This window comes from Saccharibacillus endophyticus (genome assembly GCF_013185185.1).
GTDB lineage: Bacteria > Bacillota > Bacilli > Paenibacillales > Paenibacillaceae > Saccharibacillus > Saccharibacillus endophyticus.
In genome coordinates this window covers 115344-173014 of sequence record NZ_JAAZWE010000006.1, presented here as the reverse complement: position 1 = coordinate 173014, position 57671 = coordinate 115344, and the positions used below count along the sequence as shown (strand labels likewise).

At 53.8% G+C, this 57671-nt stretch carries 51 protein-coding genes and 3 tRNA genes (2 of these 54 cut by a window edge); 43 read left to right on the top strand and 11 right to left on the bottom strand.

The window, feature by feature from the left end; translation table 11 throughout:
• From carA to HRQ63_RS20565, 9 genes are all read left to right on the top strand, one after another.
• On the top strand, positions 1-748 hold the 3' portion of the coding sequence (carA, locus tag HRQ63_RS20605; RefSeq protein WP_172247057.1) for a glutamine-hydrolyzing carbamoyl-phosphate synthase small subunit. The gene continues 383 nt to the left of window position 1, outside the view; only the last 748 of its 1131 coding nucleotides appear in the window; the start codon falls outside the window, past its left edge; its stop codon occupies positions 746-748.
• Position 749: 1 nt separating this feature from the next.
• Positions 750-3974, top strand: a complete 3225-nt coding sequence (gene carB, locus HRQ63_RS20600) for a carbamoyl-phosphate synthase large subunit (protein ID WP_172247056.1) — start codon at positions 750-752, stop codon at positions 3972-3974.
• A gap of 135 nt (positions 3975-4109) precedes the next feature.
• Positions 4110-4856 carry an orotidine-5'-phosphate decarboxylase gene (pyrF, locus tag HRQ63_RS20595; protein WP_280529324.1) on the top strand — a complete coding sequence of 249 codons (747 nt, stop codon included), beginning with the start codon at positions 4110-4112 and terminating at the stop codon, positions 4854-4856.
• Between the two features lie 30 nt (positions 4857-4886).
• Positions 4887-5528, top strand: a complete 642-nt coding sequence (pyrE, locus tag HRQ63_RS20590; RefSeq protein ID WP_172247055.1) for an orotate phosphoribosyltransferase — start codon at positions 4887-4889, stop codon at positions 5526-5528.
• A 203-nt stretch (positions 5529-5731) separates the two neighbouring features.
• A complete protein-coding gene (locus HRQ63_RS20585) occupies positions 5732-7291 on the top strand; it encodes an ABC transporter substrate-binding protein (RefSeq protein WP_172247054.1) in 1560 nt (519 codons plus the stop codon).
• A 64-nt stretch (positions 7292-7355) separates the two neighbouring features.
• Positions 7356-7429, top strand: a tRNA-Met gene (locus HRQ63_RS20580).
• A 47-nt stretch (positions 7430-7476) separates the two neighbouring features.
• Positions 7477-7550 (top strand) — tRNA-Ile (locus HRQ63_RS20575).
• Positions 7551-7739: 189 nt separating this feature from the next.
• Positions 7740-8009: a hypothetical protein gene (locus HRQ63_RS20570; protein WP_172247053.1), complete on the top strand. Its 270-nt coding sequence runs from the start codon at positions 7740-7742 to the stop codon at positions 8007-8009.
• Positions 8010-9311, top strand: a complete 1302-nt coding sequence (locus HRQ63_RS20565; protein WP_172247052.1) for a sensor domain-containing diguanylate cyclase — start codon at positions 8010-8012, stop codon at positions 9309-9311.
• A 98-nt stretch (positions 9312-9409) separates the two neighbouring features.
• Here HRQ63_RS20565 and HRQ63_RS20560 read toward each other — a convergent pair whose 3' ends face one another.
• Together HRQ63_RS20560 and HRQ63_RS20555 are read right to left on the bottom strand one after the other, a co-directional pair.
• Entirely contained in the window at positions 9410-10591 is a 1182-nt protein-coding gene (locus tag HRQ63_RS20560) for a serine hydrolase domain-containing protein (RefSeq protein WP_229714079.1), read from the bottom strand.
• Between the two features lie 106 nt (positions 10592-10697).
• The gene (locus tag HRQ63_RS20555; protein ID WP_172247051.1) at positions 10698-11483 is read right to left on the bottom strand and encodes a helix-turn-helix domain-containing protein; all 786 of its coding nucleotides are present in this window, start codon (positions 11481-11483) and stop codon (positions 10698-10700) included.
• Positions 11484-11615: 132 nt separating this feature from the next.
• Between HRQ63_RS20555 and HRQ63_RS20550 the strand changes: the two genes are divergently transcribed.
• From HRQ63_RS20550 to HRQ63_RS20535, 4 genes are all read left to right on the top strand, one after another.
• Complete coding sequence (locus HRQ63_RS20550) at positions 11616-12782, top strand: glycoside hydrolase family 88 protein (protein WP_172247050.1); 1167 nt, start codon at positions 11616-11618, stop codon at positions 12780-12782.
• A complete protein-coding gene (locus HRQ63_RS20545) occupies positions 12776-13942 on the top strand; it encodes a DUF2264 domain-containing protein (RefSeq protein ID WP_172247049.1) in 1167 nt (388 codons plus the stop codon). The genes HRQ63_RS20550 and HRQ63_RS20545 overlap by 7 nt, the downstream gene beginning before the upstream one ends.
• A 182-nt stretch (positions 13943-14124) precedes the next feature.
• Positions 14125-15096 carry a ring-cleaving dioxygenase gene (locus HRQ63_RS20540; RefSeq protein ID WP_172247048.1) on the top strand — a complete coding sequence of 324 codons (972 nt, stop codon included), beginning with the start codon at positions 14125-14127 and terminating at the stop codon, positions 15094-15096.
• Between the two features lie 27 nt (positions 15097-15123).
• Positions 15124-16053, top strand: a complete 930-nt coding sequence (locus HRQ63_RS20535; RefSeq protein WP_172247047.1) for a ring-cleaving dioxygenase — start codon at positions 15124-15126, stop codon at positions 16051-16053.
• Between the two features lie 76 nt (positions 16054-16129).
• Here HRQ63_RS20535 and HRQ63_RS20530 read toward each other — a convergent pair whose 3' ends face one another.
• On the bottom strand, positions 16130-16279 hold the full coding sequence (locus tag HRQ63_RS20530; protein WP_172247046.1) for a hypothetical protein: 150 nt from the start codon (positions 16277-16279) through the stop codon (positions 16130-16132).
• A 315-nt stretch (positions 16280-16594) separates the two neighbouring features.
• On the opposite strand from HRQ63_RS20530, the gene HRQ63_RS20525 reads away from it, so the two are divergent.
• Positions 16595-16825: a hypothetical protein gene (locus HRQ63_RS20525; RefSeq protein WP_172247045.1), complete on the top strand. Its 231-nt coding sequence runs from the start codon at positions 16595-16597 to the stop codon at positions 16823-16825.
• Positions 16826-17013: 188 nt separating this feature from the next.
• On the opposite strand, the gene HRQ63_RS20520 is transcribed toward HRQ63_RS20525, so the two are convergent.
• The 6 genes from HRQ63_RS20520 to HRQ63_RS20495 all read right to left on the bottom strand — a co-directional run bounded on the left by HRQ63_RS20520 (position 17014) and on the right by HRQ63_RS20495 (position 20082).
• Positions 17014-17640: an FMN-dependent NADH-azoreductase gene (locus HRQ63_RS20520; RefSeq protein ID WP_037289827.1), complete on the bottom strand. Its 627-nt coding sequence runs from the start codon at positions 17638-17640 to the stop codon at positions 17014-17016.
• Positions 17641-18200: 560 nt separating this feature from the next.
• Positions 18201-18338: a hypothetical protein gene (locus HRQ63_RS20515; protein ID WP_172247044.1), complete on the bottom strand. Its 138-nt coding sequence runs from the start codon at positions 18336-18338 to the stop codon at positions 18201-18203.
• A gap of 32 nt (positions 18339-18370) precedes the next feature.
• On the bottom strand, positions 18371-18736 hold the full coding sequence (locus HRQ63_RS20510; RefSeq protein WP_172247043.1) for a hypothetical protein: 366 nt from the start codon (positions 18734-18736) through the stop codon (positions 18371-18373).
• A gap of 112 nt (positions 18737-18848) precedes the next feature.
• Positions 18849-19223 (bottom strand): YidH family protein, encoded by a 375-nt coding sequence (locus tag HRQ63_RS20505; protein WP_172247042.1) that lies wholly within the window; start codon positions 19221-19223, stop codon positions 18849-18851.
• A gap of 74 nt (positions 19224-19297) precedes the next feature.
• The gene (locus tag HRQ63_RS20500; RefSeq protein ID WP_371873199.1) at positions 19298-19660 is read right to left on the bottom strand and encodes a NucA/NucB deoxyribonuclease domain-containing protein; all 363 of its coding nucleotides are present in this window, start codon (positions 19658-19660) and stop codon (positions 19298-19300) included.
• A 239-nt stretch (positions 19661-19899) separates the two neighbouring features.
• Positions 19900-20082 carry a hypothetical protein gene (locus HRQ63_RS20495; protein WP_172247040.1) on the bottom strand — a complete coding sequence of 61 codons (183 nt, stop codon included), beginning with the start codon at positions 20080-20082 and terminating at the stop codon, positions 19900-19902.
• A 328-nt stretch (positions 20083-20410) separates the two neighbouring features.
• Here HRQ63_RS20495 and HRQ63_RS20490 point away from each other — a divergent pair, with 328 nt between their 5' ends.
• From HRQ63_RS20490 to HRQ63_RS20400, 19 genes are all read left to right on the top strand, one after another.
• A complete protein-coding gene (locus HRQ63_RS20490; RefSeq protein ID WP_172247039.1) occupies positions 20411-22228 on the top strand; it encodes an APC family permease in 1818 nt (605 codons plus the stop codon).
• 290 nt (positions 22229-22518) lie between these two features.
• Positions 22519-22755: a hypothetical protein gene (locus HRQ63_RS20485; RefSeq protein WP_172247038.1), complete on the top strand. Its 237-nt coding sequence runs from the start codon at positions 22519-22521 to the stop codon at positions 22753-22755.
• Positions 22756-23373: 618 nt separating this feature from the next.
• Positions 23374-25074, top strand: a complete 1701-nt coding sequence (locus HRQ63_RS20480) for a methyl-accepting chemotaxis protein (RefSeq protein WP_172247037.1) — start codon at positions 23374-23376, stop codon at positions 25072-25074.
• A gap of 173 nt (positions 25075-25247) precedes the next feature.
• Positions 25248-25330, top strand: a tRNA-Leu gene (locus HRQ63_RS20475).
• A 195-nt stretch (positions 25331-25525) separates the two neighbouring features.
• Positions 25526-26683 carry a glycoside hydrolase family 88/105 protein gene (locus HRQ63_RS20470; RefSeq protein WP_172247036.1) on the top strand — a complete coding sequence of 386 codons (1158 nt, stop codon included), beginning with the start codon at positions 25526-25528 and terminating at the stop codon, positions 26681-26683.
• Positions 26684-26837: 154 nt separating this feature from the next.
• Positions 26838-29078, top strand: a complete 2241-nt coding sequence (locus HRQ63_RS20465) for a helix-turn-helix domain-containing protein (protein ID WP_172247035.1) — start codon at positions 26838-26840, stop codon at positions 29076-29078.
• A gap of 536 nt (positions 29079-29614) precedes the next feature.
• Positions 29615-31216, top strand: coding sequence for an extracellular solute-binding protein (locus HRQ63_RS20460; RefSeq protein ID WP_172247034.1), 1602 nt, complete (start codon positions 29615-29617; stop codon positions 31214-31216).
• 144 nt (positions 31217-31360) lie between these two features.
• Entirely contained in the window at positions 31361-32302 is a 942-nt protein-coding gene (locus HRQ63_RS20455) for an ABC transporter permease (RefSeq protein WP_172247275.1), read from the top strand.
• A gap of 98 nt (positions 32303-32400) precedes the next feature.
• On the top strand, positions 32401-33273 hold the full coding sequence (locus HRQ63_RS20450; RefSeq protein ID WP_172247033.1) for a carbohydrate ABC transporter permease: 873 nt from the start codon (positions 32401-32403) through the stop codon (positions 33271-33273).
• Positions 33274-33338: 65 nt separating this feature from the next.
• On the top strand, positions 33339-34307 hold the full coding sequence (locus HRQ63_RS20445) for a sugar phosphate isomerase/epimerase family protein (RefSeq protein WP_172247032.1): 969 nt from the start codon (positions 33339-33341) through the stop codon (positions 34305-34307).
• Positions 34308-34325: 18 nt separating this feature from the next.
• The gene (locus HRQ63_RS20440; protein WP_172247031.1) at positions 34326-36092 is read left to right on the top strand and encodes a prenyltransferase/squalene oxidase repeat-containing protein; all 1767 of its coding nucleotides are present in this window, start codon (positions 34326-34328) and stop codon (positions 36090-36092) included.
• A gap of 231 nt (positions 36093-36323) precedes the next feature.
• Positions 36324-37619 carry a Gfo/Idh/MocA family oxidoreductase gene (locus HRQ63_RS20435; protein ID WP_172247030.1) on the top strand — a complete coding sequence of 432 codons (1296 nt, stop codon included), beginning with the start codon at positions 36324-36326 and terminating at the stop codon, positions 37617-37619.
• A 296-nt stretch (positions 37620-37915) separates the two neighbouring features.
• Positions 37916-39217 carry a response regulator transcription factor gene (locus HRQ63_RS20430; protein WP_172247029.1) on the top strand — a complete coding sequence of 434 codons (1302 nt, stop codon included), beginning with the start codon at positions 37916-37918 and terminating at the stop codon, positions 39215-39217.
• Complete coding sequence (locus HRQ63_RS20425; RefSeq protein ID WP_172247028.1) at positions 39214-40998, top strand: cache domain-containing sensor histidine kinase; 1785 nt, start codon at positions 39214-39216, stop codon at positions 40996-40998. Before HRQ63_RS20430 ends, HRQ63_RS20425 begins: the two co-directional genes overlap by 4 nt.
• 111 nt (positions 40999-41109) lie before the next feature.
• The gene (locus HRQ63_RS20420; protein ID WP_172247027.1) at positions 41110-42507 is read left to right on the top strand and encodes an ABC transporter substrate-binding protein; all 1398 of its coding nucleotides are present in this window, start codon (positions 41110-41112) and stop codon (positions 42505-42507) included.
• A gap of 48 nt (positions 42508-42555) precedes the next feature.
• Complete coding sequence (locus HRQ63_RS20415) at positions 42556-43440, top strand: carbohydrate ABC transporter permease (protein WP_172247274.1); 885 nt, start codon at positions 42556-42558, stop codon at positions 43438-43440.
• Positions 43440-44270 carry a carbohydrate ABC transporter permease gene (locus HRQ63_RS20410; RefSeq protein ID WP_172247026.1) on the top strand — a complete coding sequence of 277 codons (831 nt, stop codon included), beginning with the start codon at positions 43440-43442 and terminating at the stop codon, positions 44268-44270. Before HRQ63_RS20415 ends, HRQ63_RS20410 begins: the two co-directional genes overlap by 1 nt.
• Before the next feature lie 12 nt (positions 44271-44282).
• Entirely contained in the window at positions 44283-46121 is a 1839-nt protein-coding gene (locus HRQ63_RS20405; protein ID WP_172247025.1) for a glycoside hydrolase family 127 protein, read from the top strand.
• Between the two features lie 5 nt (positions 46122-46126).
• Entirely contained in the window at positions 46127-47035 is a 909-nt protein-coding gene (locus HRQ63_RS20400) for a glycoside hydrolase family 43 protein (RefSeq protein WP_172247024.1), read from the top strand.
• Positions 47036-47122: 87 nt separating this feature from the next.
• Here the strand turns inward: HRQ63_RS20400 and HRQ63_RS20395 are convergent, their stop codons facing one another.
• Entirely contained in the window at positions 47123-47986 is an 864-nt protein-coding gene (locus HRQ63_RS20395) for a polysaccharide deacetylase family protein (RefSeq protein WP_172247023.1), read from the bottom strand.
• 352 nt (positions 47987-48338) lie between these two features.
• Between HRQ63_RS20395 and rnhA the strand changes: the two genes are divergently transcribed.
• The 4 genes from rnhA (at position 48339) to yfcE (ending at position 51057) form a co-directional block, all read left to right on the top strand.
• Entirely contained in the window at positions 48339-48983 is a 645-nt protein-coding gene (rnhA, locus tag HRQ63_RS20390; protein ID WP_172247022.1) for a ribonuclease H, read from the top strand.
• Positions 48984-49198: 215 nt separating this feature from the next.
• A complete protein-coding gene (ung, locus tag HRQ63_RS20385; protein ID WP_172247021.1) occupies positions 49199-49867 on the top strand; it encodes a uracil-DNA glycosylase in 669 nt (222 codons plus the stop codon).
• A gap of 24 nt (positions 49868-49891) precedes the next feature.
• A complete protein-coding gene (locus tag HRQ63_RS20380) occupies positions 49892-50305 on the top strand; it encodes a hypothetical protein (RefSeq protein ID WP_172247020.1) in 414 nt (137 codons plus the stop codon).
• A 191-nt stretch (positions 50306-50496) separates the two neighbouring features.
• Entirely contained in the window at positions 50497-51057 is a 561-nt protein-coding gene (yfcE, locus tag HRQ63_RS20375; RefSeq protein WP_172247019.1) for a phosphodiesterase, read from the top strand.
• A 203-nt stretch (positions 51058-51260) separates the two neighbouring features.
• On the opposite strand, the gene HRQ63_RS20370 is transcribed toward yfcE, so the two are convergent.
• Complete coding sequence (locus tag HRQ63_RS20370) at positions 51261-51707, bottom strand: GNAT family N-acetyltransferase (RefSeq protein WP_172247018.1); 447 nt, start codon at positions 51705-51707, stop codon at positions 51261-51263.
• A 205-nt stretch (positions 51708-51912) separates the two neighbouring features.
• On the opposite strand from HRQ63_RS20370, the gene HRQ63_RS20365 reads away from it, so the two are divergent.
• The 6 genes from HRQ63_RS20365 to HRQ63_RS20340 all read left to right on the top strand — a co-directional run.
• On the top strand, positions 51913-52404 hold the full coding sequence (locus HRQ63_RS20365) for a YflT domain-containing protein (protein ID WP_172247017.1): 492 nt from the start codon (positions 51913-51915) through the stop codon (positions 52402-52404).
• Positions 52405-52583: 179 nt separating this feature from the next.
• Positions 52584-53831, top strand: a complete 1248-nt coding sequence (locus HRQ63_RS20360; protein ID WP_229714078.1) for an ATP-grasp domain-containing protein — start codon at positions 52584-52586, stop codon at positions 53829-53831.
• A complete protein-coding gene (locus HRQ63_RS20355) occupies positions 53828-54616 on the top strand; it encodes a Rossmann-like domain-containing protein (RefSeq protein ID WP_172247015.1) in 789 nt (262 codons plus the stop codon). Before HRQ63_RS20360 ends, HRQ63_RS20355 begins: the two co-directional genes overlap by 4 nt.
• Before the next feature lie 19 nt (positions 54617-54635).
• A complete protein-coding gene (locus HRQ63_RS20350; RefSeq protein ID WP_172247014.1) occupies positions 54636-55439 on the top strand; it encodes a class I SAM-dependent methyltransferase in 804 nt (267 codons plus the stop codon).
• 21 nt (positions 55440-55460) lie between these two features.
• Entirely contained in the window at positions 55461-57047 is a 1587-nt protein-coding gene (locus HRQ63_RS20345; RefSeq protein WP_229714077.1) for an ABC transporter substrate-binding protein, read from the top strand.
• Positions 57048-57068: 21 nt separating this feature from the next.
• A protein-coding gene (locus HRQ63_RS20340; RefSeq protein ID WP_172247013.1) for an ABC transporter permease crosses the window boundary here: on the top strand, positions 57069-57671 show its 5' portion. 360 nt of this gene lie beyond the right edge of the window; only the first 603 of its 963 coding nucleotides appear in the window; its start codon is at positions 57069-57071; the stop codon falls past the right edge of the window.

The following is a 57671-nucleotide window of genomic DNA, read 5'->3' as shown; positions in this document are numbered from 1 at the left end:
CATTTTGACTGCAGGAGAGCATTCGGTCGAAGAGCTGAAGGAAATGCTGCAGGCTTCCGCACTGGTGAATGATCAAGTCAAACGAACATCGACGCCGAACGTATATAACAGTCCGGGGCACGGCGAGCGTATCGTGCTGATCGATTACGGCGCAAAAAGCGGCATCGTCCGCGAACTGAGCGCCCGCGGATGCGACATCGTGGTCGTTCCGCAGGATATCACGGCCGAGCAGGTCCGCCGCCTCAACCCGGACGGCATCCAATTATCCAACGGCCCCGGGGATCCGAAAGACGTGCCGCACGCGGTGGAGACGATCAAGGAACTGCTGGGCGAATACCCGATCTTCGGCATCTGTCTCGGACACCAACTGCTGGCACTGGCCGGCGGAGCGGATACCGAGAAGCTGAAATTCGGACATCGCGGCGGCAACCATCCGGTCAAGGAACTGGCGACGGGCCGCTGCTACATCACGTCGCAAAACCACGGCTACACCGTCAAAGAAGATTCGCTGGCGGGTACCGACTTCGAAGTGACGCATATCAATAATAACGACAAGACCATCGAGGGAGTGCGCCATACGAAATTCCCGGCCTTCTCCGTGCAGTATCATCCGGAAGCCGCGCCCGGGCCTTCCGACAACAGCTACCTGTTCGACCGCTTCATCGAAATGATCCGCGAGCACAAAAAAAGCAGTCCGAAACAGCCGCGCCAAGCCGTAATGATGGCCGCCATGAGAGGAGCACGTTAATATGCCGAAAAACGATAAACTCAAAAAAATCCTGGTGATCGGTTCCGGTCCGATCGTTATCGGTCAAGCTGCCGAATTCGACTATGCCGGAACGCAAGCGTGCCAAGCTCTGAAAGAAGAAGGCATCGAGGTTATTTTGATCAACAGCAACCCGGCGACGATCATGACCGATACGAACATGGCGGACAAAGTCTATATCGAACCGATTACACTGGAGTTCGTGACTCAGATCATTCGTCACGAACGTCCCGACGGCCTGCTGCCGACGCTCGGCGGACAAACCGGTCTGAACATGGCGGTCGAACTGGCACGTGCAGGCGTGCTGGAAAGCGAGAACGTCAAGCTTCTCGGTACGCAGCTGCACTCGATCGAAAAAGCCGAAGACCGCGACCTGTTCCGCGAACTGATGCGTGAACTTGAACAACCGGTACCGGATAGCGTGATCGTAACAACGCTTCAAGAATCGCTTGATTTCGCCAACGAGATCGGCTATCCGATCATCGTTCGCCCGGCTTACACGCTGGGGGGAACAGGCGGCGGCATCTGCGCGAACGAAGAGGAACTGCGCGATATCGTGGCTTCCGGCCTGCGCTACAGCCCGATCGGACAATGTCTGGTCGAACGCAGCATCGCAGGCATGAAAGAAGTCGAATACGAAGTGATGCGCGACGCGAACGATAACTGTATCGTCGTGTGCAACATGGAAAACTTCGATCCGGTCGGCGTACATACCGGCGACAGCATCGTCGTCGCGCCGAGCCAGACTTTGTCCGACCGCGAATATCAAATGCTGCGCTCCGCGTCGCTCAAAATCATCCGCGCGCTGAACATCGAAGGCGGCTGCAACGTGCAGTTCGCGCTCGACCCGCACAGTTTCCAATACTACGTCATCGAAGTTAACCCGCGCGTCAGCCGTTCGTCGGCGCTGGCTTCCAAAGCGACAGGATACCCGATCGCGAAAATGGCAGCCAAGATCGCAATGGGTTACACCCTGGACGAGATCGTCAACCCGGTTACGGGGCAGACTTATGCTTGCTTCGAGCCGACGCTGGACTACATCGTATCGAAAATCCCGCGCTGGCCGTTCGACAAGTTCACCCGCGCCAACCGCAAGCTGGGCACGCAGATGAAAGCGACCGGCGAAGTCATGGCGATCGGACGCACGTTCGAAGAGTCGATTCACAAAGCGGTTCGTTCGCTGGAGATCGGCACGCATCGACTGCTGCTCAAAGGCGCGAACGAACTGTCCCGGGAAGATCTGGATTACCGCTTGGCGAAGCCGGACGACGAGCGCATGTTCCTGGTCGCCGAAGCGTTCCGCCGCGGCTACGCGCTGGAAAGCATTCAGGACCTGACCAAGATCGACTGGTGGTTCCTCGACAAGATCGAACGCATCGTCGTGTTCGAAACGGTGCTGGCCGAGACGGACGATCTGAACGACGAACTGCTGTACGAAGCGAAAAGAATGGGCTTTACCGACCGCGCGATCGCCGAGCTGCGCGCTCCGGGACGCGAAGGCGGCAAGCTGACGAAGGAAGCCGACATTCGCGCGTACCGCAAAGAAATCGGTCTGGTCCCGGTCTACAAAATGGTCGATACGTGCGCGGCCGAATTCGAATCGGAAACGCCGTACTACTACTCGACTTACGAGCAGGAAAACGAAGTGACGCAAACAGACAAAAAGAAAATTATCGTATTGGGCTCCGGTCCGATCCGTATCGGTCAAGGCATCGAATTCGATTACTCGACGGTGCACGCCGTATGGGCGATTCGCAAAGCGGGCTACGAAGCGGTCATCATCAACAATAACCCGGAGACGGTATCGACCGACTTCAATACCTCCGACCGCCTGTACTTTGAGCCGCTGTTCTTCGAAGACGTGATGAACGTGATCGAGCAGGAGCAGCCGATCGGCGTGATCGTGCAGTTCGGCGGCCAAACGGCAATCAATCTGGCGAAGCCGCTGCAAGACGCCGGCGTGACGATCCTCGGAACGCCGCTCGACAGCATCGACGAAGCCGAAGACCGGAAGCGTTTCGAAGCGCTGCTGTCGCGTCTGAACATTGCGCAGCCAAAAGGCAAAACGGTGACTTCGGTCGATCAGGCCGTGGAGACGGCGCAAGGACTGGGTTATCCCGTGCTGGTGCGTCCGTCGTACGTACTGGGCGGCCGGGCAATGGAGATCGTCTACTCCGACGAAGATCTGCTGAGCTACATGCAGGAAGCGGTAGACATCAATCCGGAGCATCCGGTTCTGATCGACCGTTACATGCTGGGTAAGGAAGTCGAAGTCGACGCGATTTGCGACGGCGATACGGTTCTTGTACCGGGCATCATGGAGCATATCGAACGCGCAGGCGTTCACTCCGGCGACTCGATCGCGGTCTACCCGCCGCAGCATCTGTCGCAGGATCTGAAGGATAAAGTCGTGGACATTACGATCCGCATCGCCAAAGAACTGAAAACGATCGGCTTGGTCAACATCCAGTTCGTCATCTTCCAAGACGAGGTCTACGTGATCGAAGTCAATCCGCGCTCGTCGCGTACGGTTCCGTTCCTGAGCAAGGTAACGGACATCCCGATGGCGAATCTGGCCACTCAAGCGATTCTCGGCGTGAAGCTGGCGGATCTGAACTATACAGAAGGACTATGGCCGGAAAGCAAGCAGGTCGCGGTCAAAGTTCCGGTGTTCTCGTTCGCGAAGCTGCGCCGCGTCGAGCCTACGCTCGGTCCGGAAATGAAATCGACAGGCGAGGTCATGGGCCGCGACAAGCATTACGCCAAAGCCCTGTACAAAGGTCTCGTCGGCGCGGGCATGAAGATTCCTTCCACGGGTTCGATCATCGTAACCGTGGCCGACAAGGACAAAGAAGAAGCGGTGAAGCTGATGCAGGGGTTCTATACCCTCGGCTACTCGCTCATGGCAACAGGCGGAACGGCCAAAGCGCTTGAAGAAGCGGGCATTCCGGTCACTCGCGTCAACAAGCTGAGCGAAGGCGAACCGAATATTCTGGACAAGATCCGTAACGGCGAAGCGAACTTCGTATTCAGCACCTTGACTAAGGGCAAAACGCCGGTACGCGACGGATTCCGAATCCGCCGCGAAGCGGTCGAAAACGGGGTTGTCTGCATGACCTCGCTGGATACGGTAGCCGCGCTGCTCGACATGCTGGAAACGGTGAGCTTCACTTCCCGTGCCATGCCGGTGAGCGCGCAGCCTCAATAAATCACATATTCGAACGGCTTTCCCGGCAGCAGCGGGCGGGCGCGATCGAACGGAAGGCGCCGTGCAGAATTCTGCGGGCGCCTCTCCTGTGCGCCCGGTCGGCGGGATTTTCAAATTCACATACGGAGGAAATGTATGACTTCGATCATTAATGAACAACTGGCACGGCGGCTGATGGTCGCGCTCGATTACCCGGATGATGTTTCGGCGCGGGAAATGATTCGCAAGCTGGAAGGCATTCCTTGTTATATGAAGGTCGGCATGCAGCTTTTTTATCAGGCAGGACCTAAATTCGTGGAGGAACTGAAGTCGCTCGGCTACTCGGTCTTTCTCGATCTGAAAATGCACGATATTCCCAATACGGTAAAAAGCGGCGCGAACAGCATTACGAAGTTGGGCGTCGATATGTTCAACGTCCATGCCGCAGGCGGATCGGCGATGATGTCGGCAGCTATGCGAGGCGTGGAAGAGGCGCTTGCCGCAGATCCTTCGCTGAATCGTCCATGGGTGATCGCGGTAACGCAGCTGACCAGTACGAACCAATTGACCATGAACGAAGAAATCGGTATTCCGGGAAGCGTGGAAGATGCCGTGATTCGTTATGCGAAACTGACTGCTGCAGCAGGATTGGACGGCGTTGTAGCCAGCCCGCTCGAAGCGGAAGGGATCAAAGCCGCTTGCGGAGCGGATTTCCTGACCGTAACGCCGGGTATTCGGCCTGCGGGCAGCGCGGCCGACGACCAATCGCGCACCAAAACGCCGGGCCAAGCGATCAACGGGGGATGCGATTATATCGTAGTCGGACGGCCGATCACGGCAGCGGCAGACCCGAGAGCGGCGGCGCTTCAGATCTTGGCGGAGATGGGCAACGGACAAGCGTAAACCAATTCGAAATTCTGGAGGAACATCAATATGACGACACAAACTACGATCGAAGCTAAAATTGCAGCAGACCTGCTGAATATCGGTGCGGTAGCTTTGCGGCCGGACGAGCCTTTTACCTGGACATCGGGCATTAAATCTCCCATTTACTGCGATAATCGCCTGACGATGGCTTACCCGGAAGTGCGCGATCGGATTGCCGAAGGTTTTGCGGAGTTGATCCGTACCCGGTACCCGGATGCGGAAGTGATTGCGGGAACCGCGACAGCAGGTATTCCGCATGCGGCTTGGGTCGCTCAGAAACTCAATCTGCCTATGGCTTATATTCGCGACAAAGCCAAAGGGCACGGCAAACAGAATCAAATCGAAGGTCTGATCAAAGAAGGGCAAAAGGTCGTCGTGATCGAAGACCTGATCTCTACAGGCGGCAGTTCGCTTAAAGCAGCTCTGGCCGTGCGCGAAGCGGGAGCGGAGCCTCTGGCCGTGCTTGCGATCTTCAGCTACCAGTTGGATCGCGCGATTCAAGTCTTTGCCGAGGCCGATGTTCCGCTTGCCACATTGTCCAACTACACAGCGCTTATGCAGACGGCGTTGGAACTGGGAACGATTCAGGAAAGCCAGGTCGAATTGTTGAAATCATGGCGCGAAGATCCGTCGGCTTTCGGCAAATAAACGCGTATCATAGATAACGGTACAGAGTAAGCCGGAATTCCAGAGCGGAATTCCGGCTTTTTGCTTTCCGACCGGCTTCGTCTCTGGACGGCATGCGCGCAATGAAGTAAGCTGATTTTAAACAATCATTCGATGCGCAACCAATATGTCCAATGCAGCGTCCAATATAAAGAGATGTTAATCATTGAAAGGGGCAGAAGGTCATGCAGAAGAAGAAAGGCCTTTCCTGGAAAGGCATTGCCGCTGCCCTGACAGCGTTGTTTTTACTGCCTGGGTGCTTTTCGGACGGCAGCGGGGAACCGTCTGCAGAAGAGCCGGAAGAAGGCGTATCCAGCGGCTTGAAAAGCGGAGAAGCAGAGAACGCGAACACGCTGCGAATCGGAATCGTCACCGGAGAAGCCAATGATCGTTATTATCGGGAAACCTATACCGATATTTATGAATATATGCATCCGGAGCTGGAGATCGAGATTGTACCCGCGATTGATACGACGCGTTATCGCTATATGGATCCGGATTCGGAGCAGGTTCGAACCCGGGTTCCTCTTGAAGAATTGCAAAAGTTAACGGAAGGAAGCGAGTCGGTCGACGTATTGATTCTCGACTCGGAGATGCTGCGTTCGGCGGTTGAAAAGGACTGGACGGAGCCGCTTGCTACATATATGGAAAAAACAGGCGAATCGGAAGAAGCGTTTGCTCCTGCCGTAATCAACGGACTGAAGGATCTGGGCGGAGGAGAACTTTACGCGCTCGCGCCCGATTATGCTTCGTCCGCCTTGTATTATAACGTCGATTGGTTTGAACGAAATAACGTGAAACCGCCTGAAGACGGCATGACTTGGGACGAGGTATTCGCATTGGCGCGTGCAGCCGGCGGCGAGGACGAAGAAGGGAAGGCGGCTTACGGTTTATCTTTTACCCCGACATTGGCAGAAGATCCTTTATGGGCGATACGTGCTTATACAGAGCCGCTGGGCCTCTCTACGTTCGATTTGGAGTCTGAGGAGATGACGGTAAACACGCCGCAGTGGCTGGAACTCTGGACAACGTTAGCGGATATGACCAAACAAGGCGCGATTCCGTTAGCGCTTCGTTCGGAGACGGATCCCGAACAGTATGATCCGTTTGGGGGAGACCTGTTCCTTGGCGAAAAGGTAGCCATGACGCTTGCGGATAGCCGTTACGCCTCCGATCTGCAAACGGCAGCGCGGAATGCGGAACGCATCAACGGCTTTGATCCGTTTGAATGGAAAACCGTGACGGTTCCCGTGCATCCCGGAAAAGAAGACATCGGTTCGGGTGTGCGGCTTGGAGATACCTTCTCGATTGTCTCGTCAAGCACGCACAAAGACGAGGCTTGGGAATTTATTCGCTTCATCACGGGAGAACGCGTGCAGGAGATGGAACTGCATGATCCGTACCGGATGCCGAGTCGTTTGGATGCGATCGCGTTGGACGCGGAAAAGAATGGCTATAGAAGCGAAGCTTTCACGAAGCTCCGGCCTGCCGAACCGATTGCGGAGCGGGAAGATCGCGCTATTCAGAACAATCCGCAATTGTGGCAGATCGGCGATACCGGAAGACGATTGTTCCAGCGGGTGCTGGAAGGGGAAATCCCTGCACGACAAGCCTTGGAACAATGGGAGAATGAAGGGCGTCGCTGGTTAAAAGGCCCGTTTACGGAGGAGGGAACGCTGGCATTCGGCCCTTGGCCTTCGCAGTGGCAAACCCTGCTTGCAGCGTTGAACTCGAAAATCTCTTGACTTACTTGGTCAAAAAAGCTATACTATTCATTGTCGCTGTTCGAAATAACAGCTTGCACAATGTCGCGGGGTGGAGCAGCTCGGTAGCTCGTCGGGCTCATAACCCGAAGGTCGCAGGTTCAAATCCTGCCCCCGCAATTACAGTTTGGCTGTCCCGAACCAGCCTTACGGCTGCTTTGGAACCAGGACCCTTAGCTCAGTTGGTTAGAGCTACCGGCTCATAACCGGTTGGTCACAGGTTCGAGTCCTGTAGGGTCCATTATGGCGAATCCCCTTACTCCTTGCGGAGTAAGGGGATTTTTGCGTTTCTTTTGCTTATACGACTTTAGTCCCTTATGTTGTAAAAAGAATTCGTTTATTGTCGAAAAAAATCGTATTATATTTCCGATATAAAAGATAAGAAGACGCCGGTTCCGGCGGCCATTTTGCTGTCGAGGAGAAGAAAACCATGAAAAGGAATTCGGGAAGGTTTGCCAAAGGGATAAAATTATCCACCGTTATCGGTTTGCTATCGGTGTTTATTCTTCTTTCGTCCGCGGGAATCGGATCGCTGGCCAGTTATACGAACGGACGCGACGCGCTGGCTGCCCAAACGCTGAGGTTGAACGAATATCATGCCGAAGAACTGGCAAGGATCGGAAGTACCGCGATCGAAACGATGCAGAAGTCTTTGCAGGAAGCGGCCGCTTTTGCCGCGACCGCGGATTATACGCCGTAGATGGCGCAGCGTGATTTGGAATATTTCAAAAAGTCGAACGGCTTTTTCAACTCGGTCGTCATCATTAACGAAAAAGCGGTTCTGAGCTACAGTGCTCCCAATCTCGGTTTGACGGGGAAAAAGATTGCGACTCCGCAAATCGTTCAAGCGCTCTCCGCTAAAATCCCTTCCATTTCTTCTCCTTACGTAGGACCGACCGGACGATATTTGGTGACGGTCAGCCAACCTTTGTTTGCTCAAGACGGCACGTATTACGGAATAATCGCAGGATCCATTTATCTCAAAGAAGAAAATCGGCTCGGCGAAATTCTCGGTACCCAAAACCGAAAAGACGACGGCTCTTATTTTTACGTGATCGACGAATCGAGTAAATACGTGTATTACCCCAACGAAAGACTGATCGGCGAAACGGCGAGCGATTCGCTGGAGCAGCAGGCCTTTTCGGCGAGAGAAATCGGATTGGCAGCGATCGATCAGCAGGACGGCGATCGATACCTGGCGGGTTATGCGACGATTCCGCAAACCGGCTGGCGCGTCGTATTTCAGACTCCTTACGAAAACGTGCTGGGGTTCGCCGAAGCATCCACGCTCGAAACCAATATGTATATGCTTCCGGCGGTGGTTATCGTCATCCTGATCACTTTGTATGTTTCCCATAAATTGTCCTTGCCTTTGAATATTCTGGCGCGGTACACCGAAAACATGGCTAACCGCAGATCGCCGAAGGAAATTCCCGACGTCGATGCGTGGAATTACGAGACGAAGATGCTGAAAGAAGCAATTTTGCTGGCCGATAGAAAAAGCCGCGAGGCGGAAGCTTATTTGCTTCGCGAAGCGAACCACGATCCGCTGACGAATCTTTTGAATCGCCGCATGCTGGAACGCGTGACGGAAGAGTGGATGGAGCAAAACAAAAAGTTTGCCGTCGTGTTTCTCGATATCGATCATTTCAAGTCCGTCAACGATACCTACGGACATCAAAAAGGCGATGAAGTATTGAAAGAATTCGGAGCTGTTTTGTCCGCTCAGACGGGAATCGACAACCGCTGCTTCCGTTACGGGGGGGAGGAGTTCGTGCTGCTGTTGCATGAGACCGGCGAAAAAGAAGCTCTCATGGCGGCGGAGCGAATCCGAAGCACCGTCGAGCGCAGCCTGATGCCTGTTCCGCGGACAATCACGATCTCTCTCGGCATCGCTGTCCGCAGCATCGAATCGGCTCCGGAAGTTTTGTTTCGAAAAGCGGACCTTGCTCTTTACCGGGCAAAGGAATCGGGTCGAAACCGAAGCGTATTGTTCGACTGAAAGCATCTGCGCGAAAACGAAAAAAAGCCTGCTGCAGGAGGAAAAGGAATATCCTCCCGAAGCGGGCTTTTCGGGCGCCGGGGCGCCGATCTTTGCCTTCAGATTGCGGAAAATACGATATTTCTCAACTTGCGCGTGATGGGCAGCGTACCCGCGTCTCTTTTTTGTACCATGAACAGGAAGGTCAGCTTATCTTGCGGACTGTTGGCGAAGTAAGCACCCAGCCAACCGTCCCATCCGTATTCGCCTGCGCTGCCCGTTAAACCGGCTTGTCCCGGGTGAGTCATGATGCGCATCTGATTGCCGTAGCTATGGCCGACGAGGGAATGCCAGCCTTCGAACCTTTTCTGCTGTCGGGAAGTCAGGCTCGGCGTCGTCATTTTTTGAACCGTTTTCGGATTGAGCAGCCGTACGCCGTTCAGTCGTCCTTCGTTCATCAGCATTGTCGTAAACTTCGCCGCATCGACGATTGTGGAAGCCAGGCCGGCGCCGCCCGATTCGAATGCAGGCTCGCGATCCAGTTGGTGCAGCACGCCCAAGTGGTTGTCCGCATACAGCTTCAATCTGCCTTCGCCGTCGTTTTGGACCGTTTTCGCCAGTCGGCTGCGTTGCGTTTCGGATAACCAAAATCCCGTGTCGACCATGTCCAGCGGTTCAAAGATTTCCTGTTGCAAAAACTCGCCGTAACGCTTCCCGCTCACCGTCTCCACAATGGCGCTCAGCACATCCGCGGAAGCGCCGTACGTCCAGTCGGAGCCGGGCTCAAAAGCCAGAGGGCCTTCGCCTAAGCGGCTGGCAAACTCCAACGTGCTCATCGGCGTGCCGCCGTGAAGACGCTGATTCAGTTCCTTGAACAGAGCGTCCGTATGCCGTCCGGCTCGGTTTTCTCCGCCGTATACCAGTCCCGAGGTCATATTCAGCAAATCCTGAATATTGATTTCACGCATCGCAGGTACGAGCGCTCCGTCTTTTTCCACCATCGGATTACGGAAGCTCGGGATGTAAAGGCTTACGGGATCAAACAGATCGATTTCCCCGCGCTCCAGCAGCATCATAATCGCAGTCGCGGTAATCGGCTTGGTCATCGAATACAGGCGGAAGATCGTATCGCGAGCCATTGGGCTTTGATGATCCAAATCAGCGAATCCGTCTTGATGGTAAAACACTTCCTCGCCATCTTGAATAACCATCAGATTAGCGCCCGCAATTTCGTGGTTTTCGATGCTTTTTCTCAGTATTTGATGCAATTGATTGACTGTACGTGCTTTCAACATATTCATTAACGTCCTTTCTTCGATCCTCTTCCGATAAATCGTAAGCCGATTTTGAAAGTTTGTACAGAAGATAATTGGGCTTTTCTTTCTTATTTCCCGGGCAATGTACGTTTTATGTCCGCAAACTTTTCCGATATCCGCTCGGCGTGCGTCCGGTGAACTTTTTGAACTGCCGCATAAAGTGCGTTTCGTTGTCGTATCCGCATAGATTCGAGATCACGCCAACAGGTTGAGCACCGTTTTCCAGCAGATACTTCGCGAATTCCAAGCGGCTATGGATCATATCGAGCGACACGGGACAGCCGAACAGTTCCTTGTAGACATGTTGAAAATGGGAGCGACTCAAGCCGACTTCCGCTGCCAGTTCGTCGATCGTGTATCGCTGCTGCGGCGTGCTGTAGAGTCGGCTTCGGATTTCGGACAGCTGCGGGAAATAACGATCCGTCCGTTCGGGCCTTGGGCGCAGGCTGCGCAAATTGCCCAGCTTCATCAGAAAGCCGGTCAAGTCGGACGCGATAATTCGTTCTTGCAGCGGGCCGCCGAGCCAGACGCTGCGTTGAAGCTCCATCACCAGGCGCGACAGGGAAGCCGAATAGACGGCAGGAACGGGTTCGTCCAGCGGCAATTTCAAGTCGCTGAGCAGCGCTTCCGCTTCTTCTCCGCCGAAATGCAGCCAATCGTTAACGAAGGTGCGGTCCAGATTGCGGTAACGATAAGGAGTATCCGGCCGGAAGATCATCCACGTATCCGGGTTCGCGATCAGGCTTCGACCCGTAAGTTCGATTTGCGTCCGGCTTTTGAACAAGACGAAAACATAGTAGCCCGAACCCTGCGGACGATCGATCAAAATCCCTTCAGGATGGGTCGAATTGAAGCCGCACTTTACCAGCTTGAGCATAGGAGTCTCCTCTCATTCGCACAATGTGTCAGTTTTCGCTCATTATAGATTATCGCTTTATGTCCCTGCAAGATTTTATAGTAAAGAGGAAGGTACAAGGATGATCACTTTGACGAGGGAGTGAAGATCGGCATGAATACGAATGTAGAAAAGCAGGCGGGCAAGCCCATCAACAGCGAAGATCGGATGTGGCTGGAGAGTACTTGGGATAAACTTCAAACCAAAATGTCGGCAGAATGTGCTCGAATCGGCGCGAATATTCCTTATATCCCGGTGAACGGACGTTACGAGGATTTGGGCGAAAAAGATATTTACTGGTGGACGAACGGTTTTTGGCCGGGGATGCTGTGGCAGATGTATCAGGCAACCGGAGACGGTGCTTACCGGACGGCGGCGGAGCAGGTCGAGGAACGGTTGGATACCGCGCTTCACGGCTTCGACGGTCTGCATCACGACGTCGGATTCATGTGGCTGCATTCGGCGGTTGCCGATTATCGGCTGACCGGCAATCCGCGCTCGCGGACACGGGGACTGCACGCAGCGAATATTTTGGCAGGACGCTACAATCCGGCGGGGCAATTCCTGCGCGCATGGAACGATGATCCAGGCCATAATCGATCGGGTTGGATGATTATCGATTGCCTGATGAACATTCCGTTATTGTACTGGGCAAGCGACGAAACGCAGGACCCGAGATACCGGGATATCGCCATTTTGCATACGGATACGGTATTGCGTACCACGCTGCGGGGAGACGGTTCGTCGAACCATATCATGATCTTTGACCCGGCTGACGGTTCGGTGTTGGAAAATCCGGGCGGACAAGGATTCGAAAGCGGTTCTTCATGGAGCAGAGGACAGGCCTGGGCGCTCTACGGCATGGCTTTGAGCCACCGTCATACGGGAAATCAGGATTATTTGGATGCCGCCAAGCGTATCGCGCATTATTTTATCGCCAATGTCGCTTCGACAGGAGACTTGCCGCTGGCAGACTTCCGCGCGCCTGCCGAACCGGTCGTGTACGATACGACGGCAGCGATGTGCGCGGCATGCGGGTTGTTGGAGATTGCCGAAGCCGTGCCCGACCATGAGCGGAATATGTATATCAAAGCTGCACTGCGCATGCTTCGAGCGACCGAGGCGAAATTCGTGAACTGGAATCCTCAGGAGGACGGAATCGTCGGCGGGGGAAGCGTTGCTTACCACGGCGGCGAACACGAAATTCCGATCATCTACGGAGATTACTTCTTTATTGAAGCCGTGCTTCGTTTCTTGAATCAGGATAAGCACTTATGGTAGATCAACAAGAGATCGCAAGCGGAAAAGAAGCACGGCAGTATTGGCTGGATACGATGCTGACGATTGCGGACCCTGTATTGAACGCGCTCGGCGAACGTAAGTTAAAGGAATGCCTGCCGATTGATTTTCATCCGGATCGTGCTCCCTATGCGTGTCTGGAGGCGTTCGGACGTCTGATCTGCGGCATGGCACCCTGGTTGGAGTCGGAGGGGCTTGAAGGCGAGGAGGAGGCGCTCCGTGCGGCTTATGCGGAAAAGGTACGCAATGGCATCGACGCCGCGACCGATCCGGCTTCGCCCGATTACATGAACTTTTCCGATATCGGTCAGCCGCTGGTCGATGCCGCTTTTCTGGCCCATGCGCTGGTGCGTGCTCCGAAGATGATCGCCGGTCAACTGTCCGAGCCGGTCAAGCAGCGTCTGATGACGGAACTGCGCCGCACGCGCCGAACCGTTCCGCCGAAGACCAATTGGCTGCTGTTCAGCGCCATGGTCGAAGCGGCGCTGTATCTGCTGGGCGACGAAGAGCATGACCGGATGCGGATCGATCTGGCGCTGCATCTGCATCTGGACTGGTACAAAGGCGACGGCATGTACGGGGATGGCAAAGACTTTCATTGGGACTACTACAACAGCTTCGTGATCCAGCCGATGCTTGTGGATCTGGTAGGACTGCTTCGCGATACGTCGCCCGGTTACGCCGAGATTGCGGATACCGTGCTGGCGAGAGCCGCGCGTTACGCGTCGGTGTTGGAGCATATGATCGCGCCCGACGGCACGTACCCGCCGATCGGTCGTTCGATCGTCTACCGCTTCGGGGCGTTCCAGCATCTGGCGCAGGCGTCTCTTCAACATTTTTTGGAGGAAAAGATCGTGCCGGCGCAGGTACGCGGTGCATTGACCGCCGTGATTCGGCGCATCATGCAGGCTCCCGGTACGCTGGACGGGCAGGGATGGTTGACTCCGGGCTTGTACGGGCATCAGCCGGAGCTTGCGGAGGGGTACATCAGCGTAGGGAGTTTGTACTTATGCTCGACCGTGTTCCTGCCGCTGGGATTGTCGCCGGATGATCGCTTTTGGGCCGGGGAAGATGCGAAATGGACGTCGGTGAAGATTGCCGCAGGAGAACGTATGGTGGCGGATGGGGCTTTGTATCTTTGATCGGCTGCCAGGGAAGCGAAGCCTGCCCCTTTCGGGGTAGGTTTTTTGCGATCATAACAGGATTTTTTGAAAGATGAATCTTCGCTGTTGACATTATCTTTAATTCAAGATATGATAAGCACACATCGGAAATACTTCAAATTAAAGATTCTTAATATAAAATAAAAACGGAGGTTATCCACATGAAAAAACAAACGGCAGGCATCCACCATATCACCGCAATCGTAGGTCACCCTCAAGAAAACGTGGACTTTTATGCAGGAGTACTCGGACTGCGCTTGGTCAAGCAAACCGTCAACTTCGACGATCCCGAGACGTACCACTTCTACTTCGGCAACGACGGCGGCAAGCCGGGCACGATCATGACGTTCTTCCCTTGGGCGAATGCGTATCCGGGCAAGATCGGAGCAGGCCAAGTCGGCATCACCTCGTTCGTCGTGCCGGTCGGCTCGCTGTCGTTCTGGAAAGAACGCCTGACTTCCTTTAACGTAGCGGTTCGCGACTTTGATCGTTTCGGCGAAAACTATTTGGAATTCGATGACCCGCATGGTTTGCATTTGGAACTGGTAGAACGGGAGGAAGGCGAAGTGAATACCTGGACATTCGGCGGCGTTACCCCTGAGACCGCGATCAAAGGCTTCGGCGGAGCGACCCTGCTGTCGGCCGATCCGGAAAAAACGGCAGATTTGCTTGCGAACGTCATGGGGCTCGAATATGTCGGGCAAGACGGCGATCTGGCACGCTACCGCTCGACGTCGGATATCGGCAACATGATTGACTTGAAGCTTACCCCGATCGCTCGCGGCACCATGGGCGTCGGCACGGTGCACCATATTGCCTGGAGAGCGTCGGACGACGCGGATCAAAGGGAATGGCAGGACTATGTGGCGGATAACGGTTACGGCGTGACGCAGGTGCAGGATCGCAATTACTTCAATGCCGTGTACTTCCGCGAGCATGGCGAAATTCTGTTCGAGATCGCGACCGATCCTCCGGGCTTTGCGCACGACGAGACGCCTGAAAGCATGGGAACCGCGTTGAAACTGCCTGCACGGTACGAGCAATATCGGACACAGCTTGAACAGACGTTGATTCCGTTTGAAGTACGGGAATTGAACGAAGAAGGCAAGCAAGAGAAAAAGGAAGAAAAATAAGAAGCAACAACGAAAGGAGGCAGCGCGATGCCGACGACAGCGGGAATTCATCATATCACTTCAATGGTTAACTCTGCACAAAGAACCCTCGATTTCTATACGGGAGTATTAGGATTGCGGCTGGTGAAAAAAACGGTTAACTTTGATCGTCCCGAAGTGTACCATCTGTATTTTGGCGACCCGGCAGGTTCGCCGGGCACGCTGCTGACCTTTTTCCCATGGCAGAAGCAGCCGAAGGGAAGAATCGGGACCGGGCAGGTCGAGACGGCGGCACTGGGCATTCCGATCGATTCGTTGGTTTTTTGGAAGGAAAGACTGGAGCGCTTCGGCGTGGACTTCCGCAGTCGGATTTTGTTCGGAGAACCGGTATTATCTTTTGAAGATCCGGACGGGTTGAAACTTGATCTCGTAGGACGGACGACAATGCTTCGCGGCGAAGCTTTTGGGGCGATCGGAGAAAATGAAGCGATTATCGGATTGTCGGGAGCGACATTGTTAACGTCTGCGCCCGAGCGGACTGCAGATGTGCTTCAACGCATGTTGGGATTAAGCGAGATCGGTCGGGAAAATGGGCGGATTCGTTTTCAGGCTCATGGAGAGACCGGCAATAGAATTGACGTAATGGAGCAGGGTAAGGTTCGCGGATTGATGGGGGCCGGAACGGTCCATCATATTGCCTGGAGAGCGAAGGACGAGGCGGAATTGTTGCGCTGGCGCGATCAACTGGTCGAAGAGGGCTTCAAGCCGACCGAAGTGAAAAATCGCAATTACTTCGAAGCGGTCTATTTTAAAGAACATGGCGAAATTTTGTTTGAGATTGCGACCGACCCGCCGGGATTTGCCGTGGATGAAGCCGTACATCAATTGGGACAGCGCTTGATGCTCCCGCCGTGGCTGGAATCGGAACGTTCGCGCTTTGATCGTATGTTGCCCGAGCTTCAGCCGGTCGCGCCGTGATCGGGCGGGGCCGGAATACCGACACGAAGAAAGAGCCTGCCTTATAAAAGGAGCAGGTTCTTTGCGTGTGAGCCGATCAGTCGAAAATCTTCAGAATGATGCGGAAAAAGCCGAAAATCAATCTAGGAGCCCAAACCAGCAGTTCGAACAAAATTTCGAGCACGTCCCAAATCCCGTCGAATCTTCCCCTGCGCTCTCTGCGCTGACGCCTTGATTGCCATGCCATTCGTTGACCTCTCCTGTCGACTTGGAATGTATCGCTGCTTTCCTGTACGAAAAAAAAGGATAAAGGTTACATCGAAAATTCAAAAGCGCCCTAAGAAGTTTTTCTTTTTAGGAAAGAAAGGATAGAAAAACTGACATATAACTTATTACTTTACCCGATTTTTCTTCGCCGAAACGTTTCATCTTTGAAAAAAGTTTGCTTTTTATCACATCGGAATGCTAAAGTTAAGGTATTGCAAAAGGAGTACAACTTGATAGCCGTGCTTATTCAACAGTTCGGACTGTCCGTTTGTGGGTCCTTATTAAGGAGACTCATATGGAAATCGAAGAACGGAGCGTAACGAAGGTGCACGCGGACTTGCAGCGCATTTTTACGAATGGCTACTTTGTCGTGATTCGGGTGTACAGTTCAGACGAGCTGTTCGTGGGACAAATTACGGAACTCGATCTGGAAGGCGGAAAGCTGACCATCGGCAAATGGGGAGAATTGAAGGAACTCTCTATCGAAGACATCTCAAGTACGGAAGTTCCGGGCCACCAATACTAACACTCAGCAGGATACCTTGATCCTATATAGTAAGCAGAGCCTTTGCCATAAAAAAGGGAGCTGCTATAGAAGAGCCTCGTTCTTTTGAACGAGGTTTTTGTTTTTTTGTTTTGCGGAGAAGGGATCGGCATGATCGCCGCGCAAAAAAAAGGCCCGCCGAAGCGGACCTTTTTGAAATGAGAGTCGAATTAGAATTTTGCAGCCAGTTCAGCCGCTTGTTTAACGCCTTCTTCGATGATCGAAGCTGCGCGGTCCGGGAATTGGTTGTGTCCTTCGACAACAACGGTCTCAGGGTTTTGGATACCCCAGAAGCCCAGTGTGTTTTTCACGTAGTTGAGGGACATTTCCATGCCGCTCATCGGCTCGATGGAGTATACTCCGCCGCGTGCTTGCAGCAGGGCTACCTTTTTGTCCGTTACCAGACCTACAGGGCCTTCAGCCGTGTATTTGAACGTTTTGCCTGCTTGGTTCAGGTAGAAGAGGTAAGTCAGCAGTTGAGCCGGGATCGTGAAGTTCCACAGCGGGAATGCGAATACGACTTTGTCGGCGCCCAGGAATTGATCCAGGTACGTGTTAGCCAGACCTGCAAGGCGTTGCTCTTCCGAAGTCGCTTCGATGCCGTTGGCTGCTTTGTACAGACCCGTCATCATATCGTTATCGTAGTAAGGAAGATCGGCTTCGAACAGGTTCAGTTCAGTTACCAGATCGTTAGGATTAGCGGCTTTATAGCTTTGTACGAAGCTGTCGTACAGTTTTACCGTAGCGGATTGGTCAGCCGGACGGTTGTTTGCTTTAACGAAAAGAACGTGGGACATGGATAATTTCCTCCTGAACAATATCTTTAGTATTTACTTTCTTAATTATAGTATATGATGTAAAGGTAAGTGTCAAGACTTTTTGAAAAAAAGAAAGCGAGTTAGGTGCAAAAGATACGATCAACCTTTTATTCGTCTTTTTCGCTCTTTTTCGTAATTTTAATATAATCTTCAGGTTTCTATCAGGTACGCTTAAGCTAAACTGGATATATTAATGACACAACCCCTCTGTAACATAGACTTTAGCCCCGACGCCTAGGCGCCGGGGCTCTTTTTTTGCTTTTTACCTGATACGTTCCTTGTCTTTGATGATTCGCGCATACAAAAAAGGCTGCCCCGAAGCCGATCCCGACTTCCAAGACAACCTATTCCCAATCTTCTTTATTTAAAAGGCCCTGTTTCGAGCGAAGCGAGAGGGCGGAGGGAGGAGATCAGTGAAAAACGCCTTTGAACCCGGAAAACTTCTCCTCGAATTTCTCTCAGTCAGTTTTCCGGGTGAGACAGCGTTTTGAACGATCTCCTCCCGCAGCCCCGGTTTCGCACGAACAGGAATCAACCTTTTAAATAAAGAACGACAACCCCACAACAACCGCAACCGATCCCAACGTAAAGAACAGAATCGTGCGCAGCTCGCGAATCATGATCAGGCCTTCCTGCTTGTGATGGTCTTCCGTACGGTGCAAAGTTCCTTTAGACATGAATGTTTCCTCCTTTCCGGGCGAATTTAATTTCAGATCGCGAACCGGAAAAGGGTCAAAAACGAACACCTGAACTTGAGCGGCCTCAGCATCCGATGCTTGCAAAGGATCGGAATGCGCGACTTCGCATGGAGGGCATGCAGCGAGACGGCAAGGGCCGCCGCGGCGAAGCCGAGTTCCCAGCGCCATGCCGATCCGTCGGGAGCGGGCGTGTCATGGGAAACCGCGGGCGGCGCGTATTGATGCTGCTGATGATAGCCCGAGTGCCGGAGATCCGTATCGGAAGCATTGCCGCCCGTGCCGGCGAAACGAACGTCAGGCAAAAGCAAAAACAGCAGGCATAACGACAGAATGGCTATTTTTTCGCATAAACGACGGTCGTTTCCGCAAAGCCGCATGGCTGATCCTCCTTTCCCGAACTTCTGTCCCGCGTTTTGCCGGGGACGAATCTCTTTTAATTATCGTCGGAAAAAGCAAAAACGGTCAAGTCGCTCTTGCGCATGAATATTTTCATCCGAACAGCATAAATCCTGCCAGAACGAACAGCAGGACGAACAACACAAGCATAAATCCGAGCGTCAGATTAACGGCCAAGCGCGAAGCCCGGAAAACCTCTTCATTAATGTCCCGGCGTTTGCTCCGGTATTCATGGGTAGCGGCCAGCAACAGCGAAAGCGCGAAGATCAACGAGCCCATGCCGGCCACTACGGCGAAAACATGAGCTTTTTCGCCGTAAGCGGAGTTGAATGTCAGACCCGCCGCGAGAAAGCCTAATCCGGCGAAGGCAATGCAGGTGCGGATCCAGGCAAGGTAAGTGCGTTCGTTGGCAAGATGCTGCTGTACGTATTTTTGTTCGGACGGCGGCTGGCCGTTCGTCGATTTCATGTTCGTGGCCTCCGTTTTCGTTCGTATGAAACTTGAGCGGCAAGATTCCGGTCAAATGCCGCGGCGCTGCGCGGTCATTCGAAAACGAATTCTACCCGGGTGCCGTCCGGGTAATCTTCGAGCGCGTTGCCGACCCAGGAACCCGCTCCCCGGTTATCGGAAGGAGAAATGTATTCGATATCCGCACCCGTGCCGCCTTCTTCGCACATGGCCATCGGCCATTCGTCGCGGTCAAAGCCTTTTTTCGTCGGGATGCCGCGCAGCGAATCTTCCCGGTTCTCTTCGGCTCCGTCGCGATCAATCGTGCAAACGGCGGATTCGCCTTTGTTGATGGCGTTTTGGATATGGGCAGCGGTCTTCGGGTAACGGTTAACCGGGAATTCGAGCGTGACGACCTCGCCGGTGCGTGTGCCCGTATTGCCGAAATCAACATCCAGATCCAACAAAGGACCGACCGTTTTATAAATTTGAGGAGCGAACAAAGCCAGTACAATCGCGATCACAATCGTAATTAACGACGGTGCGCGCCCCTTTTTTTTGCGGGAATTCTTTTTGCTCACGCGAAGAAGCCTCCTTAGCCGGTAGTCGAAGCTTCATTATACCGGAAAAGAGGCTGTTTCGTGTACGAAAATTTGCCGACATCATAAGGAAACGTATCTGTAAAAACGAGATAAAATTAACGGTCGTATTCTTCGGAATCTTCCGGATCGACAATCAGGCTTTCGTCGTTGGTCAAGTTATCCCGGGTCACTTTTTCGAATTCGCCCGGATCGGTGTCTTCGTAGCGGGGATCGGCTTCGGGAATGCCGTCAGGGCCTGGCCCTTTGTCCTTCACTTCGGCTTTGGGATCTCTCGTCATGCTTCTCACCCTTTCTGCTGGTTTCTTAAAAGCTTACACGTTCTCCGCTTGAGTGAAACATTTCGTTAAATTCGATCTCCAAGCGTTCACAAATCGCGAATTCCAGCGTGCGGATGAGATTGAACGCGCTGCGCTTCGCGGCGAGGAACCCTTATCTTGAGAGTGTGAAAAAAAGGACGAAAACGAATGAAAACGGCATTAATCTGAGATTGCTAATTACGGGTGAAATCCTTAAAGTAAAGCGGTAGATTCTGCTTCGGGCGGTTAAGCATACCCGCGTTCGAACCTCTAAACTTACGACATCAACCAAAGAAGGAAGTAACCAACCATGACAGGCAAAATCAAAAGATTTCTGATCGGCAGACCCATGAAATCGAACGAACTCGAGGGCGAAAAGCTCGGTAAGCTCAAAGCGCTGGCCATTCTCTCGTCGGACGCATTGTCTTCCGTCGCGTACGGAACCGAACAAATTCTGATTGTCCTCATCTTGGCCGGAGCCGCCGCGCTCTGGTATTCTCTGCCGATTGCCCTGGCGGTGCTGGCTTTGCTGGCCATTCTGATCGTGTCCTACCGCCAAACGATTTTTGCCTACCCGACCGGAGGCGGCGCGTATATCGTCGCCAAGGATAACATCGGGAAATTTTCCAGCCTGATCGCGGGCGGCTCGCTGCTCGTCGATTACATCCTGACCGTAGCGGTAAGTTCCTCGGCAGGCACGGACGCGATCACGTCGGCTTTTCCGGCGCTGCATGACGACCGCGTGCTGATCGCGCTTGCCATGATCGTGTTCCTGACGCTGATGAACCTGCGCGGCGTGACGGAATCCGCCTCCGTGCTGGCGATTCCGATCTATGCGTTCGTCGTGTCGATTTTCCTGTTGATCATCATCGGCACGATTAATTACTTCACCGGAGGCGCGCCGGCAGCGGCTCCGCAGATGGAAGCGACCATCTCGAACGTCAGCTTGTTCCTGCTGCTGAAGGCGTTCAGCTCGGGATGTTCGGCGCTCACCGGCGTGGAAGCCGTCTCCAACGCCATCCCGAATTTCCGCGATCCGGCTCCGAAAAACGCGGCGGCCACGCTCGTGATGATGGGCCTGATCCTGGGCGCGATGTTTACCGGGATCACGCTGCTCGCTTATTGGTACGGTATTCGTCCCGACGAAAAAGCGACCGTCATTTCGCAGATTGCGGAGGCTACGTTCGGCCGCGGTTGGATGTACTTCGTGATTCAAGGCGTGACGGCGGTCATTCTGTTCCTCGCGGCCAATACGGCTTACTCGGCATTTCCGCTGCTGGCATTCATGCTGGCGAAAGACAAATACCTGCCGCATATGTTCATGGTGCGCGGGGACCGTCTCGGCTTCTCGAACGGAATCATTTTCCTGAGCGTCATGTCGGCGATTCTGGTTATCGTGTTCGAAGGCAATACGGATAGCCTGATTCCTTTGTATGCCGTCGGCGTATTTATTCCGTTCACGCTGTCTCAGCTCGGCATGATGATCCGCTGGATCAAACACAAGCCGAAAGGCTGGCAGGGCAAGCTGGCCGTCAATACGATCGGGATGCTGACCACGCTGTCCATTACGCTGATCTTCATTTTTACCAAGTTCGCGCAAGTCTGGGTCGTGTTCATCTTCCTGCCGATCGTCGTCTATCTGTTCGCGAAGATTTATCGGCATTACGAAAACACGGCGGATCAGCTTCGGATTGACCTTGCAGTCGACAAGCCGTGCGTCAAAGGCAATACGGTTATTATTCCGGTGTCGGGCATCACCCAGGTTGTTCGCAACACGGTGAGTTATGCCAAGACGCTGTCGGACAGCGTGGTCGCCGTGTATATCGGCTTCGACGACGAGTCGATTCGCAAGATGGAAGAGAAGTGGGAAGAGTGGGACCCGGGCATCCGCTTGATCGTGCTCAAATCGCGTTACCGCAGCATCATGCGTCCGCTTCGCAAATTCATTGATACGGTCGAGTGGAAAAAAGGCGAACAGGATAATATCACGGTGCTGATTCCGCAGTTTATCACGAAGCATTGGTGGGAAGCGGTGCTGCATAATCAGACGAGCTTGATGATGAGGGCTTATTTGCTCAACTATAAGGATGTTATCGTGACGACTGTGCCGTTTCACTTGCATAAGTAGAAGGAGATTTTATTCGCTTCTTGGAGACGCTGCGGGAGAAATTCGTTCAAGACGCTGTCTCACGCAGAAAACCTTTGGTTTTCCGCGTTCAAAGGCGTCTTTCACTGAATTTCTCCCTCTGCTCTTGCGTCGCGAATTGAATGGTTTGGGTCAGAAAGAGTAAGCCGCCGATTAGGATTCGGCGGCTTTTTTTATATGGAGAAATAAGAATTGTTTGCTTGATAAAGAACATTTGTTCGTATATAATTCAGATAGAGAACAAACGTTCTTGTTCGAATGGAGGTTTGAGTATGCCTACGAAATATATGGGAGAAGTCGTGGAGATCGTGTATATGGACAAGGACGGGAAGTTATCGCAGCGAAGGATCGAAGTGCACGGCATCCGCGGCGAGTTGGTGTATTCGACTTGTTTGACGAGCGGGGAACGGAGGACGTTTCGCAAGGATCGGATTCTTGCATGCAAACCTTCGCCTTTTCGGCGGCGGGAGACGGGAAAGAACAATCGCTCCATCACTTTGCACGGGTGAGATTTATTTCTTATCGTTTGCTTGCTGCCTGGAACAAGACACGGCCGATCACGTACAACGGTTCGACTTATCTGCCGATGCATGCAAGCGACAAAATGTTCGCAGCCGGAAGCCTGAAATAATACAAAAAGGCTGCCTCGATTCGAGGCAGCCTTTTAAACATCGTTGCAAAAGAAAAGGCCGTCCCGAAGGACGGCCTTTCTACCCATGGCGCTATTGCTTTCTTTGCTTCCGTATCCCGCGCCACCGGGCAATCTCTAATTAAAGAGCTGCACCGGCTTGGGTAAGGGATACGTTCAGCATACTGTTACAGATGTGAACGCACCTCCTTTCTTGTTGGGATTATATTAGCACAGTGTAAACGCGCTGCCAACCCTTTTTTCAATAAACTTTTCCAAATTTTTGTTCTCTATATTAAGGAATAAAAAGGTGAAAAATTCACAAAAGTTCTATGTAAGGAATTGCGCTCGCCGAATAATTAATCTATAGATTCTAAGTCTCTCTCTAATATTTTGACGAATTTCGTCGATAATAAATAAGGTTGGCGCAAGCTCCTGAATGAAAGCGGAGTTTGTGCGTATTTTGGTCGAACAATTATAGATAGGAGAGAGACAAAGAATGAAATTTTCGATCCAAACCAAGTTACTGAGCGGGTTTTTGGGTGTAATCCTGCTGCTGGTAGTGGTAAGTTTTGTGTCGCTGAGCAATCTGAACGGAATGGGGAACCAGGCTAAAGAAGTCAATGACAAATGGATGCCGAGCGTAACGTTGCTGGGAACGATTAATGGCGACGTGTCCGATGTGGAACGCCTCGTATTGAATATGATTGTCGAGAATCGTTCGAGTCAATTCACTTCGATCTTGGAAAGCTACACTGCGCTTTTGGAAAAGATCGAGCTGGAGCGCACGCAGTATCAAGCTTTGATCCGAAGTGATGAAGAACAAAAGCTATATGATGAGTTTTCTACGAACTATGATGCGTTTCTTGCACAACTTCCAACGTTGATTCAAGCCGCTCAGAACAATCAAGCGGAACAAGCCAAGGAAATGCATCGCAGTGCCTATCCTGCTTGGGAAACGGCCAATAATGCCATCATGACTCTGATTCAATTGGACAACAAAAGAGCCACGGAGATGACTTCGGTAACGGTAGAACGGGCAAGCAGCGCGACCACCGCGATTATCGTGCTGAGTGCGGCTGCCATCGTATTGGCTGCTCTGATCGCGGTTCTGTTGGGCCGCATGATCGCAACGCCTCTGAAGCGCGTGCAGCAAGCCGCCGAACGCATAGCGGAAGGCGATTTGACGGGAGAAGCCATCAAGGTGCGCGGACGCGACGAGATCGGTGCTTTGGCAGCGTCCTTCAACTCCATGACGCTCAACCTGCGCGAACTGATCCAGTCGGTAGCCTCTTCTTCGGAACTGGTCGCGGCTTCCTCCGAACAATTGACGGCAAGCGCCGAACAGAACAAAATGGCATCCGAGCAAATCGCGGCAACCGTGCAAGAAACGGCGGCGGGTACGGTTCGTCAGGTAGACATTGCCGAGACTTCTTCGCAAGCGATGCAGGAAATGTCGATCGGCGCGGAACAGATCGCGGAACGCGCGCAGACCGTTGCGACTTCGGCTGCCGAAGCGGCGCACAAATCCGAAAGCGGTAACCAGGCGATCCGTCAGGCGATCAGCCAGATGGACTCGATACGCGAATCGGTAACGTCCATGAGCGGCGTCGTGAAGGAACTGGGTACGCGTTCGGAAGAAATCGGGATGATTACGAGCGATATTACGGCAATCTCTTCGCAAACGAATCTGTTGGCGCTCAACGCGGCTATCGAAGCGGCACGCGCAGGGGAAGCCGGTCGCGGATTTGCAGTCGTTGCTGACGAAGTGCGCAAGCTGGCGGAACAATCGTCCGAATCGGCCAAACGAATCACGGAACTGGTCTCGTTGATCCAAGCCGATACGAGCAGCGCGATCGAAGCCGCCGATGCGAACGACCGCGAAGTATATAAAGGCATCGAGATGGTATCGGCCGCCGGCGAAGCGTTCGAAGATATTCTTGAAGCCGTCGGCAAGGTAGCTGGCGATATTGAAGAAGTGTCGGCCGGGGCGGAAGAAATGTCCGCCAGCACGACCGAAATTCTGCACTACGTGAACCAAAGTTCGACGATTGCCGGCGAAGCATCTTCGGGAATGACCGAAGTATCGGCTGCGACCCAAGAGCAGTTGGCTTCGATGGAAGAGATCGCGTCGTCTTCATCTTCTCTGTCGGAGACGGCCGAACAGTTGTATACCAATGTAAACCGCTTCAAAATCTAACCTTAGCTTTGCCCTTTGCGATAGAGGGTTGGCGTTCGCAGGACAAGGCCATCATCGTATGCGAGTGGTTGTATTCGTAAAATGAAGCCACTCGTGTACGGCTTTTTATTGACATAGTAAAGAAATACATGCTATGATCTTTGAGGTCGGCAATAAAGGATTCCGTTCAATATGCCGGGGTGGTGGAATGGCAGACACAGCAGACTTAAAATCTGCCGGGAGCAGTCCCGTACCGGTTCGAGTCCGGTCCTCGGCATCTGTAAGGGAAGAACGTCGTAGATCTTTTACTTCAAGTAGAAGATGTACGGCGTTTTTTGTGTTGCAGCGGCGGATCAGATGCTATAATAATGGATAACAAGAAAGTAAGCGCTTAATTTCTTGCTGCTATGCGGTTCGTTTGCATGGGCTGCCTGGCTTTCCGATTACATACACAGGCGAACGGAGGCACGATATGAATAGCAATGAAGCCATGGAAGCGAAGTCGAACGGAATTACGGGATCAAGCGTTGAGCAGCGAGATCGGATCGTGGAAGCCTTGGACAAGGTAACCCGGAGGCTTATGAATTTGCAACGCCCCGATAACGAAGATGAATTGAAAGCGCTTGACGGGGATGCCGCGCGTCGAGGTTATTTCGCACGCGATTTCGGAATGGATGTCTGGGATTGGCCCCAAGGCATAGGACTTTACGGACTGGCTAAAGTCGGCGCTTACTTCGAAGACGAGCGTTTTTCCGAGTATGCCAAGCCATGGATGAGCCAGCGGCTGGAAGAAGGACTGCCGAGCCGTAACATCAATACGACAGCACCGCTGTTATCGCTGATGGAACTCCCGGAAGCCGAGGCACTCAGTCTGGAATGGGCCGAGTGGTTGGCAAACGGATTGCCGAGAACCGAAGAAGACGGCTATCAGCATGTCACCACGGGAGCTACGGCTGCCGAAGTTACGTTGAACGAGAATGAAATCTGGATCGACACCTTGTTCATGGCGATTTTGTTCACGGCCCGAATGGGAGTTAAATATGATCGGGCCGATTGGCGACAATCTTCATTGCATCAGCTGCTGTTGCATATCAAATATTTGTATGACCGGAAGAGCGGACTGTTTTTCCACGGCTGGAACTTTACCGGACGACATAACTTTAGCGAAGCATTTTGGTGCCGCGGTAACGGATGGTTCACGCTGGGGCTGCCGGAATATATCGATCTGATGCGTCCGTATCTGGACGAAGGCATTCTTCTCTATCTGAACCAGACTTTCCGATCCCAAAGCGAAGCTTTATTACAGCTACAGCATAAAGACGGTCTTTGGCACACGTTGTTGGACGATTCGACGAGCTACACCGAGACGTCGGGTTCTGCCGCTATTGCAGCAGGCATGCTGTTCGGGGTACGGCGCGGTCTGTTGGATGGGCATTTTGCCGAAGCGGCGATGAAGGCGGTTGAGGCCGTGTTGGCGCGAGTTGGAAAGGATGGATCGGTGGAGGGGGTATCCGCAGGCACGCCCATTGGGAAGTTGCGCGAGGACTATGCGCAGATCGTCATGGCACCGATGGCTTATGGTCAGGCACTGACTATTGCTCTACTCGGCGAGGCACTGTACCGAAGTTAAGTGGCTGATTGCTGAAAGCCTATGTTATAATGGCGAAAAATCGCGAGGAGAGACGGAGGAACGCTGCCGTCTCTTTGCCCCGGTCGTCATCATTATATCGTTCCGATGATTCAAAGGAATTTGAATCGTTAACGTGCGAGAAGGGAGTCGTCCATTGTCCCGAACATGGTATCGACGGCTATTGCTGTCTTATTTTCCGATTTTTTTGCTCACCGTCACTATTTTGATTTTTGCTTCTTTCGTGTTCGTGAACGATATTTCTCGTCAAGAGACGAAGAAAGCCGACGGCGTCGCTTCTCGCTATCTGGTGGATAATGTGGATCGCGCCGTACAAGAGGCTGAAATATCGGTGCTTGAAGCAGTGGAAGAGACATCGGCTTACAAAGCTTATTTTAACGAACCAGACGGAGGCCGAACAGCCAATGTCTACGCGATCGCGCGGAGCTTGCGCAGCATGACGGATGCTTCCATGTACATCGAGTCGGTCTATCTCTATGATCGGGTAAATGAAAGCGTTTTAACCCAAAGCGGGCGTGCAGATGCTGCCGGCTTTTCCGATGCGGACTGGCTCAAGCAGATCAACTCGGGCGAATTGGCGCCGGGCTGGCAGCCATTGCGGGAGTATGCCTCGGGCTTCTCGGTGCAGCCGATTCGGGTGCTGACCATCAACAAGGATATGCCGCTTCCGTTCGGAACGGACGGCGTGCTGGTCATTAATTTGAAAATGAGCGCGTTGGAACGCCTGATCGACAACATGGTCAATGAACAGTTGTCGTTTGTCACGATTGCCAATGCGAATGGAGATTTGGTTTATCAGGCCCATGCGGAAGACGGGAATGGAAAAGCACTCAACGAGCTGAAGCTGAATCGATTAGGTTGGACCTTCTCCAGCGGGATTCGTGCAGCCGGCTTGTTCGGATGGGTGTCCGTGATCTCTTATCTGTGGGTTGCGATTGCGGTCGGAACGGTAGTCTGCGCGATTCTGTATCTGATCTACATCACACGCCGCAATTACAAGCCGGTGCAGGTGATCATGAATCGAATCGAAGCGTATCAGATTCGCGCCATGGATCAGGGGGGCAAACGTACGGATGAACTCAAGCTGATCGACGGCGTACTGGAGAATCTGATTCACCATACCCAGGATTATGAGCAGAAAAGTCGGGAGAACGAGCTGCTTCAACGCAGTCGGCTATTTACCGAGCTGCTGCGAGGAGAGCGTACCGAGCAGGCCATGGGCAAACTCGAAACGTTTTCTCCATTCATAGGAGTCTCCGCATCTTCGCGTTTTGCCGTTGTCGTTCATGAGATTGAGCGGTATGAGAGCGTCTTCCGGGATCGATATACGCGAGGCGACCAGAATACGCTTAAATATGCACTAATGAATGTTTTTCAGGAACTATCCAGAGGAGCAAAGCTGCAAGCTTGGGCCGAATGGGTCGGAAGCGACCGGCTGGCGGTGATCTTCCTGGCCGAAGAAGACGATGCCGCAACGACGGAAGAGCTTCGCCGATTGGCCGAAAGTTATAAGGAATGGGTAGCCAGCCATCTTCGGTTGTCTCTGTGCTGCGGGATCGGTCCGATCGTGCAATCAGCCGAGCGTATTCGATCTTCGTATGAAGCCGCCGAGTCCGTCATGCGGCATAAGCTGCTTCTGCACGATGACGTGATGCTGGCAGATACCGAGGATTCCGCTCCTCGATTGCTGGAGACTTATCGGTATTTACAGACGATCGCGGAGTTGGTCAAGCAGTTCCGGATGTCGAACGGTCAATGGCGGGAGCAGTTGGATCTGTTGTTTGCCGAATTCGAACGCGACTTCGTTAAGGATGAGGCGATTCTTTCGCTGATCCAGGCTTTGCTGCAAATGCTGGGTCGCGAAGTCGCCGTCATGTCGGAAGGGTTGGAAGAAGGGTTGTCGGATGCGCAGACGGCAGAGCTCGAACAGCGGCTTCAAGATGCCGCAACATTAGCAGAGGTCAAAAGCATTCTGGCAGATCACTTGACCGATTTGTTCCGTCTGTACGTCTCTGCAAGCGAAACGAAAAGCTATCGGGCGATGGTCAGCGAGATGAAGACGTATATCGAAGAAAATTTCGCCAATCCCGATCTGTCCCTCAAGCATCTCAGCGATCGGTTCCAAATCTCGGGCAAGTATGCCAGTTATCTGTTTAAGACCGAATTCGATATGAAGTTCGTGGATTTCGTTACCGAACTGCGCATGAAGGAAGCCGAGCGATTGCTGCTGGAGAGCGAATGCCCGCTTCAGGATATCGCTCTTCAGGTGGGATATGCCAATGCGATTACGTTCGGTCGCGTGTTCAAAAGGATATCGGGGATTACGCCGGGGGATTATCGCAGGCAGAAAAGGAATGTAATGAATGAATTGCGTTAATCGCGTTCGAAAAAACACCCTACTCGCACTGCGAGCCCTTCACGCCCCAAGAAGGGTTCGCCTACCGGTCTCGACCTCCCGGCGCGGTTAACGCACAAGTTCGTCTCCACGAACCGATCGAGCCCTGCCATACGACTCTTTTAACAATCTTCAAAAACACGCGCATGCGAAAGCCGCATTTGCCGCTTATTCTCCTCCGGAGAAAAGCGCTGCGATGCGGCTTTTTCGCGCAAAAAACATGAATACGAATTCAGTTCATTGCACGAAAAGAGTTTATCGACATCTCTTTTCCATACGATGTAAGCGATTTCTTTATTGATTTGTTTACGAAAAAAGTTGATTGGGCGAAAAAAGGCAGGGCGATAAACCGAAAGGTAGATTTTGCCCGTAGAATGGCATCCGAAAGAGGTTTATTGCAACCCGGCGTCGTGATATGGAATACTGGGGTCACTCCGAATCGACCGCATAAGCTTGCCGGACGGAGGCCAAAGATTTTCCGATAGTCCTGCCATACCACAGAAAAAGGAGATGGGAAAATGACACGGAACACGCGTAGAGGGGTCATGAAAAAAGCGATGGGGGCCGCACTTGCCACAGTAATGGGCGTCGCGCTGCTGTCGGGCTGCAGCGGCTCTGCTTCCAATGAAGAAGCGGCGTCGGGATCGACAAGCACGAACGGGGAACGCGTTACATTAAAGGTAGAAGTGTTCGACCGGGGAAACAGCCCATCGCCGCACACGATCACCAACAATTGGCTCACGCAATACGTACAGAAAGAATTCGGCGATCCGAATAACATCGATGTCGAATTCGTGCCGATCCAGCGTTCGGAAGAAACAACGAAGCTGAACGTACTGATGGCGAGCGCAAGCGATGTACCGGATATCGTATTCGTGTACGACTCCAGCGTGTTCTTCCGTTATGCGCAGCAAGGCGGCTTGACGGATGTCGGCCCGCTCCTTGAAGAGAACGGTTCGAACATCAAATCCTACTTGGGCGACGATACGTTGAAGTTCGGTCAATTGGAAGGCACGCAGTTCGCGATTCCGGGCAAACGGGCCATCACGGCACGTTACAACTCTTATATCCGCCAAGACTGGTTGGACAAGCTGGGCATGAAGGCTCCGACCACCACGGACGAGCTGTACGAAACGTTGAAAGCGTTTAAAGAGAAAGATCCGGGCGGCGTAGGCTCCAAAGTCATCCCGATGGGCATGGCGCTCGCGCCTGCTCAATACGAGCCGCTGATCTATTCCTTCATCAAACCGGTTCAAGGCGACCTGACTTACAGCCAACGCTACGAGCTTCCGCTGCACGAAGGGTTCAAAGAATCGATGCAGTTCCTGAACAAGCTGTATAACGAAGGCCTGATCAGCCAGGACTTCAGCCTCGACGAAGAACGGGAGCAGTTGAACAAAGACTTCCAAAACGGCCTGACCGGATTCATGACGGAAGACGTCGGACAGATCCTGTACGCGGACGGCACGCTGGACAACCTGTACAAAAACCTTCCGGACAGCAAAGTCGTCGCGCTCGACGCTTTGACGAACGACAACGCGGACGGCAAACATATCAAATCGCGCTACGGCACGAACGGCATGTACATCATGATCCCGAAAAGCAGCAAACGCTCGGTCGAAGCCGTCAAATACTTGGATTGGATGACGTCCGGTAACAATCTGCTCACCATGTCTACCGGCGTGGAAGGCGAAAACTACGATATGGTCGACGGCATTCCGGTCATCAAGGAAGACGCGTCGCAGGAAATCAAAGACCGCGTCTATAACGGAGGCGATATGGCGATCATGGCCAACGGCAAAGTGATAGGCGACCAGGAAATGAACGAAAAAGCATGGATCGCCGGCTTCCCGAAAAACAATCAGGAACTGATGAGAGAATCGATCGACGTCGCGAACGCGGACACGGTCGGCCCGATCGTCTTCGACCGTCCGATCGAAGCCGAATCGAAATACGGCACGGCGCTGAACGACAAGCTCAAAATCATCATCGTACAGTCGGCCATGGCGAAACCGGATCAGTTCGAAGCGGTCTACGAACGCGAAATGAACGACTACATGAACATCGGCGGCTCCGCGCTCAAAGAAGAATTGGAACAGGCTCTGCAAGCTCAAAACTAAGCCTAATAAGCATAGATAGAACGGATCGGGGCAAACGCCAAACTTTGAGCCTGTTGCCCCGGTTTCATTTTCAGACCGGATCAGAGCCTTATCCATTCAGGCGACGAGACCCGATCTGTCCGCGAGGAGGAGACCCACTTGACTTTGACCAAAGCGACTCAAGCAACCAAAACGGGAGATTTCGGCAAAAGAAAGTCTTATATCAAACGCTACTGGCAGCTTTACGCGCTTCTCTCGCTGCCGATTGCCTACTTCCTGATTTTCCGTTACGGCCCGATGTACGGGGTACAGATCGCGTTTAAAGATTTCAACTTGTTCCAAGGCATCAACGGCAGCGAATGGATCGGTCTTGAGGCGTTCCGCGAAGTATTCGCCATGAACGATTTTTACATCACGCTGCGCAACACCTTCATGCTGAATTTTCTTGATCTGCTCGTCTCGTTCCCGGCTCCGATCATTCTGGCGATCATGTTGTACGAGATCCGGAATGCTTGGTTCAAAAAAATCTCGCAGACCCTGCTCTACATTCCCCACTTCATCTCCTGGGTCATCATCGGCGGGATCGTGTATCAATTGTTCGGCACCCAATCGGGGATGGTCAATACCGTCCTTCAAGCGATGGGCATGGACGCGATTCCGTTCCTGACCGACAAAAACTCGTGGTTGATCACGTATCTGTTCACGGGCGTATGGCAAAGCGCGGGCTGGGGAACGATTCTGTACCTGGCGGCTTTGACGGGCGTCAACAGGGAATTGTTCGAGGCTGCGGACGTCGACGGGGCGTCGCGGATGAAGAAAATCTGGCATATCACCCTGCCGAGCATCAAGCCGACGATCATCACGCTCCTGATTCTCAACCTGGGCAAAATGGTCAGCATCGGCTTCGACCGTCCTTATATCATCGGCAATACGGCGGTGCGCGAATATTCGGACGTGCTCAGTACCTTCGTGTACCGAATCGGCCTCGAAGCCGGGCAGTACACCTTGGCAACCGTCGTCGGATTGTTCCAGGCGATCGTCGGGCTCGTGTTCATTCTGGGCTCCAACTATATTTCGAAAAAAGTGACGGGAGACGGCATCCTGTAAAGCGAATGCGGCTCTCCGTTTGTCATATCGATCTGCATGTTCCAAGCAACCGCCGCGGCGGAATCTATTTTTCAACCAGGGAAAGGAGAGACTCCGAGATGAGCGCACGCGCCTCCAACCGGATTTTCGATATCGTCAATATTACGTTTGTGTCCCTGTTTGTCCTCTTCTGTTTACTGCCTTTCGTGCATATGATCGCGGTATCGCTCAGCTCCAACCGGGCGATTACTTCAGGCGAAGTGACCTTGTTTCCTGTTGAATTGAACTGGAGCGCCTATACTCAGGTCTTTTCTGACCACTCGATGCTGACTTCGCTCGGGTTTACGGTCATCTTGACTGTGGCGACGACGCTGCTCTGCATGCTGTTCACGATCGCGGCGGCTTATCCGCTGACGAAAGGCAACCTCAAAGGCCGTAAATTTTTCATGTATCTGATCATCATCACGATGTTCTTCAGCGGAGGCATCATTCCCGAGTATCTGCTGATCCGCGACCTAAATATGATCAATACGGTATGGGCGCTGATCCTGCCGGGCTTGGTCAGTCCGTTCAACCTGATCATTCTGATCACTTTCTTTAAAAATATCCCGCCGAGCCTGGAAGAATCCGCGGAGATCGACGGCAGTTCGTACATGCATACGCTGCTCAAAATCGTGCTTCCGCTGTCGCTGCCGGTTATGGCGACGCTGGCTCTCTTTTACGCGGTAGGACGCTGGAACGGTTTCCAAGATGCGCTGATGTATATTAATGATCCGCAAATTTATCCGCTTCAACTTAAATTGTTCCAAATGGTGCAAAACAACATGGTAACCGAGCTGACCCAGATGGAAGGCGCGAACCGTACGGCGTTGACGCCGGAAGCTTTGAAAGCCGCAACCGTCATTTTCGCGACCGTACCGATCCTGCTGGTGTACCCGTGGCTGCAAAAATACTTTGTAAGCGGCGTCATGTTGGGAGCGGTCAAAGGTTGATCGCGCCGCTGCCGTCGTCGGCATGATCGCCAGCGGCAAAACGGACGGGAAAGGAGAACTGCCGGATGAAAGAAAGTCTTCTGCACGACAAAGGCGAATATTCGTTCTCGACCTGCTGGAATATTCGTCGGCAGCCCGGCGGACGGGCGATGATCGAAGAAATTGCCGAACTTGGTTTCCGCCGCGTGGAGCTGAATTATAACGTGACCACGGAGATGCTGGAAGAGATCGAGCCCATGATCGAACGCGGCGAGATCGGCATCTCCAGCGTGCATAACACGTTTCCCCATACGCCCGATCCGGATTACGGGACCGATTCTGTACTGCTCGGGTTCGAGGACGAAGCACGTCGGCGCAAAGCGGTGGAACTGTTGGTGCGTTCGGCCGAATACGCGCATCGCTACGGGGCGGAAGCCGTCGTGGTACATCCCGGAGAAGTTCCGATTGCCCACGCCGACGTGAAGCATTTGGAGAAGCTGTATCATGAAGAAGGCCGTGAGTCTGATGTTTACCGCAAAGCCTGGGCTTCGTTTATCGAACGCAGGGAAAGCGAAGCGGATAGCTACGTGAAACGCATCATTTCCAGCCTGGACGAGGTCGGCAATCTTGCCGCATCCAAAGGATTGAACGTACGCTTCGGCATCGAAACCCGTTCGCGTCCGAATCAGATGCCGACGCTGGCCGAAGCGAAAACGATCATCGATGCGTTAAAAGGCGCGCCCGTAGGCATCTGGTACGACACCGGACATGCCATCATGATGGATCGGCTCGGCTTGTACGACAGCGTGGGCGAGATGGAAGGCTTAATGGATCATATCGTCGGCGTACATATTCATGAGACGATCGGACTGTCCGACCACTGGTGTCCGTACGTGCACAGCGGCGATCCGAACTTTTACGACGCATACCTGCCGATGATCGAACGCGCCGGAGTCAAAGTGTACGAGCTGAAAGCCGCTTGCGAGCCCGAGCAAATTCACGAAAGCCATCGGCTGCTGCTGGAGAAGCTTGCGGCAACAAAACAGACGGGATAAAGATCGGGGGACAACGAAATGCTATACGAGCGGCTGGTGCAAAAAAACGATGAAGCCGTGCGCCAAGGACTTCCGAGGCAGATCTTGGAGCCGGAGAGTCGATATTACGGGGGAACCGTCGATCCTTCGACAGGAATCGCTTGGGTGAATCATACCTCGGGAACGCCGACGGACATGTGCAATTGGGGAACGGCGCTGGTCAATCCGGATTCCGCGTTTTATCAGGATAAAGAGCTGCTGGAACGATTGCTGCTGGCTTCGAAATTCGTGCTTCGGAATCAGCATGCCGACGGTTCGATTTCGCCGGGCTGGACGAATTACCATTCCCCGCCGGATACGGCTTTCGTGGTCGTCGGGTATTCGCAGTTGTACGAGCTGTTGGACCGATCCGGCTGGGAGCCGCTTCGACCCGTATTGGAAAATATGCGATTGTTCTTGGAGCGTACGCTTCCGGCACTCGTGACGGGCGGCTGCCATACCCCGAACCATCGGTGGGTGTTGTGCGCGGCATTGGGCTGTCTGCACAAGCTGTTCGGCGGGGAGGCTTTGTTGATGCGCGCCGACGAATGGCTGGCCGAAGGAATGGACATCACGCCGGACGGCGAGTGGACGGAGCGCAGCAACGGGATTTATAGCGCGGTGAGCGATATCATGCTGATTTATGCGGCGCGTCTGCTGGATCGTCCGGAGCTGCTGGAACCGGTGCGGTTGAACCTGCGCATGATGGTGTATCTGGTGCATCCGTCCGGCGAAGTCGTGACCGATTATTCGGGGCGCCAGGACTTGGGACATTTTCACAACCTTTCTCCGTATTATTTGCCGTATGCCATGTTGGCGTTTCAAGACGGAGATCCGCTGCTCGCGGGCATGGCCGAACTGGCGGGACAAGCACTGGAAGATCCGGGCGTGGCTTCGGTCAATGTGCTGGTGCGCATGCTGCTGGAACCGGAGCTGCGCGGACCGTTTGCGCCGGACGGTATTTCCGCGGCAGATGCCGTGCCGACGAAATACGAGAAAGTGCTGAACGGCGAATTCCTGCGCGGCGGTTATTTGGAGCAAATGGAGGCGGCAGGCCATCACGGGCGCATCTTCCACAGCCGGCTGCATACCGATTTCGGCGCTCCCGTGGCCCGTATTCGCGACGGTCATACCAGCGTTACTTTAATGACAGAGACCCCGTCTTTCTTCGCGCTGCGTCACGGCTCGACCCGGCTGCTGGCGGTGCAGGCTTCATCGTATTTTACGCCCGGATACGTGCCCATGCAGGATATGAAGAGGCTTGAAGGCGGAGGCTATATCCTGTCCGGCGAGCAAAAGAAAGGGTATTACGGTCCCGTCAAACCGGAACTGCTGCCCGCATCCTCGACGACGCCGATCAGTCCCTGGTATCTGCTGCCGCATCAATCGCGCGAACTGACGCATGAGCAGACCTTCGGTGTTGAGATCGAAGCCATACCGTCAGAGGACGGACAGAACTGGAGGCTGCATATCGCAGCCGAAGAAGCGGCAGACGTCATGACGCAGCTCTCGTTCGTGTTCGGCTCCGAAGGAGAGATCACTTCCGGCGAACTGCTGGAAGCCGGACCGGATCGGTGGCTTTGGAGCGGCGGAACGCTGCGCTACGAATGCGGCGAAGACTGGATCGAACTGGAGGGAGCCGAGCTCGCCCACCTGTCCCTATCCGTGCGCGAAGCCAATCTGCCAAGCTCTTGCAAAGTCGTCCTGCTGAACCTGCTGACGCCGTTCGACAAAACCATTACGATCCGTCTTTCTCCGCAAGCGTGAACCGAAAATCCTGACAAGATCCTATCTTGTACGAACGAAGTAAAACGACCGCATTTTATGGGCGACGAATCAGGTCGCTTCATCAAAGGTGGTCGTTTTTGCATGTTTTCCTTTCTTTCTTCTCAGCAAAATAAGCGGGGTTTCGGATATCTTCGTATAAAAGGCGGAGAGTAACGTTCATTTTTGCGATACGCTTACATACGAGAAGAGCAAGCGGAGGAGGAGCAAAAAATGAGCAAAAAAACGTATGTATTGGTCGGTACGGGCGGCCGCGCGGAATTTTTCTACGGCGCGATCGCCAGTCAATTTCGGGAAACGTCGGAGCTGTTGGCTTTTTGCGACATCAATACGGTACGGATGGATTACTCCAATCGGATTTTGAAAGAAAAATACGATTATCCCCAAGTCAAAACCTATACCAGCGAACGGTTCGACGATATGATCCGCGAGCTGAAGCCGGACTGCGTGATCGTTACGAGCGTGGACCGTACTCACCATGTGTATATTATACGGGCGATGGAATTGGGCTGCGACGTCATTACGGAAAAGCCCATGACGACCGATGCGGCAAAATGCCAGGAGATCATCGATGCGGTCGAGCGTACGGGGCGGAATGTGCGGGTCAGCTTCAACTATCGGTATGCCCCGCATCATACCAAAATTCGCGAGCTGATCGAAGACGGGACCATCGGAGACGTGACTTCCGTTCATTTCGAATGGCTGCTGAACACGAAGCACGGCGCCGATTATTTCCGCAGATGGCACCGGGATAAGCGCAACGGCGGCGGCCTGCTGGTACACAAATCGACGCATCATTTCGACCTCGTCAACTTCTGGATCGGCTCGCAGCCGGAAACGGTGTTCGCGATGGGGGATCTGCTGTTTTACGGGCGCGAAAATGCGGAAAAGCGCGGCGTGACGAAATTCTACGACCGGGCCACGGGAAATCCGAATGCCCAGGACGATCCGTTTGCGCTGACGCTCGACGATAACGAACATCTCAAAGCGATGTATTTGGACGCCGAAGTCGAAGACGGCTACCGGCGCGACCAGAGCGTGTTCGGCGACGGCATCTCGATCGAGGATACGATGAGCGTCACGGTTCGGTACAAAAGCCGCGCTTTGCTGACCTATTCGCTCAACGCGTATCTGCCGTGGGAAGGCTACCGGATCGCGTTCAACGGCACGAAAGGGCGGATCGAAGCCAACGTCGTCGAGCAATCCTACGTCAACTCCGGCGGCGACAAAGCTCTTGAAGGCGCTCTGCAAGGTGCGAACATCCTCGTCTTCCCGATGTTCGGCGAAGCGTACAAAGCCGAATTCGAAGAAGCCGAAGGCGGCCACGGCGGCGGCGATCCCGTACTGCTCAACGATTTGTTCGGCGAGCCCGTCGAAGACCGTTTTAACCGCGCCGCTAACCATATCGACGGAGCGCGTTCGATCCTGACCGGAATCGCGGCCAATATCTCGATAGCCCAAGGCCGGGCGGTGAAGGTGGACGAGTTGGTACGGATGCCTAGAGGGTAATCAGGCAGAAAGTTCTGCGAAAATCCGATCTTGAACAGAATAAAAAATGCAGACTGTCCCGACCGTTGCGCTTCGACGGCGGGACAGTCTTTTGTCATGCATGCAGCCGAAGAGCCGATATTCTTCGGCTTTTTGCCGTCCGTCGAGGTAGATTTTTCGGAGTTCGCGCGACGACCTAAAAAAAGTCCACCTTTCCAAAAGAATCGACCTTCTGCAAAACCGGCATTCGCCTGTATAATAATCAGCGACAAAAGCTGTATGCAGCAGACTCGACATAAACGGAGGGTGATTTCCCCATGAATATATTGATTGTGGACGACGAGCCTCGCCATCGCCGCGGCATGATGAATCTGATCTTGTCGTTTCGACCGAACGATACGCTGACGGCGGCGGCCGACGGCGAAGCCGCGCTGGAATCGATCCGTGAGCAAAAGCCGGATCTCGTGCTGACGGATATCCGCATGCCGAACATGGACGGACTGCAATTTTTGCAGCAGATACAAAATGAACGGCCGAAGCCGCGCGTCGTGATGGTATCCGCTTATAATCTGTTTGATTACGCGCAGGAAGCGTTGCGGTACGGAGCCAGCGATTATCTGCTCAAGCCGATCGACGCCGACAAGCTCAGAACGATGCTCGCGCGAATCGACGACGAACTGTCGTCGGAAGCCCGGCGAAGCCGGGAAGCGGACGAATTGCGGCAGCGCCTTGACCGGTCGCAGTTCGTCTATCGAAGCCGTTTGTTCTCCGCTTGGCTAAACGGCAGCTTGACCGAGGAAGAAACGCAAGAGTTCGATGCGATCCTTGAGCCGAACGAAAGCGGCATTCCGATTTTCACCGAGATCGCGATCAAGGATAGGAAAAAAAGAGAGTTCGCCGCGGAAAGATTCGTGCGCGAGTTGGAGCTGAAGTGGTCGAATTGCGGCAGCGCCGTTTCGTTCGTTCTCGATGTCTGGAACAACGATTTTTTGCAAGCGATTACAATATTGCGACGCGGCTCCGATTTGTCGTTTCAAGAGCGCCAAACGATGATCGCGGCTGCCAAGCAAATGCAATCGGAATGGGAGGCGTACGGGCGTATTTTTCAAGGGTTCGGCCCGCTTTGCTTTTCGCTGCGGGAAAAAGGAGGCGAAGCATGCCGATCGGCCGTGGAAGCGGGCCGGCACGGAATACGCGAAAGTCTGGGCGGACCGGTATTTCATGATGAACTGCAAGCGCCGAATCTGCGTTCTGAAAAGCCGTTTTCCGACGTGGGCGGAGAAGCCGACGCGCTGGCCGAAGATTGTTTGCGATGGATCGAGGAGCATTTGCACGAAGATTTGACGCTGGAACGAGCGGCGGAACGGTTCTTTTTCAATCCGTCTTATTTCAGCACATGGATCAAGCAGCAGACCGGCCGCACGTTCACGCAGCAGTTGACGGAAGCGCGCATGCACCGGGCGCGGCTGCTGCTCGGCAAAGGACGCCGAATTCGCGAAACGTCGGAAGCCTGCGGCTACCCGGACACCAAATACTTTTGCCGGGTATTCAAAAAAGCGCATGGCCTTTCGCCCGCGGCGTACAAACACGGCTCCATGCTGAACAAGGCGACGCAATGAAGCGCGCGTATTCGTTTCGCTTCAAGCTGCTGATCAGCTACGTGCTGTTGACGTCGATTCCGCTTTTGACGCTCGGAACTCTATTTTACCAGGCCAGCCTTCGCGTCGTGACCGATCAGGCGCAGGATAACGTCTACGAGATCGTGCGCAAAAATAATCAACTGATGGATACGAAGCTCGGGATTCTCGATCAGAACAGCATGGCGCTATTTACGGACAAAGACCTGTTCGATTTGTTCAACGAACTGGAGCCTTCGGACGGTCCCGGGCTGCTGGCGGCGGATCGGCAGGTGTCGGATATTTTGCGCAATTACTTTTCCCAGATCGACGACGTCTATGCGTATCAGCTGTGGACTTCGTATTTCACGTTCGGTCAGCAGCTTCCGCAAGGCGGTCCGACCCGCTCGGACATTTATCGGACAGCTAAGCAAGCCGGGGGCCGGTTAGTCTGGTATCCCACATACGATTTTTCGAAGATGTTCAGTCAACCGGACTATGCCGACGACAATATCGATTTTCGTTATTTGTTTTCCGCGACCCGGGTGCTGGACTTTTCTTATTTGTCCGGTTCGCTGCTGCGTCGCCTGGATGAAGGCGTAGAGCGGCCGGTATTGGCCATCAGTTTGAAATACCAAGCGCTGAACGGACTTTTTTCGGGCAGCCTGCCCGAAGGCTCCCGGTATTTGGTGCTGGACGAGCAGGACCGCGTGGCGGCCGCCGACGATCCGGCGTTGATCGCGCGCGAATACGACGAAGCGTGGATCGACGAGCTTCAACGTTCGGGCAGCGGACGAACCCGGATGACGCTCGGCGGCGAACGGGTCATCGTATGTTTTGACCGCTCGCGAATTACGGGCTGGTTGTCGGTCGTGATTACGCCCGAAGACTCGTTGATCCGCGATCTGGCACCCGTGATCGGAGCTTCGACGCTGCTGCTGGCCGTGGTGTTGGCCGCCGCGGCTTTGGCATTGGCCTACTTCATATCCGGCAAGATCAATAAACCGGTAGAGCGCCTGACCGCCGCGATGCGTTCGGCGGGCGAAGGCGATTTCGAAGCACGGGTCTCGGTCGATTCCCGCGACGAACTGGGGCAGTTATTGAAGCATTTCAACCGCATGAACGACCGGATCGGTTATTTGGTCACGGAAGTGTACGAGACGAAGCTCAAAGAGCAGGAAGCGGAAATTCAAGCCTTGAATCGGCAGATGAATCCGCATTTTTTGTACAACACGCTCAATGTCATGAACTGGATGGCGCTCGAAAACGACCAGCGGGAACTGAGCCGCATGCTCGTCTGCTTGTCGAATATGCTGCACTACACGTCCCGGCGGGAATGGGGAGCGGTATCGTTGGATGAAGAGATCGAATGGATGAACAGTTATTTTTATATCATGCAGGCGCGTTTCGAAAACAAATTCACCGTCGAATACGATTTGGACCCGAGGCTTTACGAGTACGATCTGCCAAGGTTAACGTTTCAGCCGTTCGTGGAAAACGCCATTTTGCACGGGTTCGAGAACATGGAATCCGGCGGCAAGATTCGGATTGCCGGCAAGATCGACAAGGACCGACGGATTTACGCGATCACGGACAACGGGCGCGGGATGGATAAGGCGACGGTCGAAAACGTCTTGAACGGGGAAGGCGTCTCGGTCGGAATCGGCAACACGATCGCGAGGATTAAGATGCAGTACGGCGATCTGGCTTCGGTCGAAATATCCTCTTCGCAGGGAGTCGGCACCATGATTACGATCGTGCTTCCTCGGGAAATCCAATCATAGTCCACCTATCCAACAATGTTCAGGTTATGTAAGCGTTATCAAAAATTTATACTAAACGTAATCATAGACCGCGGCTATGACCGAAATTCAGATGTCGAGGAGGAAAAAAAGATGAGGGGAATCAAAACGAAAGTGTCTGGACTGATTTTGCTGCTTCTGCTGGCGACGACGGTGTTGTCCGCTTGTACGCGTTCCGGCGCCCAGCTCGGCGAAAGCAGTTCGGATCAAGGTGCGGCAAACGACGACGGCGACCGAATCACGTTGAGACTTGCCGTCTGGGGAGCGCCGGACGAAGTGAAGCCTTACAAGATCGCGATCGAAAAGTTCGAAAGCGAGCATCCGAACATCAAAGTGGAACTTCAGCATATCGCGACCGACTACGATACGAAGCTGACGACGATGGTCGCCGGCAACGACGTGCCCGACGTGGCGATGATGGAATCGGGCAGCATCGCGTATCCGTTGGCGGAGCAGGGCAAATTCTACAACCTGCAGGACTTTTTGGCGGATGACCCGGATATCAACGCGGACAGTCTCGTGCCCAACATTACATATTCGCTGGAAAAAGGCAACGTGATCGGGATCGCGCCCGGTCCCGAGACGTTCGGCCTGTTTTATAACGAAGACGCATTCAAGGAAGCGGGCGCGGAACCGCCCCCGTCGAACGTATCGGATGCTTGGACATGGGACGAATTCGTCGACGTCGCCAAGCAGTTGACGCTGGATAACCAAGGACGCAACGCGGCCGATCCGCAGTTCGATCCCAAAAACATCAAGCAGTACGGCGTCAATCTGCCTTCATGGTGGGCCAGCTACAGCAACTTCGTCTATTCCAACGGCGGGGATTTCATTTCCGAAGACGGCAAGGACTTCGCGCTCAACCAACCGGAAGCGGTCGAAGCGCTGCAAAACCTGGCCGACCTGGTCAACGTGCACCATGTCGCGCCTTCGCCGGTCCAATCCAAAAACATTCCGGCCACGCACGTGGCGCTGCAAACCAAAAAAGTCGCGATGGCGATCGACGGCCAGTGGGTCAGTTCGTCGCTGGCGCAGTCCAATTTCAACTTCAATGTCGGCGTATTGCCGGTGATGAAAGAGCCGCAAACGACCGTGGTCTGCGCCATGTTTTCCATGTTCAAATCGACCGAGCATCCCGAAGAATCATGGGAGCTGATCAAAGCCTTGATCGATCCGGAGTCGTCGATCGACATGCTGACGGCAGGCACGTGGATGCCGGCCGAACTTGATTGGTATACCGATCCGGCGCTGCTTGACCGTTGGACCAAAGACCTTCCGGCACGCCCGTCGGGTTATCAGGATGCCATTATCGACGTGCTGCTGAACCACAGCCACCAAACGCCGACCGGCTACGTCAAAAACTTCAATAAAATCATGGACGTCGTCACGCCGGCACTGGACAAAGTCTGGCTGGGCCAGCAGAGCGCGCAGGAAGCGATGGACGGCATTGCCGACAAAGCGCAGGCGCAGGTTCAAGGCCGCCGAGATTAATCGCGGCCCGATCCTTTTCCGCCCGTCGCAACGGACATGGAGGTTATGATGAGAAAAAGCTTGTTTTACGGATTGTTGTTCACGTCTCCGGCGATCCTCGGATTCCTGATTTTCACGCTGGGTCCGATGATCGCGAGCCTGGTGCTCAGTTTTACGGATTATTCCGTATTCAAAGACCGGACGTCGTTTATCGGCTTCGGCAATTACGTCCGCATGTTTTCGGGCGCGAACGATTACTTTTACCCGTCGCTGGGAGCTACGTTTTATTTCGTCGTGCTGCGGGTTCCGGCGGTGATCGTGCTTTCGTTCCTGATCGCGCTGCTGCTCAACATGAACGTGAAAGGCCGCGCCTTTTTCCGCACCGTCGTTTATTTGCCCAGCATCGTGCCGGCGGTCGCGTCGGCGATGATCTGGATGTGGCTGCTCAATCCCGATCTGGGACTGGTCAACACGCTGCTGAACGCGGTCGGACTGCCGGGAAGCCTGTGGCTGTACGGCGAAAGCTCGGTCGTGCCCGCCGTCGTGCTGACGTCGCTATGGGGCATCGGGGGCACGGTCATCATTTTCCTCGCCGGACTGTCGGGCATCCCGCGGCAGTATTACGAAGCGATCGACGTGGACGGAGGCGGCTGGTTCAGCAAGCTGCGCCATATCACGGTGCCGCTGGTGTCGCCGACGATCTTTTTCAACGCGATCATGACCATCATCGGTTCGATTCAGGTATTCAACGAAGCTTATATCCTGACCCAGGGAGGACCGAACAACAAAAGCTTGTTTTACGTGTTTTATCTATGGAGAACCGGATTTCGGGATACGGAGATGGGATATGCTTCGGCGCTGGCCTGGGTATTGTTCCTGGTGATCCTGTTCTTCACGTTCATCGTGTTCCGCACGTCCAAGTCCTGGGTCTACTACGAAGGGGAGGGACGCTGATGCGAACGTCGAGAACCGCGCTGACTTTCGGATACGCCATGCTGATTTTGATCACGGTGCTGTTTATCGGGCCTTTTCTATGGTTGATCCGCAGCTCGCTCATGGATTTGTCGCAGATTTTCACCATGCCGCCGGAATGGATTCCGAGGCCGTTCCGCTGGGATAACTTCGGCCGGGCGCTCACCGTGCTGCCGTTCGGAACGTATTTCATGAACACGTTCATCATTACGATCTCCGTCATCGTCGGCACCGTGCTGAGCAGCAGCGTCGCCGCATTCGGGTTCGCGCGCATCGATTGGCCCGGACGCAATCTCGTGTTCGCGATCTTGATGTCCGCGATGATGCTGCCGGGAGCGGTGACGCTGATTCCGAGTTTTCTCGGCTGGCAGGCGCTCGGATTTTACGATACGTTTTACCCGCTGATCGTACCCGCTTATTTCGGAGGAGGCATTTTCAATATCTTTTTGCTGCGCCAGTTTTACTTGACCATTCCGCGGGATTTCGACGAAGCGGCATTCGTGGACGGAGCGTCTTATTTTCAAATTTACCGCTCCATCATTTTCCCTCTTAGCCGTTCGGCGATCATCGTGGTAGCGCTGTTTTGCTTTTTGGCGTCGTGGAATGATTTTATGGGGCCGTTGATTTATCTCAAAAGCGAAAACCTGTACACGCTGGCGCTCGGGCTGCAAATGTTCCAAGGAACGTATACGGCTCAATGGGATCTGCTGATGGCGGCATCCGCGGCGGTCGTGCTGCCCTGCGTCGTCGTTTTTCTGATCGGGCAAAAATACTTTTTGGAAGGCATCACGCTGACCGGATTGAAAGGGTAAAGGAGGCAAACGATGATCGCGTCCGAAAACAAGCTTAAACGATGGGGCGGCGTGCCGTTTACGAGCGTGAAAATTTGGGATGAATTCTGGAGCCCTAGGCTTCGGCAGATCCGTGACGTGACGGTGCCGGTTTGTCTGGACCGCTGCGCGGAGACCGGGCGGATCGACAATTTCTCCAAAGCGGCCGGACGCATGGAAGGGCCTTTCGAAGGGATGTACTACAACGATTCGGACGTGTACAAAGTGCTTGAAGGCGGTGCCTACGTGCTGATGATTCAGCGCGACGCCGAGCTTGAACGGCGGCTGGATTCCGTCATCGACGAAATTTGCGCCGCGCAGGAACCGGACGGGTATCTGAGCACGTACTATACGCTTGTCGCGCCCGAGCTCAAATGGAGCGACATGGAGAAGCATGAGATGTACAACGGCGGCCATCTGATCGAAGCGGCGGTCGCTTATTATCAGGCTACGGGCAAGCGCAAACTGCTGGACGCCGCTTGCCGATTGGCCGATCATTACGACGATCTGTTCGGACCGGCCAAACGGCATTGGGTGGAAGGGCACGAAGAGATCGAGCTGGCGCTCGTGAAGCTGCACGGCGTTACGGGCGAAGAACGGTATTGGAAATTGGCGCTGTGGCTGCTGGAAGAACGGGGGCGGGGTCTCGGACGCGGCGAAATCTGGGACAACCCCGAATGGGGGCCGGCTTACTGCCAAGATGATGTGCCGGTACGAGAGATTCGCCGCGTGACCGGCCATGCCGTGCGCGCCATGTACCTGTACGCGGCCATGGCGGATATCGCGCGAATTTCCGGCGATGCGGCGTATGTCGAAGCGCTGACGGCCGTATGGACCCATACGGCGCGGCGCAATCTGTATCTGACCGGAGGCATCGGCCCTTCCCGTCATAACGAAGGCTTCACGCATGATTACGATCTGCCGAACGAAAGCGCCTACTGCGAAACGTGCGCGGCGATCGGCATGGCGTTTTGGAACCATCGGATGAATCTGCTGCTCGGTGAAGGCAAGTACGCGGACCTGGTCGAACTGGAACTGTACAACGGGGCTTTGGCAGGCATTTCGTTGTCCGGCGATCGGTTTTTTTACGTCAATCCGCTGGCCTCGGCCGGGCATCATCATCGGGTAAGCTGGTTCGATACGTCGTGCTGCCCCACCAATCTGGTACGGTTCCTGCCGGCCGTCGGCCAATACGCGTACGCGCAAACGGAGTGCGGCATCGCGATCAATCAGTACATCGGAGGCAAAGCGGAGCTTGTGACCGGCTGCGGACAACCGGTGTCGATCACGCAGGCGACGAATTATCCGTGGGACGGGACGGTCAATCTGGGCATCGGTCCCGCCAAAACGTCGGCATTCACGCTGCGGCTGCGTATTCCGGGATGGTGCCGAAGCTATCGGATATCGGTATGCGGACAAGAAACCGAAGCGACGCCGAAAAACGGGTATCTGGAACTGAACCGGACCTGGAAACCGGGCGATCACGTTCGGCTGGTGTTGGACATGCCGGTCGAAACCGTTCGAACGCGGCCGGAAGTGAAAGAAAATATCGGCCGGATCGCGCTTCGGCGCGGGCCGATCGTGTATGCGCTGGAAGGAAGCGACAATCCGGAAGCGGAATACGACGGGTTCGCGTTGTCGGCCGATCGCGCTTTCCGCACGGTGCACGATTCGGAACTGCTCGGCGGGGTAACGTTACTTGAAACGGGCGGCGGCGACAACGAACGTCCTTACCGCTTTATCCCTTATTATGCCTGGGATAACCGCGAGCCGGGCTTTATGCAGGTATGGATGCGGGAAGCATCGAATGACGAATTGTATTTAGGAGGTTGAAAACCATGCAGCATTCCCAATCAAATGTTGACGCCCGGGCGGCCAATCCGTTATCGCCCGGTTGGTACGCCGATCCGGAAGCCCGGATATTCGAAGGGAATTATTGGATCTATCCGACGCATTCGGCGATTTACGAAGAACAGACTTTTTTCGATGCGTTTTGGTCGAAAGATTTGAAGGAATGGCATAAAGCGGAGCGGATTTTGGAGATCGAACAGATTTCGTGGGCGGAAAAAGCGCTGTGGGCACCGTCGTCGATCGAAGTCGGAGGGCGGTATTACCTGTATTTTTGCGCCAACGATATCCAAAGCGACGACGAGGTCGGCGGAATCGGCGTAGCGGTGGCGGACCGCCCGGAAGGCCCGTTCCGCGATGCGCTCGGTCGTCCGTTGATCGATCGTTTCCATTACGGCGCGCAGCCGATCGATCCGCATGTTTTTGCGGACGACGACGGTCAAGCGTATTTGTTTTACGGCGGTTGGGGACACTGCAACGTCGCCAAGTTGAATCGCGATATGACCAGCGTTGACGCGTTCGAGGACGGGTCGACGTTCAAGTCCGTCACGCCCGAGCATTATGTGGAAGGCCCGTGCATGTTCAAGCGAGGCGGACGGTATTATTTCATGTGGGCGGAAGGCGGTTGGGGAGGACCCGACTACTCGGTCGCTTATGCGATATCCGACGCGCCGCTCGGTCCGTTCGAGCGGATCGGGAAAATTTTGCAGCAGGATCCCGACGTCGCGACCGGAGCGGGGCATCACGGTTTGTTCGTTCCGCAGGAAGAAGACGGCGAATGGTGGATTGTTTACCATCGCCGCCCTTTGGGCGAGACCGACCGCAATCACCGGGTGCTGTGCATGGACCGGATGTTTTTTGCGGAAGACGGAACGATACTGCCTGTGAAAATGACTTGAACACATGATCGACAGCAACAGCAGGCCCATCGATCCGAAGACTTCGATCCTGACCGAAAGGCAGGAATCGAAGTCTTTTTTTTGCATTCAACGACTCGTTAAGCCGCGCTGAACTTCCCGCAATTCCCGCCAGCCGATCAACACGATCCCTTCCTCCTCGATCGCGTTCCGAACCTCCGCGTCTCGGAACAGGTCATAGTCGAATACGCGGGAAGGCCAACTATCCGTAATCGCCCGAAGCTCGTCCGTATCCAGCGAAGGATGGAACAGCATCTCCGTAACCCCCGGCTCAAGCCCGCGCAGCAGCTCGATCGCATGATCCCGGGCGAAGTTATAATATTGATCCTTATCGTAAGTAAACGGAAGCCCGATAACCTGATCCGGATGCAGCACGCCGAGTTCCTGGGCGAGCGCCGAAATATCGGCCTCGTCCCCCGTCGCATAAGCAGGATTGATCGAGAATCGTACAGGCAAATCATGCTCCGCACCCAGTTCGATCAATAACCGATGATGAACGTTGCGCAGACTGCCCATATGATTATCCAGATGGGTAGGTTCAAGGCCCCATGACTTTGCCAACAAAATTTGGGCGTTCATCTCCGCACGCAAGACAGTCGGATCGACGTCCGGCATATACGCGGCATCCGGCGGGAAATGCCCTTGTTTATCCGTTAATGTCTCCGCGCCCGGCTGATTCAGCACAGGTCCCCATTTATAAAATTCCCATTCGCTGGTTGACGTCAGATGAACGCCCACATCCAGCTCCGGATCCATTGAAGCGGCAGCGGCGGCTTCCAAAGCCCAAGGACAATTGACCATGAGCGTCGTCGAAGTGATCGCGCGGCGTTCCCAAAGATCGAGAATCGCCCGATTGGTCGCATGGCACATCCCGAAATCATCGGCGTGAACGATCAAGAATTTGTGATTGTATCGGTTTTTCGAAGTCAACATTAGAAATCCCTCCGTTATTCGGGTTTCGTATTCGGATGAAGGAAGCGCAGCTCATTTTTATTATGACGCAAATCAAGGAGAAAAATCCAGTCCGTTGGGTGGGATTTCCATAATGATATTGTCGTGAAAAGGCTAGTACCTTTTCAACACTAAAAGTAGGAATACGCCCCCCTGAATCGCACCTAAAGAGTGTGCGTTTCAGGAAAACGTAAACCTGTGGTTAAGAGTTGAAAGGGTACTAGGGAACGCGGTTTTTAGGTCTTTGGAAACAGGCTGCCCGGTTGCATTTGCAGTAGGGTAACACTTATAATGAAGTGTTACACAAAAACGTCACAATAGGCTGGAGGTGCGCATGAGCAAGTCAAAATTTTACGTGGTCTGGACGGGGCAGCAGCCCGGCGTCTACGCGACCTGGGCAGAATGCAAAGCACAGGTGGACGGATTTCCGGGCGCCCGATACAAATCGTTCGAATCGAGAAGCGCGGCAGAAGCAGCATATGCCGAAGGCGCCAAGCCGTACATACGGTCCGGCTCTGCCGGAAACGCCAAGAAAGCGGGCAACCCGAAGCCCGGTGCCAAGCCGGCAGGAGACATCGACTACAACAGCATCTCGGTAGACGTGGGAACGCGCGGAAATCCCGGACCCGTCGAGTACAAGGGGGTGGATACGGCGACCGGCGAGGTGATCTTCTCGCACGCACCGATTGCCAAGGGAACGAACAATCTCGGAGAATTCCTCGCCATCGTGCATGCGCTCGCCCATATTCAAAAGGAAGGCAGCGACAAGTCCGTCTACAGCGACTCGGTCAATGCCATGAAATGGGTGAAGCAGCGGCGGGTGTCTTCAACGCTGCCGCGCGATCAATCAACCGAAGAAATATGGACCCTGGTTGATCGGGCGGTTCAGTGGTTGGAAACTCATCCGTACAGCACGAAGATCATGAAGTGGGAGACCCGGGATTGGGGCGAAATCAAAGCCGACTATGGCAGGAAATAAGCGTCACGAAGCGCTTGCCAAATTGCGCCGTACCCCCAAACGTGCTAGTATAATTTCTAACGTTTACCGGACCGCCAGGCCGGCTCTTGTTCGCGCGAGAGTCGGCTTTTTGACCGTTTTGGGGCGTTCGGAGCGTACGCGTGAATTTGGGGTAATGAAGGCCGGGACGAATTTCTTTCATACCGTGTCGGAAAATTTGGAAAGGAGCGAAGCGAATGTTTGGCAACGATTGGGATGAGGTACTGAAAGACGAGATTCGTCAGCCGTATTTTGAGGAGTTGATGCAGCGGGTAGAGGAAGAGTACCGGACGCATACCGTGTATCCGCCGGAGCCGCTTTTGTTTCAGGCGCTGAAATTAACCCCTTTTGCCGCCGTCAAGGCCGTCATTCTCGGTCAGGACCCTTATCACGGACCGGGACAGGCTCATGGACTAAGCTTCTCCGTTTTACCGGGTGTGCGAATTCCGCCTTCACTGCGAAATATGTATAAGGAGTTGGCTTCGGACCTGGGAGTCGCGGTACCGGATCACGGTTACCTGATTCATTGGGCCGAGCAGGGCGTGCTGCTGCTGAATACGGTATTGACCGTGCAGGAGGGCAAAGCCGCCTCGCATCAAAAGCTGGGATGGCAGCGTTTTACCGACGCCGTAATCCGGGCCGTAGGCGAGCGGGAACAGCCGGCGGTCTTCCTTTTATGGGGCGCTCACGCCCAAAAGAAAGAAGCGCTGATCGATGCCGATCGCCATGCCGTACTGAAATCCGTACATCCGAGCCCGTTATCGGCGAGAGGCGGATTTTTCGGCAGCAAACCTTATTCGCGAACGAACGATTATTTGAATTCACACGGCATCCAGCCGATAAATTGGGAAATACCGTCGCTGTAAAGCGACTGCCCGGAGGTGCGCGCTTTGAAACATTGGGTAGGAAAAAAAGTGGTTGTCGACAACGGCGGTCCGTATCAGACGAAGCGCTACGGGACCCTGATCCGCTGGAACGACAAAGAACAATACATTGTGCTCAGCCCCGGCGGAGTCCGGATCGGCATGAAAGACATTATGTCGATTCGGGAAGTTGACGTTCTTCCGCAAGAAAGCCGTCAGGCTGCGGGACGCGCAAATTCAATAGGGTACGTCATGAGGACGATGCGCCAGTTTGAGCATGCCGTCCTGTTTCGCTCGGAAGTGATGGTCTGGCAGGGAAACAAGCTGCTGGCTTCGCGAGCGCGTTTGATCAAACATAACGACCAAGCGGTCACCTTGGAAGACGGAACCGTATTGGACAAGCGAGAGCATCGTTTTATTGTTCGATCCTTCCGCGGATAGAGCAGAGAAACAATCAAACGATAATGCCGATTCTTGCTCAAGCAACAGCAGTTGGAATCGACGTTGCGTTCGACCTTTCTTCGTATTCAAACAAGGATCACCCAGCAAGTTCAATCCGGGCTGTCGAGCAAACCTCGGCAGCCTTTCTTGATATCATCTATGCACCTGTACAAAAAGGAGAGATCACGATAATGAACAAATTGGCAATCATTTCGGATATTCACGGTTCTTCGACCGGACTGGAGCGAGCTTTGGAGCAGGCAGACCGGGAAGGCGCAAAGCGTATCCTTCTGCTCGGAGATCTGCTCTACCACGGCCCGCGCAACCCGCTTCCGGACGGATACGATCCTCAACAAGTAGCCAATCTGCTCAATGCGCGCAAAGCGCAGATCGACCTGGCCGTTCGCGGAAACTGCGATGCGGAAGTCGATCAAATGATGATTGAATTTTCGATCATGGGCGAGTATGCCGTTTTACTGCAAGGCAGTCGTAAAGTGTTCGTGACCCATGGACATCATCACCATATGGATCACCTGCCGGATTTGCTCGCGGGAGATGTTTTCATGCAGGGGCATACCCATATCCCGGTAGCCGAGACGCGCTCGGGCATTCACCTGTTCAATCCGGGGTCGGTATCGCTGCCCAAAGGAGGCTATCCGCCTTCTTACGGACTGCTGGACGAACAAGGCTTGCTCGTCAAAGGATTGGACGGATCCGAACTTCTTCGGCTGGACTTGAACAGAGCGGATTAGGGCGTGTCTTCAAACCTCGACGGAAGCAGATTTTGCCGAATTTTCGTGCTGAATAAGGAACTTTTCTGAAGGCGTGCCGGGGCACGTCGAGGGAAAGTGACGCGACGTTGCCGGAATCGTACACGCTTTAGGCACGAATCCGGGGCAGCGCGAAAAGGCGGTAAAAGATGCACGTTGGCAGGTTTGAAGGCACGCTCTAGGGCTTATAATTCTTTTTCCATCCGTACATGCAAAATACCGGCGTCATAGAACGGCTCGCCGGGAAGCGTACGATATCCGAGGGAATGATAAAAGCCTTCGGCATGGCATTGACTATCCAAGACGGCACGCTTGTATCCTGCCGAGCGTGCCGCGTCTTCCAGTCCGTCCATCAAGACTCGACCCAGTCCCTGACCTCGGTAAGCCGAGCGGACCGCGACTCGCTGCATTTTGGCCGCTCCGTCCTGATAAGGCGTGAAGCGTCCGGCTGCGGCGTCACCGTCCGAGGCTTCAACCAGAACGTGTCCGGCAGTCGAATCCATACGGTCGTAGCTGTCGACTTCCAGTTCTTCGGGTACCTGCTGTTCTTCGACAAAGACCTCCCGGCGCACAGCCAGGCAGCGCTGCAGCTGGCTTTCTTTTTCGATCATAACGATCTTGAAATTTTTCATGGGAAGTCCTCCTGTTGATCCGTTTTCGCGAGCGTTTCCGCGATTCAAGGATTCATTATAACCAAGCTGGTAAGAAAAATCCATGTCGACTTCGATTTCGCTTCTTTGCTGAACCATTCGGTTAGAACAAGGCGGAAGCGGTTAATAGGGAGAAGGAAAGCAGGAAAGTTTTTATGAGAACAGGACGAGACAGGAGGACGACATAATGACGAATCGAACGATTATAGGCGTATTCCCGACTGAACAGGCCGCGCTTGACGCGATTCATCAACTGAAGGCGCAAGGAGTAGGGAACGACCGAATTACGGTAGTCGGACAGGACCCGAACCCGATCGAAGAGATCGCCGAAGATACGAATCTCGAATCGCCCGAATCCAACGTGAAACCGGAAGAATCCAAAGGATTTTTGCATAGTATCCGCGATACGTTTACCGAGTCGGGCGACAGCGAGTTTACCAATGTGGGGCCTTATGTGGCGGCAGGCCCGTTGGCTTACCGCTTTATCGGCTCCGACACGTATTCCGGCGGTCACGGCTGGAAAGAAGATTTCACTTCGATGGGCTTCAACGAAGCCGAGGCGGAGAAATACGACGAGGCGGTTCGCCAAGGTTCGATTCTGCTGCTGCTTGAAGAAACTTCGGGCGACATCGGCGCCATTCGCAGCATCCTCGGTACGACTGCGAATACAAGCCAGTAATTTCTATGAACAATAGGGTCACGTAATCGGAATAAAAAAGATCGATGCACTCGCATCGGTCTTTTTTTTGTGCCATTTTTATCTTTATGGGTGTATTGACTTAAATTTGAATGGTATGTATTGTATAATCGTAATTATTACGAAGTAGAATGGAGGGGAAGGTTACGGCACATTTATTGATGATCGAAAGTTGGGTCGGAGCGAGCGGGAATCTGTTACCGCCGCTGCTTAAAGCTAGAGGACATTCGTATACCTTTGTTACGAGAAAGCTGGGTCACTACGGGGAACCGGACGTCCGGCCGCCGCATCCGGTTATTGCCCATGCGGATGAGGTGCTGGTTACCGAGACCAATGATCCCGCAGCCTTGATTGAATTTTTGCGCCTTTATTCGTTCGACGGCGTGATTACCGTTTGCGATTACTACATCGATACGGTCAGACAAGTAGCGAAGGCTTTTTCCCTCCCTTGTCCGTTTCCGGATACGGTCGAGCTTGTTCGGAACAAATATCGAATGCGGGAGTCGCTCGATCAAGCCGGCCTTGCCAACCCGCCTTACCGAATCACTCGCAGTTGGGAAGAGACGAAGGCTTCGGCCGAAGAGATCGGTTATCCGTTAGTCGCCAAACCGGTCGACCTGGCATCCAGCGCTTTTGTCAATTTGATTCGCGATCCGGAGGAGTTACATACAGCCTACGAGGCGCTTGATGCTTTTCCGCTCAATTTCAGAGACCAAGAGCGGGATCGCCGCATATTATTGGAGGCATTTATGCAAGGAACCGAAGTCAGCGTGGAGTCTGTTTGCTATGACGGACATATTCATACGCTGGGAATTACGGATAAATCGGTTACGGGAACTCCTTATTTTATTGAAAACGGACATATGTTCCCGGCAAAACTGGACGAACAAACAGTGCGAACAGTTCGCCGGTTTGTCGAGCAGGCGCTGCATGCAGTCGGGTTCGACCACGGGATCGCGCACACGGAAGTCATGCTGACCGCCGACGGTCCGCGCATCGTCGAGATCAATCCGAGAACGGCCGGCAATTATATTGTGGAACTTGTGAAACATGTCACGGGATTGGACTTGCTTGAAGTGTTCGTGGATCTTGCGCTCGGGCAAAAGCCGCTTTTGGAGCAGCAGGATCAAGGTGCGGCAAGTGCGGCGATCGCTTTCCTGGTTCCTCCGCACGAAGGCATGATCGCGCAGATGGAAGGCATGGAGACGTTGGAATCCGATCCGCGAATCGCTCGTTTCCAATTCGTCGACGGACATAACCTTTTCGTCAACAAGCCTATTGATAACGCTTGTTATCTCGGCCATGTGGTAGCTTGCGACCCTGAAGGACAAGAGGCCAGAAGTTATGCGGAAAGTGCTTTATCCCGCGTGCGCCTTCATTATCTCGAAAAAGGCGGAGCCGCAAAATGAATCTGATTCGATTGCAGGAAGCCGTTTTGCGCAAAGAGTTCGGTCCGGATCCGGAAGCGCTAACCGTTACGGGAGCGGTAAGCATGTACCAGACTACGCAATTTCCGGGCTCTTCCGTCAAATACCATAATCATTATGTGCTGCTGCGCGTCGAAGAAGCTTTTGGAGCTTGTTCGCATATGCCCGAGCAGCTGACGAGCGAAGTGGCCGAACAATGCTCCGGACGCTCTGTAGCGCAACTTTTGCAGGATCATCGATTACCCGTTCGCATTGCCGCGATGGACGCTTATTTGGGAGCGGTAAGGCCGCACCGTGCAAATTGCAAAACGGTAGTCGGGATCAAGCCCGGCACGCCTCTGGAAAAAGCCAAGCAGCGCGATCTGCACATTGCCGATACTGCGCGGATCGCGTCGGGCAGCCGGATTGCGCTGATCGGCGTGGTTAATCCGCTGGTCGAGGCGATCGTGCAGCGCGGAGGAATTTGCTTGCCCTGCGATTTGCAAATGGAACATACCCAGTGGGGTCAGCCTGTGGAGAAAGATATGAACATCGTGTTGGAACAGGCGGACGGAGTCATTTGTACCGGAATGACGTTAAGCAACGGGAGCTTCGATCTGATTTTGGAAAAGGCGAAGCAGCGGGGCATTCCGTTAACGGTCTATGCCCAGACCGGGAGCGCCATCGTTGCAGCTTTTTACGGCAAAGGAGTAAGTGCTCTTGTTGCGGAGCCGTTTCCTTTTACGCAGTTCAGCGGAGGGACCTCGGAGTTGTTTATCTACGATTGATTTTGGAAGGAGATACGCAATGACCATCAGCATGAATGGAGATCGCGATAACTTTCTGCATGCCAACCCGGCCTTGTATTTAACGTTTAACGGAGAAGAAGATTCGGGCATGGCCCAGTTTATGCATAAGCTGCTGAAGGAATTCCAAGCGGGCTCGAAAGTTCTGGACATCGGATGCGGACCGGGCCGCGAAGTGGCATGGCTGCATGAAGCGGGTTATGACGTAACCGGCCTGGATCAATCGGAGGAGATGCTGCAATGGGCGAGCGCGCGTTATCCCCATCTTTCTTTTGTGCAGGGCGATCAGGAAAGTTTCGAACTTGATCAAAAATTTGATGCGCTCACCTGCGCAGGCAGCACATTTTTATACAATTTTACGAATGAACAGGTGCAGTCCAGTTTGAGCAGCTTTCGCCACCATTTGAACGAAGGCGGCTTGCTGTATTTGGATATGCGAAATGCGGCTTTTTTCCTTACGCGTGAAGGGCAGCGTTGGCTGCAAGAAGAGCTTGTGGATCAGCGTACCTATAACGGGCAAGCGGTAACCCTGCGCACTCGTTTTTCGATTGATCTTCCCAATCAACTGCTGCTGCGCGATTATAGTTGGGAATTTGAGGGGCAAAAGCCTATTGTCGAGCATCTGAAGCATCGGCTGCTGTTCCCTCAGGAACTGGTTCACTATCTGCATATGAGCGGCTTTCGATTGTTGCGGTTGTTCGACCATCCTGCACCGCATATCGAGTCTTTCGAATCGGATCAACCGCTTGCTTTCGGAGAGAGCTTGCAGGGCAGAAGACTTCAATTATTGGCTCAAGCCATATAAATCATGTTGGGGGATAGTCGTATGCATAGAAAAAGAATGATTTGGCCCATGCTTGTTCTGCTGGTCTTGATCTTGGGAGCCTGCAGCGGGAATCAGCCTGTGACTGAAGGTAAGGACAGCGCAGCTCCTACGAATGAACCCGCTTCGCAAACCGACAGCAAAATCCCGGAAGAACTGGTCATTGCCGATCAGGAGATTGCCGCCGCGCTGGATCCGGTGCAGCCGCTCACTTCGAGTTACCTGGTGGCGATCGGCGCGGGAGAGACGTTGTTCAAAGCCGATCCGGAAGGGCGGATTCAACCGGTTTTGGCGGACAGCGCCGAAGCCGTCGATGCGACGACTTGGGAAATTCGGCTCAAGCCGGATGCGCAGTTCTGGAGCGGGAAAAAGCTGGATGCCGAGTCCGTCGTAGCTTCGTTGGAGCGTTCGCGTGAATTGGACAAACAAATCACGCCGTATATTCAGGACTTGACGTTCTCCGCAATAGACGAATCCACGCTGCAAGTCAAAACGGCTCGCGCGAATATGGACGTACCGTTGAACTTATCTTCCTACCAGACACTGATTCACAATGCGGAGGCGTCGTACGATTCCGTGGAACATATGGACTTGACCGGGATGTACGCCGTGACTGCATTCGAACCGCAAAAACGGATGGAGCTGGCAATCAATGAAAACTACTGGGGGCAAAAGCCGACCGTTCCGCGCGTCGTGCATGAGCAGATCAGCGATGAGCAGACGCGCATGCTGTCCGTGTTTAGCGGAAACAGCCATATCGCGCAAAAGATGCCGGTGTCCGCGATCTCGCAGCTGCAAGCCGAAGAAGCGGTGACGCTGTCGACTACGCCGGCTTCGAATACGCAGACGGTTTATCTGAACCTGAACCGGCCCAAGTTCCAAGATGCAAAAGTCAGACAGGCGTTGGCATGGAGCGTCAACCGTGAAGAACTGATCGTTCAAGCCGCCGAAGGGCAAAGTTTTCCGGTGACGACTTGGCTCAGCTCCAATCCGGCTTTTGCCGAAGCGAGAAATGCCGTATATGCCCGATACGATTTGGAGCGGGCGGGTCAACTGCTGGATGAAGCCGGATGGGTGTTGGATGGCTCCGGCATTCGCATGAAGGACGGAGAACCGCTCAACATCAAGCTGATGACTTGGGGCGGCGATCGGGCTCTGGGAGAGACCCTGCAATATCAATGGGCCCGGTTGGGCATTCAAGCCGAAGTTCAGCACGGCGATTACAGTCTGATCGAGACTGCGCGAGAATCGGGCGAATGGGATGCGTTCATTGAAGCCTGGAGCACGTTCGGCGAGCCGTTCACGCTGTTAAGCGGGCAGTATGCGCCTACGGGCGGCGGTAATTACGGCGGGTTCGACGATGCGAAGACGAACGAGCTACTGCAGCAATTGAGCGAGGCGTCCGACGAAGCGTCAAGGCACGCGTTGGCTTTGGAAGTGAATGCGCATGTGGCCGAACAGGCTCCGGTCATCAGCTTGTATCCGCGTTCGCAAATTACGGCGATCAGCCGGAACCTGGAAGGGTTTGTTGACCACTTCCGTCCGTTTGAAAATCTGGTAAACGAAAATCTGAAATTTGTATCCCCATAATGCAACAGGAGGTAGGCGCTGATGGGAAGGCGATTGCTGGTTGCGGTTCTGCAAATGTTGATGACTGTTTTTGTAGCTTCGCTGGTTCTGTTTGCGCTGATCCGACTTGCGCCCGGCGATCCGGCCAAGCTGCTGATCGGGCGGACGATGGACATTGCCTGGGACGCCGCTGCCTATGAATCGACTTTGAACGAGCTGCGGCAAGAGATGGGATTGAACGGAAGTTTGTTCAGCCAGTATGCGTCGTGGATAGGCAGTCTGCTGCAACTGGATTTAGGGACATCCTTTTATACGGATCGCTCAGTCGCCGCCGAGATCGGCGAGCGTTTGCCTTCGACCTTTCTGTTGGCCGGAACCGCGCTGATTATTCAGATGGCGATTGGTTTGTTCATCGGCATACTGTCTGCCGTACATTCCGGAACGTGGTTCGACACTGTGGTGCGGTTGCTCTGCGTAGGATTGGCTTCCGTTCCGGGATTTGTGATCGGACTGGTGCTGCTGCTCGCGTTGGCTGTGCAAATGGGTTTCTACGAAATCAGCAGTCAGGCGACATTATCCCGCTTATGGCTGCCCGCGCTGACGATGGGGTTGCTTGGCGCTCCGCAGGTCATTCGGGTCGTACGA

Excerpts from the sequence above, each read along its gene's own strand:
- carB (WP_172247056.1), top strand. The coding sequence starts at position 750 with ATGCCGAAAAACGATAAACTCAAAAAAATCCTGGTGATCGGTTCCGGT.
- pyrF (WP_280529324.1), top strand. The coding sequence starts at position 4,110 with ATGACTTCGATCATTAATGAACAACTGGCACGGCGGCTGATGGTCGCG.
- pyrE (WP_172247055.1), top strand. The coding sequence starts at position 4,887 with ATGACGACACAAACTACGATCGAAGCTAAAATTGCAGCAGACCTGCTG.
- HRQ63_RS20585 (WP_172247054.1), top strand. The coding sequence starts at position 5,732 with ATGCAGAAGAAGAAAGGCCTTTCCTGGAAAGGCATTGCCGCTGCCCTG.
- HRQ63_RS20570 (WP_172247053.1), top strand. The coding sequence starts at position 7,740 with ATGAAAAGGAATTCGGGAAGGTTTGCCAAAGGGATAAAATTATCCACC.
- HRQ63_RS20565 (WP_172247052.1), top strand. The coding sequence starts at position 8,010 with ATGGCGCAGCGTGATTTGGAATATTTCAAAAAGTCGAACGGCTTTTTC.
- HRQ63_RS20560 (WP_229714079.1), bottom strand. The coding sequence starts at position 10,591 with ATGAATATGTTGAAAGCACGTACAGTCAATCAATTGCATCAAATACTG.
- HRQ63_RS20555 (WP_172247051.1), bottom strand. The coding sequence starts at position 11,483 with ATGCTCAAGCTGGTAAAGTGCGGCTTCAATTCGACCCATCCTGAAGGG.
- HRQ63_RS20550 (WP_172247050.1), top strand. The coding sequence starts at position 11,616 with ATGAATACGAATGTAGAAAAGCAGGCGGGCAAGCCCATCAACAGCGAA.
- HRQ63_RS20545 (WP_172247049.1), top strand. The coding sequence starts at position 12,776 with ATGGTAGATCAACAAGAGATCGCAAGCGGAAAAGAAGCACGGCAGTAT.
- HRQ63_RS20540 (WP_172247048.1), top strand. The coding sequence starts at position 14,125 with ATGAAAAAACAAACGGCAGGCATCCACCATATCACCGCAATCGTAGGT.
- HRQ63_RS20535 (WP_172247047.1), top strand. The coding sequence starts at position 15,124 with ATGCCGACGACAGCGGGAATTCATCATATCACTTCAATGGTTAACTCT.
- HRQ63_RS20530 (WP_172247046.1), bottom strand. The coding sequence starts at position 16,279 with ATGGCATGGCAATCAAGGCGTCAGCGCAGAGAGCGCAGGGGAAGATTC.
- HRQ63_RS20525 (WP_172247045.1), top strand. The coding sequence starts at position 16,595 with ATGGAAATCGAAGAACGGAGCGTAACGAAGGTGCACGCGGACTTGCAG.
- HRQ63_RS20520 (WP_037289827.1), bottom strand. The coding sequence starts at position 17,640 with ATGTCCCACGTTCTTTTCGTTAAAGCAAACAACCGTCCGGCTGACCAA.
- HRQ63_RS20515 (WP_172247044.1), bottom strand. The coding sequence starts at position 18,338 with ATGTCTAAAGGAACTTTGCACCGTACGGAAGACCATCACAAGCAGGAA.
- HRQ63_RS20510 (WP_172247043.1), bottom strand. The coding sequence starts at position 18,736 with ATGCGGCTTTGCGGAAACGACCGTCGTTTATGCGAAAAAATAGCCATT.
- HRQ63_RS20505 (WP_172247042.1), bottom strand. The coding sequence starts at position 19,223 with ATGAAATCGACGAACGGCCAGCCGCCGTCCGAACAAAAATACGTACAG.
- HRQ63_RS20495 (WP_172247040.1), bottom strand. The coding sequence starts at position 20,082 with ATGACGAGAGATCCCAAAGCCGAAGTGAAGGACAAAGGGCCAGGCCCT.
- HRQ63_RS20490 (WP_172247039.1), top strand. The coding sequence starts at position 20,411 with ATGACAGGCAAAATCAAAAGATTTCTGATCGGCAGACCCATGAAATCG.
- HRQ63_RS20485 (WP_172247038.1), top strand. The coding sequence starts at position 22,519 with ATGCCTACGAAATATATGGGAGAAGTCGTGGAGATCGTGTATATGGAC.
- HRQ63_RS20480 (WP_172247037.1), top strand. The coding sequence starts at position 23,374 with ATGAAATTTTCGATCCAAACCAAGTTACTGAGCGGGTTTTTGGGTGTA.
- HRQ63_RS20470 (WP_172247036.1), top strand. The coding sequence starts at position 25,526 with ATGAATAGCAATGAAGCCATGGAAGCGAAGTCGAACGGAATTACGGGA.
- HRQ63_RS20460 (WP_172247034.1), top strand. The coding sequence starts at position 29,615 with ATGACACGGAACACGCGTAGAGGGGTCATGAAAAAAGCGATGGGGGCC.
- HRQ63_RS20450 (WP_172247033.1), top strand. The coding sequence starts at position 32,401 with ATGAGCGCACGCGCCTCCAACCGGATTTTCGATATCGTCAATATTACG.
- HRQ63_RS20445 (WP_172247032.1), top strand. The coding sequence starts at position 33,339 with ATGAAAGAAAGTCTTCTGCACGACAAAGGCGAATATTCGTTCTCGACC.
- HRQ63_RS20440 (WP_172247031.1), top strand. The coding sequence starts at position 34,326 with ATGCTATACGAGCGGCTGGTGCAAAAAAACGATGAAGCCGTGCGCCAA.
- HRQ63_RS20435 (WP_172247030.1), top strand. The coding sequence starts at position 36,324 with ATGAGCAAAAAAACGTATGTATTGGTCGGTACGGGCGGCCGCGCGGAA.
- HRQ63_RS20430 (WP_172247029.1), top strand. The coding sequence starts at position 37,916 with ATGAATATATTGATTGTGGACGACGAGCCTCGCCATCGCCGCGGCATG.
- HRQ63_RS20425 (WP_172247028.1), top strand. The coding sequence starts at position 39,214 with ATGAAGCGCGCGTATTCGTTTCGCTTCAAGCTGCTGATCAGCTACGTG.
- HRQ63_RS20420 (WP_172247027.1), top strand. The coding sequence starts at position 41,110 with ATGAGGGGAATCAAAACGAAAGTGTCTGGACTGATTTTGCTGCTTCTG.
- HRQ63_RS20415 (WP_172247274.1), top strand. The coding sequence starts at position 42,556 with ATGAGAAAAAGCTTGTTTTACGGATTGTTGTTCACGTCTCCGGCGATC.
- HRQ63_RS20410 (WP_172247026.1), top strand. The coding sequence starts at position 43,440 with ATGCGAACGTCGAGAACCGCGCTGACTTTCGGATACGCCATGCTGATT.
- HRQ63_RS20405 (WP_172247025.1), top strand. The coding sequence starts at position 44,283 with ATGATCGCGTCCGAAAACAAGCTTAAACGATGGGGCGGCGTGCCGTTT.
- HRQ63_RS20400 (WP_172247024.1), top strand. The coding sequence starts at position 46,127 with ATGCAGCATTCCCAATCAAATGTTGACGCCCGGGCGGCCAATCCGTTA.
- HRQ63_RS20395 (WP_172247023.1), bottom strand. The coding sequence starts at position 47,986 with ATGTTGACTTCGAAAAACCGATACAATCACAAATTCTTGATCGTTCAC.
- rnhA (WP_172247022.1), top strand. The coding sequence starts at position 48,339 with ATGAGCAAGTCAAAATTTTACGTGGTCTGGACGGGGCAGCAGCCCGGC.
- ung (WP_172247021.1), top strand. The coding sequence starts at position 49,199 with ATGTTTGGCAACGATTGGGATGAGGTACTGAAAGACGAGATTCGTCAG.
- yfcE (WP_172247019.1), top strand. The coding sequence starts at position 50,497 with ATGAACAAATTGGCAATCATTTCGGATATTCACGGTTCTTCGACCGGA.
- HRQ63_RS20370 (WP_172247018.1), bottom strand. The coding sequence starts at position 51,707 with ATGAAAAATTTCAAGATCGTTATGATCGAAAAAGAAAGCCAGCTGCAG.
- HRQ63_RS20365 (WP_172247017.1), top strand. The coding sequence starts at position 51,913 with ATGACGAATCGAACGATTATAGGCGTATTCCCGACTGAACAGGCCGCG.
- HRQ63_RS20360 (WP_229714078.1), top strand. The coding sequence starts at position 52,584 with ATGATCGAAAGTTGGGTCGGAGCGAGCGGGAATCTGTTACCGCCGCTG.
- HRQ63_RS20355 (WP_172247015.1), top strand. The coding sequence starts at position 53,828 with ATGAATCTGATTCGATTGCAGGAAGCCGTTTTGCGCAAAGAGTTCGGT.
- HRQ63_RS20350 (WP_172247014.1), top strand. The coding sequence starts at position 54,636 with ATGACCATCAGCATGAATGGAGATCGCGATAACTTTCTGCATGCCAAC.
- HRQ63_RS20345 (WP_229714077.1), top strand. The coding sequence starts at position 55,461 with ATGCATAGAAAAAGAATGATTTGGCCCATGCTTGTTCTGCTGGTCTTG.